Raw genomic sequence first — 53,046 nt, forward strand, 5'->3', positions numbered from 1 at the left:
CAGCGTCTCGCGCCCGGTGAGGGTGTCGCGCAGCAGGCCGCCGCCGATCCCGGTGATGACGCCCATCGCCAGCGCATGCGCCGGCGGCAGCCCCAGTTCGGTGCTCTTGATGAAGGCGCCGGAGGCGAACAGCGCCACGCCCATCGCATCCAGATAGGCGAGCAGATTGCCATGCGCATTCAGATGCGCGCGGCCGAGGAAGGCGAGGACTCCGGTCAGGGTCGCGCAGGTCATGAAGGCGGGATCATGCAGCCAGAACACCGGCGCATCGAGCATCAGATCGCGCAGGGTGCCGCCGCCGAGGGCGGTGACGATGGCGACCACCACCGCCCCGAACAGATCGATGCGGGTGCCCATGGCGGCGAGAATGCCTGATGCAGCAAAAGCAGCGGTTGCCACCAGGCCGAGCAGATAGAGGATGTCCATGGCGCAGAGCATAGCCTCATTGGCAGGTGATGCGACATCGGGCTTTCACAAGTCGGCTTGGGCAGGCCCTCGGAGCCGCCTTTTTGCTCTATGATGCTGCGCATGCGTCAACCACCCCCGGAGTCGTGCGATGAATCCTCTCTCACACATCGATCCGGATGATCCCTATCCGGAGAGCGATGGTCAGCCGATGGCCGACAATACCGAGCAGTATCAGTGGCTGGTGAAGATTAAGGAGAATCTGGAGATCCTGTTCGCCGATGATCCTGATGTCTTCGTCGCTGGCGATCTGCTCTGGTATCCGGTGCCCGATCGGCGCGAGACTGGACCGATCGCGCCGGATGTCTTCGTCGTCTTCGGCCGCCCCAAGGGACGGCGGGGTTCTTATCGCCAATGGGAAGAAGACGGCATCGCGCCGCAGGTCGTCTTTGAGATCCTCTCTCCATCCAACAGCGCCGCGGAGATGTCCAGCAAGCTCGACTACTATGATCGCTACGGGGTCGAGGAATACTACGTCTATGACCCGGACCGGCACTCGCTCGGCATCTGGATGCGCCAGGGTGGTGATCAGCCCACGTCCGCGCTCGAGCAGACGTCCACCGTCGAGTCCACACCCAAACCGGCATCGGGCAGTCAGGACTTCCGCCCAAGGCTTGCCCGACAGTCGCATATTCATGGTTGGACCAGTCCGCTGCTCGGGGTGCGTTTCGCGCTCACGCCCGAGACGCTGTTGCTGTTCTACCCCAGTGGTCAGCCGTTCCTGACCTCGGTGGAGTTGGCGCGGCGCGCCGAGGAGGCGTCCACGCGGGCTGAGCAGGAGACCAAACGCGCTGAGCAGGCGGCCATGCGCGCCGAGCAGCAGGCGATGCGCGCTGAGCAGGAGGCGATGCGCGCCGATGCCGAGCATACCCGCGCTGAGCGTTTAGCGGAGCGCCTTCGTGCGCTTGGCGTGGACCCAGAATCGCCTTGAGGGCGCGAGAGCACCAGGAGGCCTAGCGAATCAGCTCCGAGAAAAGAGCGATGCTTCGGCTTCTACAGGAAGCTGATCCCTTTGCGGAGAGCGACGCTCAGCCGATGAGCGACGAGACCCAGCAGGATCAGTGGTTGGTCAAGCGTCATCTAAAGCTGTTTGGCTCGGCGGCGACGGGCAGGCGAGCAACCAAATCGATCAGCGCGGCCTGCCCGGCATGGCCGCTGCCTTCCTGAAGCTCATGTTCGTATTCCTGGAGCCGCAGGATCTCCATGTCGGCAAAGGCCTCGCGCAGCAATTCGGGGGTGTAGAGCAGTTCGGCACAGGGCGGGCCGCCGGTGCCGTAGGCAAGCTGAGCCGGCGTGAAGCCATGCAGCAGGAGCAGGCCTCCGGGTGCCAGGGTCTGCTGCATGCCGGCGAAGATGGCAGCCCGCAGCTCGGGATCGGCGAACTGGATGAAGATGGCTACGACCAGATCGTAGGTCTTGGGCTCCCACTGCCAGTGCGCGAGGTCGGTGTCGCGAAAATCGACCTCGACGCCACGCTCCGCGGCGAGCCGTTGCGCTTTGGCCAAGGCCACCCGGGAGCTGTCGAGCGCCGTCACCTGGAGCCCCTGTTGAGCGAGGTAGACGGCATTGCGCCCCTCGCCCTCGGCGACCACCAGCGCGCGCTGCCCCGGCCGCAGCCGCTCGCGCTGCGCCACCAGGAACTGACTCGGCTCGGTGCCGTAGAGGTAGTCTTCGCGGTCGAAGCGTTGGTCCCACATGCTGCGTTGCCCTCATGCTCAGTGTCGATGGACAGTGGTTGGTTGGGTCTCGGCAGACAGCTGGGGCCGCTGCGCTGCCAGAGCTGCTCTGCGAGCAGTAGCCAGAGTGCGATGACAGCGACGGTCATCAGCGTCATTAGCGGGAGCGAGCTGACCCGGATCTCGCGCGGGATCAGGTCGTCGAGGGTGAGGGCGAGCACGGCGAGGACCAAGCCGGCGGCGAAGCGGCTGCTGGGTGCGAGACCGGGCGCCAGGACCCGGTCGCGCAGCAGCACCAAGGCGGCCGGTAGCAAGAGCACCAGGTGATGGGTCCAACTTGCTGGCGAGATCAGGAAGACCGCGATGCTGATCAGCGCGAGCTCAAGGTCGTGATCGATCGCGCCACGCGGTTGCGAACCCTGGTCGCTGCTCTGGCGTCTGTGCGGCGAGATTGCCGCTGATGCCGCATCGGATGTCAGGCTGCGCCGCATCGAGCGCCAGAGCAGCGTTCCAGTGGCGCTGATAACGATCAGTATCGCGGTGCTGGTGAGACGCGCAGCGAGGGCTGGATTATCGGCGATGATGCTGCTGAACTTGTTCGGCACCAGGAAACGCGCCATGGCGCCGGCCAGGCTGCGGTTCCAGGGCGCGGCGATCGAGCTATGACCGGGCGGCAGCTGGGTCAGACTGGTGGTGGCGACGATCTCTTGCCACCAAGAGACCCAGCTGCCGCTGGGGGCGACCCAAAGGCTGAGGCCGATGAGCAAGCTGCCGGCGAGCAGGCCGCCGATGACAAGTCGCAGCCGCGGCAGTGGTCCAGCGCCGAGGCCGAGCAGCAGATAATGCGGCTTGGCGATGCAGCCGAGCGCGAGCCAGGCACCTGCACCTGCACCTGCACCTGCACCTGCGCTTGCCCGTGCCCGTGCGAATGCAGGTGCCGGTGCCGCTGTGGCTGCCCCCGCACCTCCGCAGTCTTGGCGCAGCGCGCGCCAGTAACCCCAGATCAGCAGGAGCAATAACAGGTTGACCTGACCGAACTGAAGGTTCAAGTAGAGCCCGCCAAAGCAAGCGATGTAGAGCGGTCCCCAGAAACGCAGCTTGCCGCTGGGGTCGTCGCGCGCCAAGTCGCCAACGATGACGATCATCACGATAACCGTCAGCAACAGGTTCAACCCCAGCATCAGCCAGCCGAGCTGTTCTAAGCTGAGTCTTGCGATCGGATACAGCAGCGGCAGCGCAGTGGGCGGATAGGTGAAGGGCAGCACATCACCCGGGCGCCGCGGATAAGGGTTTTCGCCGTCGATGAAGACGCGCTCAGCAGCGGTGGCGTAGACGGCGATGTCGGTGTCGCGCCGCTCGATCTGCGTCGCCATCAGTCCGAGCAGCACAATGGCCAGCCCGAGTCCAAGCCAAGACCTGTGTATCATTCACGCTGCTCGAGCAGGTTGACCTCCGGCTCGCCGATCTTGTTATCGCGCCGAAATCGATAGGCCTCCTGAACCAGTGCGAGCTGGGAGCGGTCCGGCCCCCAGGCCTTGCTCTCGCTGCCGATGGTTTGGTTGTCCTCGGCCCAGAGCCGCCAGAGGATCGCGGCGTTCTCCCAGTAGGCGCCGGCGACATAATGTCCATCCGGGCTGAACACGGCGTTGGCGACGCCGCCAGCTCCAGCCTCCAAGGGCAAAAAGGTGCTGAGCGTCTGAATCTGCTTGCTCTGCCCCGATTGGCGCTGTTTCGGGCGCTTCCAAATCCGAATACTGCCATCGCGCGAGCCGGTCAGTATCCACTGGCCATCGGGGCTGAAGTCGGCGCGATAGATGCGGTCTTGATGACCAGCCAGGATGGCGATCGCTTCCCCCTGCGGGCTCCAGACCCTGGCGGTCTTGTCGAGCGATGCGGTCACAACCTGCTTGCCATCGGGGGCGAAGGCGATGCTGTAGACACGGCCTCCATGACCGTCGAGATACTGGACTTGACCACAGCTGGAGTCGATTTTGGCGCCTTGTTCAGTGGTCTTGAGCGCCGCGAGGTCGAGCCTGATGATGGCCGAGCGATCGTCCGCGCCGGCGATGGCGACGTAGCTCCCATCGGGGCTTAGCGCGAGATCGCCAATCTCGCCGATGCCGATATCTTCATCGCAAAGATGTCGCCACTGGCCAGATGGCGAGCGCTCGGAAAGGCGCATCACGCTGTTTTCATCCCCGGTCGCGATCAGGGTGCTGATGCCCTGGCCGGTGCTGGTCTGCTGCAGGTCAGCGGCTTCGATGGGTGTTTCGTCATGTTGCAAACCGTTGCCGGTCTCCAGCGGCTCGCAGGTCTCGCTGGAGAAGGCGCGCACCGGGGCGGCGGGGTCGTCCGACGTGGTCAGCACCCAGCTGGCATCGGGGCTGAACAGCGCGTTGTAGACGATGCCCTGCTTGGAATCGGTGACCTGCAGCTTGCAATCGATGCGCTTCTTGATCAGGTCGGCAATGCGCGCGGTGCCGTCGTTATGGGCGGAGGCGAGCCGGTTTCCCAAAGGCGAGAGCTGAACTTGGCGTGCCGGTTGCATCGGCTCTGGATCGAGAAAGGCGGCCCAAGGCTCGGGACTGCTGCTGGAGTCATCGCGACCATAGCGCCAGACGCGCACGCCGCCATCGAAGGCGGCCGTGGCAAGCAGCAAGGTGTCGGTGCCCTGGGCGATCGCAGCGGGGGCGATGGAGGTATCGACAGACCAGACGTGGTCTGGATGCTGCAGCCGGTAGGCGACCTGGGAGACCGGTGTTATCCGCCATAGGCGAGCCGTCTCGTCGCGTGCGGAGAAGGTGGCGACACGCTCGCCTTGGGCGTGGAATCCAGCGGCGATGATCGCCGCGTCATGGCCTAGGACAGCAATCGGCTTGCCGGTCTGCAAGCCAGTCAGTTTGGCCGTGCCATCGAGTGATGCGCTGAGCACCAGGCTTTCGTTGAGCTGACCTGATGCTGCGGCTGGCGGGTCGACGATGCGTAGGGTTCCGGCGCTGAGACGATGGCTGGTCAAGACCACGGCTTGATCGAAGACCTGCGCCTCGCTCAGCGCGCCGGGGGCATCGTTACTCAGTGTCCAACGCACGATCTGTCCCTCGTCGTCCGCGGCAACCAGGAAGGCCCCAGACGGGTCGAAGGCGAGATCGCGCACCGCGCTGCGATGCATCTGAAAAGTGCGACCGCCGATGCGCGCCGAGGAGAGTTCGGTGATCGGCTCGCCGTTGCTGCGGTAGAGCCGAATTCGCTCATCGGCAGCCGCGATGGCGATGCGCTCACCGGTGGCATCGAACAGGGCGCGGTCGAATGGCCGGCCGATGGGGCCAGCGGCCGGCAGCGAGACTGTGATGGCGCCAGAGTCGAGATCGATGAGTCGGGAGCGGCCGATGCTGGCAGCGGTAAGGATGGACTGGCCATCGGGTGAAAAGCGGAGGCTGCGAATCGGACCATCCTCGAGCGCCTTGTCGAGGATGATGCGGCCAGGCTGGCTGAGGTCGAGCACACAGAGGCCCTGCTGGCCTTCGCCGCCATCAGGGTTCCGGCTGAAGGCGAGGCGTTGACGACGGTCATCGAGCGCGAAGCTGAGCCCCGGCGGGGTGCCGCAGGCATAGTCCGGCTCGGCGCCGGCGCTGGCTGGGAGGCGCCAGACCCCCTCGCTGCCGATGCCGAAGACCTGGGTGTCGGGGCCGAAGACCAGCGTATGCAAGCCGAGCTCGGCATCGGCCAGCGCTTGCGTTGGGACAAAACGTCCTTGCTGAAGCTCGAGCAGCGTGACCGACCCGTCGGGCAGGAAGGCGGCGAGGTGCGCGCCTTGCTCGCTAAACGCCGGGCTGCGCGGCTGGTCCGGGATCGGGTTCGGAGCGGCGGCCATGGCGATCATGCGGTTGCTGCTGAAGGCCACGCCGAGGGTCTGCACCGCGCGCTCGGGCAGGTCGGTACCAGCGTCTAGCGCCAGGTCAACGGCCTGCGGGGTGTTGCCGCGGGTGATCGAGAGATTGGCCTCGTTGAGCTTGCTGCGGCTGAGGTTGGCTTGGGCATCGGCATAGGCGCGGTACGCCAGGCCGGCAGAGATCGCCGAAAGCAGCATCAGCGCGGCGAGCACGACACCGACTGCGCGCACCAGTTGGCTGCGTCGGCGCAGGAAGGCAAGATGTGCCTGGGACTGGGCGATGAACTCGCGCTCGAGCGGCTCCAGCTCATCGGCGTAAGTCTCACGCAGGGCCTCGGCTTCTGCGGAGCCGAGGTCGCGCAGCAGGTACTCGCTGTTGCAGTTGGTGCGTTTCCAGAGCTGTGCCTGGCGATCGAGCTGAAAGCGCCGGGCGAGTAACTGCCGATTAGCGGGTACCGCTAGCCAGTGGTGCACGGGTTCCCAGCGACTGAGCAAAATGGGATGGCTGAAGGACACCACGGCTCGATACTGACGCCAGTCCTGCCGCTCGCCGTCGGCGTTTGTATGGCTGTCGGCGCTGCTATCGCCGTCGGCTTGCTGCAGCCGCGGTTGGCTCCTGTTGTCCGGGTTCGGGGCGGGGCTCGGCTGGCCGGGGCGCAGCCGCCGCAGACGCTGCCGCCAGTCCGCTCGGGTCTGACGCCAGATGGCGGCGAGCTCAGAGCGGAGCCGATAGTCGGGCGGTTCGCAGCGGCTGTCTAAGGTCGGGTCGCGCAGCCCCTCGGCGATGACCAGTCGCGATTCGATCAGACGTTGCAGCAGGTGCTCGCAGTTTGGATCTTGGCGCAGCAGTGCAAGACTGCCGAAGCGGTTGGTAGCGCGACCGGTGACGCCACCCTCGAGGCTGATCAGCGCTCGGCAGAGCTTCGGCAGGGCGCTGCGTGTCTCTGGGTCAAGCTCGGCCCAGACTGCGGCTGCACGCCTAAGCACATGGCCGCTGATGCCGCCTGCGGCGAGGTAGTCGGCGCTGGAGAGCCGCAATCCGCTGTTGCTGTTGGCGGTTTGTCGCTGCAGGGCGCGCTGATAGCCCGAGTCCAACACCGCTTGGATCAGCGGCGGCCAGTGCCGCAGCCGGTTGGCGTCGGCCTCGATATGCTCGACCAGTTCGCGCTCGCCAAGCTCGTGGGCGTCAATCTCGATGCCGGCGATGCGCGCCGGGATCTCGATGACCTGGCGGATGCGCGCGGCCGATGGCGGTCCGATCTCGCTCCAGCCCTGACGTTGGATCAGCGCATGCAAGGCCGGCAGGCGCTCGAGGGCGGGCAGGGCATCGCTGCGCAGCATTGCGACCACCCAGATGGCGGTCGCGCTGGCCAGCGTCTGCAGGGTGGTGGCGAAGGTCTGCAGCTGCTCCAGGGGCGCGCTGTCGAGTGCGGTGTCGAGCGGGTCGAGCAGCAGCAGCAGCCGAGTGCCGCCACTGGTTGTCATGTCCGGAGAGCTGGCCTTGAGGGCGCTGCTGATCTGCTGCGCGGCCAGCGCCGGGTCGCTGATGAGCAGGCGGTGGAGCTCGGCGCTGCCAAGGCCGAAGTTGGCGAGCGGCTCGGCGAGTGCGGGCTGGGCGCAGAGCGCTTCGGCGATCGCCGCGGTGGGGCCGGCGTCAGTGGCGCTGGGGTCGACCAGGCACGGACGCACCGCCGCGATCTCGCCGAATTGAAATGGGCGTGTCAGCCGGGGCAGCACGCCGGCGCGCAGTAATGAGGTCTTGCCGCTGCCGCTCGGGCCCGTCACCAATAGCAGGCTGGTCTCTTCAGCCGCGAGCTGCTCTAAGCGCTGCAGCAGCTCGCGAACCTCTTGCTCGCGTCCGGTGAAGATGCGCGCGTCGGTGCTCTCAAACGGTCGGCCAGGTCGGAACGGGCTGCCCTGCCAATGCAGATCCCCGGTGGTGGCGCGACGCTCGGCGCTGATGCGTCGGTTGAGCAGCTTGCGGAGCTGGGTCGACACCAGCTCGCGGAACGCCGTGGCGTTGTCGAAGGTACGGAAGGCGCGGCGGAAGCTGTTGTCGTCGAAAAAGAAATGCTGGCGAAAAAATGCTTCCAGTCGGCGCCGGTCTTCAACCGCTTCGCGCGCGACTGCGGCATCGGTGATGTCGACCAGCTTCGGCGTGGTCTTCTTGTACACCAACACCTCGGGGATGCCGGCCTTGGCCGAGGCCTCGACCGCGTTGACGAACTCCCACTCGGTGCCGGTCATGCCCCGGTAGGGCTCTTGCGGCAGCGGCGAGCCGAGTCGGGTCCAGAGGATGACGAGGACAATGTCGCAGTCCTCGGGCTGGGTCAGCCCGGCCTGGAAGGTGCGATCCGCCGTCAGCGCCTCCTCTTCCCAGAGCACCGCGCGCAGCTCGAAGTACGGCAGATACTCAGTCGCCAGCTGATCGACGATGTCTTTGACCGCGGCGCGCTCGTGATCGACGTCAGCGGGTGAGGAGACAAAGATTCTGACGGACTTGTCGGTCATGGGCTCGTTTCAAGGGGCCGGATGCTGCTCGGGACGGCGGCTGCGGGCGTCGAGACGCGCCGCCTCGCTCAGGGTACAATGCCACGAGGGGACCGAATTGGCACCATTTCAGCCGGAGGGCGCCCTGATGCAGAGCGAGACGACTGACCCGCAGCGGATGGAACAGCTATTGCGTGATGCGGTACGACAGATTGCAGGCGATGGCGATCTCGATCGCTATATTGCCTGGTCGCGGGCCCATATACCGATCGAGCTTGGCGTCGAGTCTGAGCTGGTGGAGGGGGAAGCCGAGCGTTTAGCCGCCATGCTGGGCGTGGCGATCTGGAACGCGACCCCGCGCGCGGACAATGACTGGCGACCTCTCGTCCTTACACCGCCCGCTGATGATGAGCCCTGTTTCTGTGGCTCTGATCTCCGTTACCGCGATTGCTGTGGGCCGCTTGGGCCCTTGCCGGAACTGCCGCTCGAGCTGATCTGGGATCTGCTGATCGACGATCTGCCAGAAGAGGCGATGCAAGAGGCGCTGCGCCGCCGCGCGGTGCCTGACACGCTCTTGGCCAAGGTCGCTGAGCGCTGGCTGGAGCACGAGCGGCCTGGGCGTGCGGCAGCCTTGCTGGAGCCTCTGTTCAAAGGCGATATCGGCGCGCTCGATGGTCGCTATGAGCCCGCGCTCGATATCCTCTGCGATGCCTTTGACGCGCTGGATCACTGGAAGAAAAAACACGCCTTCTTGCTGCGCGTAACCGACGAAGGCAGCCGTGAGCTCAAGGCTGCCGCCTGGCAACGGTTGACCATGATGTTTATGGATGAGGGCGAGCTCGACTATGCCGGCGAGGCCTTCGAGCAGGCCTTGCGTCAGGGGCCGGATAATCCATCGACGGCCCTGCTTGAGATCACCCTGCTCGCAGCGCGCCATGATGACGCCCGCGCCCGCTCGCGAGCACAATTTTGGCGCCATCGGCTCAGGCGAAATGGCGAAGCTGACGCCGGGTTTCTCGGCTTTCTCGAGCAGGCCATGATCGACCCGCAAGAGGCCTTGGTCTCGAGTCATTCAGCGGCAATGGACCCCTTGCTACTTGAGCTTTGTCAATGGGTCAGGTCGCTCTCGGCGCTGCCACCGTTGGCTTATCAGGTCGAGACACTCGATGATCCGCTGCCGCCGGGGGCCGGTCGGCAACTGTCGTTGTTTCCCGATGAGCAATTCCTGATCGACGGCGCGGCGTCATCCGGCGCGGTGGGTGCGCTCTTGCCTAATACCCGTTTGCGTGCGGTCGAGCGCGAATGGCACCGGGTCTTTCCGGCATCTAAACCCTACTCGACCCAGCTCTCGGCGCTCGATGATGGCGCACTCTGGGACGGCGAGGGCTGGATGCGCTTTCTCGCCGCGCAGCCCGAGGCGGCGAATAGCCTAGACATCTTGGATGATCTGGCGACTGCGCTCTATGAGCACCCGGAGAGCAGCCTGCCTTGGGTCGCGCATACGCTACTGGGGCCGCTTTATCAGCGTGCGCTTGCGATCATCGAGGCGACCATTGCCGATACCGGCGTCGGCGCCTTGCCCTGGAGTGCGGAGCGCAACCGTCCGGCGCTTAGGCTGCTGTTTCGCGCCTATCTTCACGAAGCTGAAGCAGGCCGTGAGACGGCTGCAACGGCTGCGGTTGAGCGCTTACTGGCCCTGAACCCTCAGGATAATCATGGCGCTCGGGCTGAGTTGATGAACCATTATCTCCGTGCCCGATCGGATCAGCAGGCGCTGGAGCTTGCGCGCCGATTCCCAGACGATCTGCTTGCCGATCTGGCCTATGGTGAGGTGCTTGCGCTCTATCGTTTGGGAGATCAAGAGCATGCGGCACGCGCACTGAGCCGCGCAGTGGATCGGTTGCCACGTATTCCGCGCTTCCTGTTGCGTAAGCGTATCAAACGCCCAGTGCTGGATGACGCTGGCTTTACCCCCGGCGGCGAAGATCAAGCATGGCTCTATCGTGAGGCGATGCGCGACGTCTGGGAGGCGGAGCCGGGCCTCTTGAACTGGATGAAGAAGCGATTAACCGCTTGAGGAGGCATTGATGGCGCAGGTCTTTAAGGTCGTCTTTACCGGAACCCTTGACCCCGCGGTCGACCCTGAAAACGCCGTGCGGGATTTCGCCACTGTGTTCAAGGTGAGCGAGCCCCAGGCCCGTGAATTGATCGCGGCGGGTCAGGCGCGGGCGCTGAAAACCGATGTCGACGCTGACAACGCGCGGCGCTATCAAGAGGTGCTTGCGGAGATCGGACTGGCATCGCGAATCGAGCCGATGGAGGCGGATGCGGCCGTTGCGGATGTTGGCGGGCAGGTCGCTGCGGCTGAACGAGCAGCGGTCGATGCGGCTGGAGACGGCGCTGCTGGTCCATCTGGCTCGCCTGGAACACATCCACAAGGGCCGCTGTCCCTGGCTAAACAGACCCGCGATCGGGTGTCGGCCGCTGGTGTGGCAGGCGGTGACGGCGGCCAGCGGCGGTTCGCCCCGGTGAGACGTCCCGCGAGCCATGGTTGGTATTGGATCACCCAGGCCTGGCAGCAATTCAAGGTTCAACCCAGGGGGTGGCTAGCCGCTGTTGCTCTAGTCTATCTGGTGACTTTCGCGCTGAGCTTGGTGCCAGTGATCGGCTCTTTGGCAACCATGATCCTGGGGCCAATCTTTGCCGGTGGGCTGATGCTAGGCGCCCAGTCTCAGGAACGCCAGGGTAGGCTGAGGCTGACCGCTGGTTTCGATGGCTTCTCGCCGCACGGCGGGCAGTTGGCCTTGGTTGGCTTACTCTATCTTTTGGGCCTGTTCGTAGCCGTCATGGTGGCTGCCCTAATCTCGATGGCGACCGGTGTCTTAACGGTCTCCTCTATGGAGGCTCTGAGCTCGAGCGACCCAGCAGTGGTCGCTGCTGCCTTGGGACCGGCGCTTGGACTGTTCTTGCTCGTGGTGATGCTCACGCTGGTGCCGTTATTGATGTTGTATTGGTTTGCTCCAGCGCTGGTGGCGTTGGAGGGGATGACGGCGATTGAGGCGATGCGGATGAGCTTCAACGGCTGCTGGAAGAACCTGATCCCCTTCGTGGTCTATGGCTTGGCCCTCGTCTTTATCTTGGTCGGAGCCAGTCTGGTGTTAGGGATGCTGGGCGCCCTCCTGGCCGCGGTCTCGGAATCGCTGATGGTGGTCTTGATGCTACTGATGATCCCACTCATGCTGGTCTTTGCAGCGCTCGTGGTCTTGTCGATTTATAGCGCTTACCGAGATATTTTCCATGGGGCAACGCCACCGCAAGGGACCCATGTCTTCTGAGCAAGCGCTTGCTTGATGATACCTGCTTGATGATACCTGCTTGCCTGGCTAGCGTCTGCAGCTTGCAGATCGCTCGAATGCTTCACCATGTCAGGTCATCCCACCCTCGGAGAGATCGGTTATGTGTTTTCGCTCACTTACCTTGACCACGAGTCTGCTCTGCGCGAGTGCCCTTGTGGTGGCCGGCGATGAGCTGGTCGATACGCCGTCAGATCCAAGCGAGCTACCGCAAGGGCGCTTGGTTTACGGTGAGTACATGGCGACCGCAGGCGATTGCATCGCCTGCCACACGCGACCCGGCGGCAAGCCTTTCGAGGGTGGCTTGCGGATCGATACCCCCTTCGGCACCCTCTACACGCCGAACATCACGCCGTCAAAGGACGATGGCATTGGCGCGTTCAGCGACCAGGACTTCCTGCACGCGCTGCAGGATGGTATCTCCCCGAGTGGGCTGCCTTACTATCCAGCGTTGCCCTATCCCTTCTATACCAAGGTAGAGGATGAGGATCTGCTCGCGATCAAGGACTATCTGATGTCGCTCGAGCCGTCCAGTTATCAACCGCCCAAGAACGATCTACGCTGGCCGTTCTCGGTGCGCGACCTGATGTTCGGCTGGCAGGAGGTTTATTTCGACAAGGGCCGTTTTGCGTCTGACCCGAGCCGCGGCGAGGAGTGGAACCGGGGTGCCTATCTGGTCGAGGGGCTTGGCCACTGTGGCTCCTGTCATACCCCACGCAACATGGCGGGCGCAACTGAGCCTTCGCAGGCGATGACCGGTGCCATCATTGATGGCTGGTATGCGCCGAATCTGACCTCTGATCTGGGCGAAGGGCTTGGACGCTGGACTGTCGATGAGCTTGCCGTCTTCCTGCAGACGGGCATGGCGCCAGCTGATCTCGATTCCTCGGAGCCGGATGCGGGTGCTGCACCAGCGACTGCGGCACTGGGCCCGATGGCCGAGGTAGCGCACGACAGCCTCTCGAAACTCGCCCTGTCTGACCTGCGAGCAATTGCGGTTTACCTAAAGGATCTCCCGCCTAACACCGAGCTCAACCATCGGCCCAAGAGACCGGAGGTGCTGACGGAAGCGGCCTATGAGCAAGGTCGCGAACTCTATGTCAAGAACTGTAGCGCTTGCCACCAGGATCATGGCCAGGGGCTTCAGCCCTACTTTCCTGCGTTGAGGGGTAATCCGGTGGTCAATGATGAGCGACCAAACGATCTGATCAAGACCCTGCTGCTAGGCGCCCCCTCCGATCCCTCGGAAGCCTTTTCGCGGCATGTGGTGATGCCCTCGTTTGGCTCGGTGTTGACCGACGAGCAGATCGCGATCCTGGCAAGCTATCTCCGGGCGAATTGGGGTAATGATGCGCCGCCTGTGACTGCGCATGCGGTTGAGGCCTTGCGCCAATAATCCGATAAACCGCAGATGACGCAGATTTGCACAGATTAAAATAATATAAAACAAGGTCTTGGCGGGTTTAACAAGGCCACCCAACAGCTGAAGCAATGAACGGCAGCAAGGTATTGAAATCTCTGCGTTAATCTGCGTCATCTGCGGTTGAAATGCTCTTTTTAGGATAATGGATGCAGCGATGTCGCCCGAGCGACCAGGGGACGCTCGCGCTTCCCAGTATCCAGGCAGAGACCCTTGGCGAGCTTTTCAGGCTATCGCGCCGTTCCGCTCGACGACTGGCTCAACGGATGCGCTCACCCCTGGCCCTGGGGCGGTCTAGCCGCTGGGCAACGGCTTGGTACCCTGGTGCTGCGACCAACCTCAGACTGATCAGCGCCAGAAGCACTGTCGGCATCCTCTTCAGCGGTTGCCTGCCAGTGGTAGAGTTCGCGCGGCGCGGGGTCGCAGAGCATGCAGCCGGTGCAGGCTGTCGGGGTTGGAAGCTGTGCGATGCGTCCTTTATCGACCCACTTCTGCAACAGCGCCCGCGCAACATCGGTGGGCACAGCCAGATTCAGTGCCACCTCCTGCACTGAGATCACGCCCTGCTGGCGCACCAGATCGCGTGCCCTTGTCAACATCAGGCGCGGCTGCTGGCGGTGGCCAGCGCCATCTGCCGTCCCCGCTTGCCCCAGAGGCGCAGCCCCGTGAAGACTAGGATCAGCAGCAACAGGAGGGCGCCGATCCAGAGGCTGGATGACAAGGGATGCCGCTCAAAGGTCGCGCTTTGGTAGAACAGGGTGGCGGTGATAAAGGCGATGCCGGTGGTCCAAACAGCGACAAAACTGGCCCAGGGCGCACCAGCCTCGCGCACGATCGCGCCGATGGTGGCGACGCAGGGGAAGTACAGCAGCACGAACAGCAGATAGGCGAAAGCGCCGGCTTGGCCGTCGAAGCGCGCTGCCATCGCGCCAAAGGTGCCGGACGTGATCGCTTGCTCGGCGGCGATGGCGTCAGGATCGAGCTCCTCGCCGATCTGTAAGCCGAGTGGATCGGCCAGGCTGCGGCCAACCTCGGCGAGATTGGCAGGGATGGTCGCGGCTGCGGCGATGAGCGCCGAGCTCAGCTCGAAGGGTGGCGCTGTCTCCTCAGGCGCCGCCTCCACCGCAAGCCGGCTGTAGAGACTGTCCAGTGTGCCGACGATCACCTCCTTGGCGAGCACGCCGGAGACGATCCCAAGCACAGCGGGCCAATTGTCTTCGCCGATGCCCATGGGCGCGAACAAGGGGGTGGCTAGGCGGCTGGCAGCGGCGAGGATCGAGGCATCGCTATTGCTCTGATCCAGTTTGCCATCGGTGCCGATCGAACTGAGCATGTTCAGGATCAGCACCATGACGATGATGACCCGCCCGGCCTCGCGCAGGAAGAGCCGTACCCGATCCCAGGTGCGCAGGAGCACGCCGCGCAGTCTGGGCATGTGATAAGGCGGCAGCTCCATCATGAAGCCGGTACTGGAGCCGGCGAGCAGGGTCCGTTTCATCACCAGGCCGGTGAGCAGTGCGATGGCGATGCCGGTGAGATAGAGCGCGAAGACGATATTTTGGCCAGAATGCGGAAAGAAGGCTGCTGCGAAGAGCACATAGACGGGCAGCCGGGCACCGCAGGACATGAACGGGTTCATCAGAATGGCCAGCTTGCGCTCACGTTCGTTCTCGAGTGTGCGCGTGGCCATGACGGCCGGGACATTGCAGCCGAAACCCACGATCAGTGGGACAAAGGCCTTGCCGGGGAGTCCGATGGAGCGCATGAAACGGTCCATAACGAAGGCCGCGCGCGCCATGTAGCCCGAATCTTCGAGTGCAGAGAGGAAGATGTAGAGGCTGGCGATGACCGGGATGAAGGTGGCGACGACAGCCAGGCCAGCGCCCACGCCATCGGCGAGGACGAGCCGGGTCCAGTTCGGTGCGCCGAGGTTGCTGAGTACTGTGCCAAGTCCATCGACGAACAAAGCCGTCGCGACAGCATCAAAAAAATCGATGAAGGCGCCGCCGATGTTGATGGTGAAGACGAACATCAGGTACATCATCGCCAGAAACAGCGGGATGCCCCAGAGGCGGCTGAGGACGACACGATCGATGGCATCGGAGAGGTGACCGACGGCTGCGCCGCGTTGGCGTTGTGCCATTTTCGCCAATGCATGGGCATGGGCGAAGCGGGTGTCGGCGATCTGGATATCGGCGTCCTCGCCGGTCCGCGCGGCGATCGCCTGCCGCCAATGCTGAACCCTTGCCTCAAGCTGGGGATCAGGCTCGGTGAGAACCTGGTGGTCGCCCTCGATCAGCTTCAAGGCCAGCCAGCGGTCGTTGCGCTCCGAACCGCTGTTCAATCCTGGCAACAGCTCGGTGATGGCCTGCTCCACGACCTCATCATGGCCTAACGCATAGCCTCCACTCTCCTGGCCGCCTGCCACCGCGAGCGCGCGTGCACTCAGCTCGGTGATGCCCTCCTTGGAGATCGCAACCACGGGTACCACCGGACAACCGAGCCTCTCGGATAAACTGTCGGTATCGATCTCGATGCCACGCTTGCGGGCAACATCCATCATGTTCAGTGCCAGCACGATTGGTACGTCAAGCTCGAGCAACTGCAGGGTCAGATAGAGATGACGTTCAAGATTGGAGGCATCGACAACGTTCACGACGAGATCGGCCTCGCGACTCAGCAGGTAGTCGCGCGTCACCCGCTCGTCGAGGGAATCGGCATCCAGCGAGTAGATCCCCGGCAGATCGATCACGCGCAGCGGCCGCCCGTCAAGCTCGCTGCGGCCCTCGCGGCGCTCAACGGTGACTCCAGGCCAGTTACCCGTGGTTTGGCGAATCCCCGTCAGGGCATTGAATAGCGCGGATTTGCCGCAGTTCGGGTTGCCGGCAAGCGCCATGGTGAGCGGCGCCTTGGCCCCTAATGGGGTGCTGGACTCTTTGGGGGTGCGATTCATCGCGGTACGACTCTGTGCGAAGCTTCGTGGCTGTCCTTGTTCGATTTCCCGATGATCATCTCGATGGTCTCTCGACAGAGACCGGCAAATCGGGAAGAAGTTGGTGGACAGTGTCTTAGTGTCTTGGGGTGCTAGGGGCCCGCGAGTTGTTAGGGGCTTGCTAGGGAGTTGCCCGAGGTGCGGCGCGCGCTTGGGGGGCTGCTGGCGCGATGAGCAGCTTTTCGCCGATCCCGCCGCCTAGGGCGATCCGGCTGTTGCCGACCGAGACCACGAGTCCAGATCCCCGGCGGTGTTCGACACGTACCTGGGTGCCGACGCGGATGCCGAGGCCACGTAATTTTCGATGTAGCTCATGGCCGCCCGCGATCTGCGTGATCACGGCGGATGATCCGGCAGCTAACTGCGCTAGCGTTATCGGTGTTGATACGGCTTGATCCATCGAACGCGGCCTATTGAGGGCTGCTCGCCAGTGAAGAGACATCAGCTGATAGAGACAGCTTTCGCATTCGCAACATAGTGGCGATCCTGCCGTTGTGGAAGTCTTGAGCACTAGATCGACTGACGCAGCGCAGCATTACGAGCATTTCACGGGTCATCGGCTGCAGACGCAAGTGTCCACAAGAAGCGACATGGAAACGATGCATTGAGAACTGTCGCAACTGCGCTATGCTGTGAGGCGAGGGTGACGTGACTTGTCGTGTATATCACGCATGTTGTGGATGGTTACTGCGGCTGGCGATCAACGGACGTGATCGCGGACTATCGTGATTTTGCAGGCCACTCTGTTGTTATCCAAGTGGTTTGTTGCGTAGAGGCATGAATGATGACACCGAAACAGACCCACACCCTATGGCATCTTCGCCGTCAAGGGCTGCAGTTTGAGGCTGAGAGGGCGGAGCAGGCCTGGTCCCGGGGCCGTGAATTCCTCCCCGAGCAGCGTTCGCCGCTCAAGCGGGAGACGCGTGAGCTGATCGATCAATGCAACTGGGAGCTGGAGGCCGAAGTGGCTTGAGCTGAGAGTCAAGTCTGCGGCTAGACGAGCACATCACAACAGGCATCGAGGCTCTCACTTTAACGGCGAGGCAAAAAACGATGCGAAAAGGTTATCTGCTGCTCGAGACGCAACCGGATCTACCGGGCCTTGTCACTCTGAGTACGGCGGACGGCGCTCCTCAGCTCGATCGGTCGGGTTTGAGGTTTGCCGCCCGCTTTGAGGATGTCGATACCGCGTTCATGCACCTGCACGAGGGCCTGCGCCGACACCTCAACAGCCTAGAGCCGCGGACCTATAGGGTAGATCTTGAAACGGCTGTGGCCGCAGCCGACGCCGTTGAGCTTGACCATCGCCGCGTCTTCATCGAGCCCCAGCTCGCTGCATCCAGCCGTCTTGATGAGCGCATCAAAGGATTGCATCGCCGTCACCGGCGTTTTGATCTGTTGATGCAGATGGTCGGCTTGCTGGCCTTGCTTGTCCTCGCCCTGTTGGGGTTGGTTCCCTTCTGAGTCTTGCTTGTGCGGATGCTCTAGTCCTGCTTGCGCAGATGCGCTTCTGATAAAGCGTTTCTGAACATCGCCTCCGTCTAGGCTGAGCCTAACCAGAAACCGCTGATGGCCGCGATTCCTTGGGCACCATGCTGGATGGCGATCTCGAGATCGCTGTCATCGACCCCACCCAGCGCGTAGACGGGTAGGCTGGCCTGATCCACGAGTTGGGCGAAGCTCCGCCAGCCGAGTGGCGTTGCCTCTGGATGGCTTCCTGTGCGTTGTACGGGTGAAAGCAAGGCGTAGTCCAAACCAAGTGCGGACGCCTTGGCGAGAGCCTCGGCACGATGGCATGAGGCACCGAGCAACGGCTTGCTGAGCCGTGGGCGTTCGGCCAATCCTACTAGCCGTGCCTCGGTGAGATGCAGCCCGTCGCCAGGCAATGTGTTGGCGAGCTCCAGATCGCAGTTGAGTACAAGCTGAACCTTGGCCTCTTGGCAGACTTCGGCACAGCGCCGCGCGAGCACTGCGTATTCACTGGCAGCGAGTCCGGGTGCCCGCAGCTGGAGAATGCGCAGCTGGGAGCGGTCGAGCACATCGCTGAGCCGGGCGAGGAAGGCATCAGGCTGGCGCGGATCAGGACCGGTGATCAGGTACCGGCTCGGCAAGCGGAGTGCGCTGATGACAGGCCGGTCAGCCGCCGGAAAATACTCAGGCTGCATGTCCGCCGGCAGCAGCCAATCCAGTGCCTGGCCCTCGCGCCCCTGTGGATGACCCTGATAGCTGAGTACCCGATGAATGTCGAGCAGTACCAGCCGGTCGCCATAGTCATGGCGTAGACGGATCAGCGGCCTTGAGGCCCTGACCTGAATGCCAAGCTCCTCATCGAGCTCGCGGGCCAGTCCCTGCTCGGCTGGCTCGCCAGGCTCGAGCTTGCCACCCGGGAACTCCCAGAGACCGCCCTGATGCGTGCCGATGGGTCGTTTGGCGATCAGCACACGGCCTTGGGCGTCACTGATGACGCCAGCGGCGACATGGATCAGTTTGGGGTCGGCGAGCGTCCCACTTCTCTGGCTCATCTTTGATGCGTTGCGTCGCTAGCGGTCAATTGCTGTTGCTTGATTCAAGCTGCTGCGGCGAGGCATCAGCGCGGCTCGTCGGCATGATCCGATCGGCTAGCTGGCTAGCTAGGTTCGGTACTCGGCGTTGATGCGGACGTAGTCATAAGAGAGGTCGCAGGTCAGGAGTCGAGCGCTGCTCCTGCCGCGGCCGAGATCGACCCCGATGCTGAAGCTATCCTTGGCCATCACAGCCTGTCCAGCCTGCTCCTGGTAGCCCGGATCGCGACCGCCGCCTGAAACGATGAGCACATCGTCGAGCCGGATGCGCACCTTGTCGATGTCGAGGTCCTCAAGCCCAGCGCGTCCGACCGCGGCGAGGATGCGTCCCCAATTGGGATCAGAGGCAAAGAGGGCGGTCTTGACCAACGGCGAATGGGCGATGGTGTCGGCGACCTGGCGTGCCTCGGTCGCCGTGCGCGCCTCGCCGATCTCGATGCTGACCAGCTTGGTTGCCCCCTCGCCGTCACGGACGATCGCGCGGGCGAGCTCGTCACAGAGCGAATTGAGCGCCTGCTGAAAGGCCTTGAGCTCTGTCGTCTCAAGGTCGGTCGTCTCGCGATCCGTCGAGCTTGGGTCATCGAGCGGTGGATTGCCGGCGGCACCGGTTGCGGCCAGCACACAGGCGTCGTTGGTCGAGGTATCGCCATCAATGCTGATGGCGTTGAAAGAGCCATCGACGGCTTGGGTCAGGCAGCGTTGAAGGCAGGCTGGGGTGACGGCGGCATCGGTCGCGATAAAGGCGAGCATGGTCGCCATATCCGGCCGAATCATGCCAGCGCCCTTGGCGATGCCGGTGAGGGTCACTTGCTGGCCGCCGAGCATCAGCTGTCGAGTGGCGATCTTGGGGCGGGTATCCGTGGTCATGATCGCGCGGGCGGCGGCATCCCAGCCGTTCTCATCCAGCGCCGCAAGGGCCTGGGGCAATGCGGCCGTGAGTCGCTCGACCGGCAGGTATTCGCCGATGACGCCGGTTGAGAAAGGCAGCACCTGTGCCGGATTGATGCTTGTCAGCACCGACAAGGCACGGCAGCAGGCGCGTGCGTCCTCAAGTCCGCGGGCACCGGTGCCGGCATTGGCGTTGCCAGCGTTGATCAATAGCCATCGCGGCGCCTCGGCGGTGAGATGCTCGCGCGCCACGGTCACCGGCGCGGCACAGAACGCGTTGCGGGTGAAGGTAGCAGCGCATGCTGTGCCCTCCGCTAACTCAATCAAGACCAGGTCGTCGCGATCGCGATAGCGGATGGCCGCAGGCACCGCGGCAAGGCGAACGCCAGTCACGTTCATCCTGCCTGGCTGCTCCGGACGATGAGGCGCTTGTTTCAGGGTGCTGGTTGCATCAAGGGTCATCGTCTGGTCCATGCTCTGGTCCATGGTCTGGTCACTGCTCGCCGCTGCAGGTTAAGAGACACGGCCATGGCACTGCTTGAACTTCTTGCCCGAGCCGCAGGGACAGGGCTCATTACGGCCGACCTTGCGACCGTCACGGACGAAGGGCTGATGTGCATCCTCGTCTGAGGTGGACGCTGCACCGCCAGCACCAGCCTGGCCGCCCGCTGCGTCTGGCGCCTGCTTGGCGGAGGAGGGGAGGCCCTCGAAGGCCTCGTGCTTGAACTGAAACGACGACGGGCTCGGCCCTTGCGGCAGGATCTCGTCGGGCACCTGCAGTTGCATCCGGGCGAGCGTCTTCACCACGTCCTGCTTGATGCTCGAGAGCATCGCCGAGAACATCTCGAAGGCCTCGCGCTTGTACTCCTGCTTCGGGTTCTTCTGCGCATAGCCGCGCAGATGGATGCCTTGGCGCAGATAGTCCATCTGGGCCAGATGGTCTTTCCATTGCGTATCCAGGGTCTGGAGCATCACCGCCTTCTCGATCTGGCGCATATTCGCCGGCCCGATCAGCTTCTCCTTCTCCGTCGCCTGCGCGGCAAGCTCATCGGCGATGCGCTTGCGCAGCGTTTCCTCGTGCAGGTCGTGGTCTTCATCCAGCCAGTGCTGGATCGGCCAGTCGCCGCCATAGGCGTCTTGCAGGGCGGCGGTCAGCCCCGGCACATCCCATTGCTCCTCCAGGCTCTGCGGTGGGATGTACAGGCTGATCAGCTCATTGAGCACGTCCTGGCGCATGGCGGCGACGGTCTCGGAGACGTCGTCACCGTCCATCAGCTCGCGGCGTTGCTGGTAGATCACCTTGCGCTGATCGTTGGCAACGTCGTCATAGTCGAGCAACTGCTTGCGGATATCGAAGTTGCGCCCTTCGACCTTACGCTGGGCGTTCTCGATCGCCTTGGTCACCCAAGGATGCTCGATCGCCTCGCCCTCTTGCATGCCGAGGCGTTGCATCATGTTGGCGACGCGCTCGGAGGCAAAGATGCGCATCAGGTTGTCTTGCAGCGACAGATAGAAGCGGCTCGAGCCCGGGTCACCCTGACGCCCCGCGCGACCGCGCAGCTGGTTGTCGATGCGACGGGATTCATGGCGCTCGGTGCCGATTACATGCAGGCCACCGGACTTGATGACCTGTGCATGACGCTTGTTCCAGTCCGCCTTGATGCGCCCGCGCTCCGGTTCGTTCCCGGCTTTTTCCAGCTCGGCCTCGAGGTTGCCGCCGAGCACGATGTCGGTACCGCGCCCGGCCATATTGGTGGCGATGGTGACCGCCCGAGGTTCACCCGCACGGGCGATGATGCCGGCCTCGCGCTCGTGCTGCTTGGCGTTCAGTACCTCATGGCTGATCTTCGCTGCCTTGAGCTTCTGCGAGACCAGCTCGGAGGTCTCGATCGAGGCCGTGCCCACCAACACCGGCTGCCCGCGCTCGACGCAATCCCGGATGTCTTCGATGATCGCGGCGTATTTTTCTTCCTGGGTCAGATAGACCAGATCGCCGCGGTCGTCGCGGACCATCGGCTGGTTGGTCGGGATCACCGTGACCTCGAGCCCATAGATGCTCTGGAACTCGAACGCCTCGGTGTCGGCGGTGCCGGTCATGCCGGCCAGCTTCGGATAGAGCCGGAACAGGTTCTGGAAGGTGATCGAGGCCAGCGTCTGGTTTTCTTGCTGGATCGCCACCCCTTCCTTGGCCTCCACCGCCTGATGCAGCCCCTCGGACCAGCGCCGTCCCGGCATGGTGCGGCCGGTGAATTCGTCGACGATGATGATCTGGCCATCGCGGACGATGTAGTCGACGTTCTTCTGGAACAGCGCATGGGCGCGCAGCGCGGCGTAGACATGGTGCATGAGCACGATGTTGCCAGCGTCGTAGAGGCTCTCGTCTTCGCCGAGCAGGCCCATCTCGGTGAGCTGTTGCTCGACCTTCTCGTGGCCTTCTTCGCTCAGGTAGACCTGCCGCGCCTTCTCATCGACCGAGTAGTCGCCGGGGCCGAAATCCGGTTGGCCTTCCTCGTTCTTGATCGGCTCCTGGCGGATCAGGCTCGGGATGATCGTATCGATCTTGGTGTAGAGATCGGTGTTGCCTTCGGAGGGACCCGAGATGATCAGCGGGGTGCGTGCCTCATCGATCAGGATCGAGTCGACCTCGTCGACGATCGCGTAGTAGGGATCGCGTTGCACCCGCTGCTCGGGCGTAAACGCCATGTTGTCGCGCAGATAGTCGAAGCCGAACTCGTTGTTGGTGCCGTAGGTGATGTCGGCGTGATAGGTCTCGCGCCGGGTCGCCCGGCGCAGGTGCCGATAGCCGTCTTGCTCCGCCGGCTCATAGGCGGGATCGAACAAGAACGACGCGTTATCCGGCCCCATGCCGCCGGAGCTGTTGATGACGCCGACGCTCAGGCCGAGGGCGTGATAGATCTGCCCCATCCAGGCCGCATCGCGTCGCGCCAGGTAGTCGTTGACGGTGACGATATGCACGCCTTTCGCCGGCAATGCGTTGAGGTAGGCGGCGAGGGTGGCGACCAGGGTCTTGCCCTCACCGGTACGCATCTCGGCGATCTTGCCGTTGTGCAGCACCATGCCACCGACCAGCTGCACATCGAAGTGGCGCATGCCGAGTACCCGCTTGCCGGCCTCGCGCACGACGGCAAAGGCCTCGGGTAGAAGGTCATCGAGGGTGGCGCCCTCGGCTAGCCGCTCGCGAAAGAGGTCGGTCTGGGCTCTCAGTGCTTCATCGGAGAGCGCGGAGACGCTGTCTTCGGTTGCGTTGATCTGCTCAGTAGACTTCAACAACCGTTTGACCAAACGCTCATTACGGCTGCCGAAGACCTTTCGGAAAAGGCGTAGGGCCATGATTAGGGCTCTGTAGTGGTGGGCAAAAATTTGCTCGGAATGATACCGGAGTCGAGCCAAGAGCGCAGATCGGCTCAGCGGGTGGCTGCTGAATGAAAGACGCCGGGGCCTTTGCAAAGGCACCCGGCGTCATCGAGACCGGCTCTCAGTTGGCGGATGGATCTTAGGCTGTGCCGGCGGTTACAACGCTGATCGGTGGTGTCAGCTCAAGCCCAGGCTGGGCTCAGCATGGGCTCAGCATCAATAGAGGCCCAGGATGGATTGGCCTTAAAGGCGGGCGAGCCTTGAGCGCTCGCTTAGGTCGAGAAACCGCATCGGGTCCAGTGCCTCACCATTGCGGCGTACCTCAAAGTGAACGTGGGGGCCCGTTGAGCGACCAGTCGATCCAAGCTTGGCGATCACCTGGCCTTTGGTCACTAAGTCGCCTTCGCTGACGAGATTCCGAGAATTGTGCGCATAGCGCGTCTCGAGCCCGTCCGGATGCCGAATCTCGACGATCTTGCCGTAGCCCGTCTTGCGCCCTGAGAAAATCACCAGCCCATCGGCCATGGCAAGGATATCGGAGCCGTGCTTGCCAGAGATATCGATGCCTTTGTGCATGCTGCGCCGACCGCTGATCGGATGGCGACGCATGCCGAAGGTTGAGGTGACAACGCCTCCCGTAGCCAATGGCCAGCCATCAGGGACCGAGTGGCTTTTGAGCTCTCGCTCCATGATCAAGGTTTCGAGCAAGCCCAGTTTGCGTTTACGGTCGCTGATCTCGGCGAGCACCTTGGCGAGGTCTTGGGCCACCTCGTCGACCTTGTTCTCGCGCAGACTGACCTTTTCGGGGCCGCCGCCAGAGGGGGCTGGCTGCAGGAAGTTGAATTCGTCGGCATCAAGCCCCGACATCTCGACAAGACGCTGGCCTAGGGCGTTGATCCGAATGATTTCGGCCTGCAACTGGCCGACCCGGATCGCGATACTGTCGAGTTCTGCATTGGCGTCTTCAGCGGCTTCGGCGCCTGGGAGATGCCGTGCCTTAACATGGGAGAGGACGGTTGAAAGTTCAGTCTGCGTCTGATCTGAAAGACGCTGCTGGCCGATCCAGAATCCAGCGGTGCCGGCCATGATGGCGACCGTCATGCTGGCGAGTAGGGCTACGGAGCTGTAGCCGCGTTGGGAGTCACTGTCGTTGAGCCGTTGCATCGTTTCTCCGAGCAGTTGATATCATTTGCGGCCGCCGCTGGTACGGGTCAGTCGACGTCAGCAATCTGGTCTCGCCTTGGCTCAGTGCACCGCTGCTGTGCCGTTGCGCAAGGCGGGGTTGATTCATTCGCCTCAATCAAAGGTTGGACATCGTGATCGAAAACGCTGAGGCTCGATGAATGGACAAGCCCACAGCGCATATTCGTCGTCATCTTCGTGCGAGCGAGCCCATTGCTGCGTTGCTCGATGAGATCGAGCGGCGCGAGCAGTTACTGAGCAAGCTGCGGCGATGGCTGCCGGCTGACCTAGCCAAGCACTGTTGCCAGGCTGCAGTCTCAGCGGGTGAGCTCACCCTCTTTGTTGATTCCCCCGTTTGGGTCGACCGATTTCGGTTTCTCTGCCCTGAGCTGATCGGTTCTGATTGGATCACCGGTCTTGCCGCGGTCGAGACCGAGGTGAAGACCTGTAAGGTGCGTGTCCTTCCGCCTGCGCACGACTCCATGGCGCAGTTGTCACGCCCCGAGTCGGGGCGCCTGGGTGCCACCCAAGAGCCTGGCAACCAGAAGTCTGGCAACCAGGAGCCTGGTAATGAGAACGGGCATTTGGATGATGCTGGCCAGTCGGCGCTATCACAGGCGCTCGCGCGCCTCGCTCGAACGCTGGGCATATCATCCGGCTAGCTCGCTCAGAATCTCAGGTTTTGGCGTCTAAAGCGGCCCACTAAAGGCTTGCGGCCACCGGTGCGCCGTAGCGAATGGGGACCTCAACATGATCGTCAAAGGTGACTTCTTCCCAAGCCGATTGGTCGGCGAGCAGTGTTCGCAAGAGTCGGTTGTTCAACGCATGGCCTGACTTATGGCCGCGGAAGGCGCCGATGAGCGGATGGCCAAGCAGGTAAAGATCACCGATCGCATCAAGGATCTTGTGCTTGACGAACTCGTCCTCGTAGCGCAGTCCGCCTTCATTCAGGACGCGGAAATCGTCCACCACGACTGCATTGTCGAGACTGCCGCCAAGCGCCAAGTCTTGCTGTTGTAAAGCTTCGATGTCGCGCAGGAAGCCAAAAGTACGGGCGCGACTCACCTCCTTGACGAATGAGGTGGTCGAAAAGTCGATGGTGGCACTCTGCAGCCTTGAGGCGAAGGCGGGGTGATCGAAGTCGATCGAAAATTCGACCTTAAACCCGTTGAGCGGGTCAAAGCGTGCATATTTATCGCCGTCTTCGACGATGACCGGCTTCTTGATGGCGATAAAGCGACGCGGACGGTTCTGCTCCTCGATCCCAGCGGATTGCAGAAGGAACACGAATGGCGCGGCGCTCCCGTCCATGATCGGGACTTCGGCTGCGCTGAGATCGACAAAGGCGTTATCGATGCCCAGTCCGGCGAAGGCCGAGAGCAGATGCTCGACCGTTGAGACGCGAACATCGCCATTGGTCAGGGTTGTCGAAAGCCGGGTATCGCCGACGTTGAGCGGATTGGCGTGGATGTCGACCACAGGGTCGAGATCGGTTCGACGGAAGACGATGCCGGTGTCGGCGGCTGCTGGTCGAAGCGTCAGGTAGACCTTCTCGCCGGTATGCAAACCGACGCCGGTCGCACGAATCACATTCTTCAGTGTTCGTTGGCGGATCATGGGTGCTCCTCCGAGCGTTGCGGTTTTGGCACCCTGAGGTTGTCGGGGGAAGCTAGACCGCGTCTAGGGACATAATTTGCAGCGCTCAACATGGCCCATCCCTGGGCCTTGGCGCCATGCACCATTCAATGCCCGGTAGGTTAGGGTTTTCCCGAATTTTTATCAAGCATTGAATGTTTTTGCAAGAGAAGAGTCTGATTTTTATCCAATAATCCGCATTAGGAGTTGTCCTAGGTCAATCCGCTTGGCGGCGCAAGAAGGCGGGGATGTCGAGATAGTCCAGATCAGTTGCGGTTGCCTCGCCACCGCCGGCTGCCGCGCGCTTGTTGCGAATGTACGCGGGCTGATCCATGTCGCGGTAGTCAGGCGCTGAGCCGTCGCGCTGTTCGTTGTCGACCAGGCGGATCTTTGGCTCGCCACCGCGCACGGCGAGACGCTCGGCCTTGCGATCGCCGAGTCCGGTTGCAACCACGGTCACGCGCAGCTCTTCTTCCAGTTCTGGGTCGATGACGGTGCCGACCACCACGGTTGCATTGTCGTCGGCGAAGTCGCGGACCGTGTTGCCGACCTCGTCGAACTCACCGATCGTCAGTGTCATGCCAGCCGTGATATTGACCAGGATGCCGTTGGCGCCAGCGAGATCGATATCTTCCAGCAGTGGGCTGTTGATCGCCTTCTCGGCGGCCTCGCGGGCCCGGTTCTCGCCGGTTGCCGACCCCGTGCCCATCATCGAGACGCCCATGCCCGACATCACGGTCTTGACGTCAGCGAAGTCGACGTTGATCAGGCCTGGACGGGTGATCAGCTCGGCGATGCCCTGGGTTGCATTCAGCAGGACGTCATTGGCAGCGCTGAAGGCATCGAGCAGGGTCATCTGCTTGCCAAGCACCGCGAGCAGTTTATCGTTCGGGATCGTGATCAACGAGTCGACGTGCTTTTCCAGCTCGGTGATGCCATCGATGGCGACCTTGGCGCGCTTGCCGCCCTCGAACACGAAGGGCTTGCTGACCACGGCAACGGTGAGGATGCCGAGCTCGCGCGCGACTGCCGCGACGATGGGTGCTGCACCGGTGCCGGTCCCACCGCCCATGCCGGCGGTGATGAACACCATGTCAGCGCCATCGAGTAGGTCCTTGATGCGGTCGCGGTCTTCTTCCGCGGCGCGGCGTCCGACATCCGGATCAGCACCAGCGCCAAGCCCCTTGGTGATGCCAGCGCCCAATTGCAGAACGGTTTTGACGGCGACGTTTTCGAGTGCCTGAGCGTCGGTGTTCGCGCAAATGAACTCGACGCCCTCGATGTTGGCGGCTGCCATGTGATTGACGGCATTACCGCCGCCACCACCGACGCCGATGACCTTGATCACGGCATTTTGGGTCTGGGTGTCGACTAGCTCGAAGCTCATATCAGTTACCTCGCGGATGTTGCTGTTGTGATCTGTGCTGCAATTTGAACCTAATCCCCCTCGGGCCGCGGGGAGCCTCTCGCCCGTCACCATCCTCAGAAGCTGCCACTCAACCAGTTACGCAGGCGCCCCCAAACGCCTGCGCTTTGGTGCTCAGCGGCGCCGGAGAACCGATGCTGCTTGGCGTAGATGAGTAGCCCGACCCCGGCCGCGTAAACTGGGTCGGCGATGGTGTCTTCCATCCCTGTGACCGACTGGGGAAGTCCGAGTCGGACGGGCATGTGGAAGACCTCTTCGGCCAATTCCACGATGCCGTCCATCTTTGCGCTGCCTCCGGTGAGGACGACGCCACCGGCGATCAGCTCTTCGAAGCCGCTGCGGCGCAGCTCGCCTTGGAGGAGGTTCAGAAGCTCCTCGTAGCGTGGCTCGATCACCTCGGCGAGCGTCTGGCGCGAGAGCTGGCGCGGTGGTCGCTCACCGATACTTGGGACTTCAATGGTTTCTTGGCCTCCCCTTGACGACAGCGCGCAGCCGTGCCGGATCTTGATCGCTTCGGCATGCTGGGTTGGCGTGCGCAGGGCGACGGCAATATCGTTGGTGACCTGGTCGCCGGCGATTGGGATCACGGCGATATGCCGAATGGCGCCATCGGTGAAAACGGCCAAATCGGTGGTGCCGCCGCCGATGTCGACCACGCAGACGCCGAGCTCCTTTTCGTCCTCCTTGAGCACGGCGAGGGATGAGCTGAGCTGGCCGATGACCAGGTCGTCTACCTCAAGGCCGCAGCGGCGGATGCACTTCACGACATTCTGCGCGGCACTGACAGCGCCGGTCACCATGTGCACCCGTGCTTCCAGACGCACACCGCACATGCCGATGGCTTCTCGGATGCCGTCCTGATCATCGATGATGAATTCCTGCGGCAAGATATGCAGGATCTTTTGATCAGCAGGGATGGCGACGGCGCGAGCGGCATCGATGACCCGATCGACATCGCTTTGGCTGACCTCGTGGTCTTTGATCGCGGTGACGCCGTCGCTGTTGCGGCTGCGGATGTGGCTGCCGCCGATACCGGCGTGCACGGAATGGATCTCGCAGCCGGCCATTAGCTCGGCCTCTTCGACGGCGCGCTGGATCGACTGCACCGTCGATTCGATATCGACGACGACACCTTTCTTGAGTCCGTGCGAGGGATGGGTGCCCACCCCGATGATCTCGATGGTCTCGTCGGGACGGATCTCACCCACCAAGGCGGCCACCTTCGAGGTGCCGATGTCGAGACCGACGACCAGGTTCTTTTCGCTGCGTCTTGCCATGCAGATCCGCTCCGATATTCAAAAATCAGTTTGCCGCGATGCGCTTGGGTCCGACGGCGCTGTTGCCGACCGGCAGCCAGCGCACCGCGAGACCATTGGCGTAGCGGAGATCCAGTCTGGTTGGGATGCCGATCGCCTCGATTTGGCTGTAGGCTGCGATCAAACGCTCAAGGCGTTGCTCGACATTATCGGTGCCGAGCAGCACGTCGGTTCCGCCGAGGAGCTCAATCGACCAGTCGCCCCGCGCATCGCGCCGAACCCCATCGACGATCAGTCCGAGGCCGAGGAGTCGCGAGCCCCAGTCGAGGAAACGAGCGACCACCTCAGGTGCTTGTTCATCATCGGCGCCGCCGAGGCGCGCAAGACCAGCGGGTAGGCGTCCGTCACTCGGGCGAAACACCACTCCAGACTCGGTCACCAATCCATTTTCGTTCCAGCGGGCAATGGCGCTGTGCTCGCGCACGCTGACCTGAATACGGTCTGGCCAGATGCGGCGCGCCGTTGCCTGCTCGACCCAGGGCAGGGCCTGCACCCGAGCCCTTAGCGTCGCTAGATTCTGAGTCAGGATGCCGCCAGTGATCTCCTTGCTGATGGTCTGCTGCAAGGCCTCGCGCGAGAGTCCATGCATCTCGCCATCGATGCTCACCACACGAACCGGCAATAACCTCGGCTCCCATTGCAGCCCGATCCAGCCGCTGCCGATCAGCCCAATGATCAGCAGTACCGCGGTCAGCAGCCGAGCGATGATGCTGAGCCGAGTCCTTGGTCGGGAAGGGGCCTGTCCTAAAAGCGCATCTGCCGGTTCAACCATGGGAGACGGTCTCCAAGAGGCGGGTCTCGAGAATGCTGGTCTCAAGAATGCGGGCACAGAGGCTGTCGAAGTCGATGCCAGCAGCTTGCGCGGCCATCGGCACCAGGCTGTGATCGGTCATCCCAGGGATGGTATTGACCTCCAGCAGTCGTGGGGTGCCAGCCTCATCGAGCATGAAGTCGACGCGTCCCCAGCCGCTGCCACCAACGACACGGAAGGCCTGCAGGCAAAGTGCCTGATACTCGGCCTCGAGTGACTCCGGCAGTCCGCAAGGGCAGTGGTACGAGGTGCTATTGGCCTGGTACTTGGCCTCGAAGTCATAGAAGAGGTTTGGCGTCTCGAGCCGAATCAATGGCAGCGCCTGCTCACCGAGGATGCCGCAGGTGTATTCGGCCCCGGTCAGCCAGCGCTCGGCGAGCACGACGGCGTCGAGCCGGGCCGCCTCGCGCCAAGCTGCGATTAGCTCATCGGGATCATTGGCGCGTGCCATGCCGAGGCTGGAGCCTTCGTGCGCGGGTTTGATCATCAGGGGAAAGCCGAGCGCGATGGCCTGCTCGAGAGCTGTTTCATCAAGGATCAGCCTGAAGTCGGCCGTCGGCAGACCCGCACCGATCCAGATTTGCTTGGTGCGGTATTTGTCCATGCCGATCGCTGAGCCAAGCACCCCGGAGCCGGTGTAGGGCAGGCCCAAGGTCTCGAGGGCGCCCTGGATCTGACCGTCTTCGCCACCGCGTCCATGCAGGATCAGGAAGGCACGCTCGAAACGCTGCGGATTCAGTGCCTCAAATAAAGCGCTGCCGGGGTGACCTGCCGGGTCCAAGGCTGTGACGTCGATGCCGAGTCGCTGCAGTGCGGCCAGTACCGCAGCGCCGCTCTTGAGCGAGATCGGGCGCTCTGCGGAGAGGCCGCCCAGGATCAGCGCAACCCGACCATAACGCGCCGGGTCTAGGGGAGTCGTCGGCGCTAAGATCTTCATGGGAATGCTCCGAGGCGACGGACTTCTGGCTGCAAGCGAATCCCACTGCTGCGCTCGACCACGTCTTGAACCAGGTCGATCAGTGCGGCGATATCGCGCGCCTTGGCATCGCCGAGGTTGATGATGAAATTGGCATGTTTTTGCGACACCTCGGCACCGCCGAGTCGCTTGCCTTTGAGTCCAGAGGCCTCGATCAGGCGTGCAGCGTGATCGCCAGCGGGGTTGCGGAATACTGAGCCGCAGCTTGGCAGGCCGGTTGGCTGGGTGGCCGCACGCCGATCGAGCAGCTCGCGGATGCGTGCTTGTGCAGCCTGGGTATCACCGGGCTGCAGGACCAAGTCGGCGCTCAGGAACCACTCGCCCTCCGGGCCCTTGAGCTGCCGATAGCCGAAACGGAACTCGGCCTGCTCGCGCTCGCGAATCTGGCCTTGCCGGTCGATGGTGCGCACGCAGCGCACCAGTGGCCAAGTTTCGCCGCCCCAGGCGCCTGCGTTCATCGCTAAGGCACCACCCATGGTGCCAGGGATGCCAGCCAGGAATTCTGCGCCGACCAGGCCCAGGCGGCTGGCAACGCGGGCGATCTTGGCACAGCTGGCGCCGGCCTCGGCGCGAATAGCCTGATCAGACAGCTGGCTAATGCCGTTCAAGCAGCCTTGGGTATGGATGATCGTGCCTGGCAGGCCGGCATCGCTGATCAACAGGTTACTGCCGAGTCCAAGCCAGAACACTGGCTCATCTGCATCGAGCCTGCTGAGGAATCGGGCCAGATCTTGCGCATCAGCGGGCCGATACAAACGCTGCGCCGGCCCGCCAACACGCCAACTGGTGTAGTCTGCGAGTGGCTCGTTCAGGCGCAGCTCACCGCGCAGCGCAGGCGCAGACAGGCCCTGTTGCTGCAGAGCCGGCTCGGTCATGCGGTCGACCGGGGTGACAGGACTGGTCATGGATGTACCGCGCTTTGCAGGCGGGGTCATGGCTGTGGGCCGCTGCAGGGTGCCAGTCATTGCCGCGCCTCGCTGAGCAGGTTCGGGAGGCGCGCTGCGAGCTGGCCGATATCGCCAGCACCTGAGACTAGCAACAGATCGCCGGGCTCAAGCAGCGCTTCGAGTAACGCTGGGGCTTCGCTGAGGCGCTGAACAAAGACCGGCTCGACCTGACCGCGCGAACGCACGGCTCGGCTGAGACTGCGGCCATCGGCACCCGGAATGGGCTGCTCACCAGCGGCATAGACCTCGCACAGAACCAGCAGGTCGACCGCGGAGAGCACCTGCGCAAAGTCGTCGAACTGCTCCTGGGTGCGAGAATAACGATGCGGCTGAAACAGTAGGACCAGGCGCCGGCCTGGCCAGCCGCCGCGGGCCGCTTCGATGGTTGCAGCAAGCTCGCGCGGATGATGACCGTAATCGTCGATCAAGGTGATCGAGCCCCTCTTGGGCAGGGGGCAATCGCTGACCACGAAGCGTCGTCCAATCCCGGCAAAGGTGCTCAGTGCCTGCTGGATGGCCGCTTCGCCCACGCCAAGCTCAAGCGCGATGGCGATCGCGGCTAGTGCATTCAACACGTTGTGCCGTCCGGGCAGATTGAGCTCCACTGGAAAGGGTTGTGCGGCGTCGTTGTGCACCACCTCGAAGCGCATACGCAGCCCTTGCTGACTGATGTTCAGCGCGCGCACATCGGCCTGTGGGTCGGTGCCGTAGGTGCGCACCGGGCGCGAGATCGACGGGATCAGCGCGGCCACCTCGGGATCATCGATGCAGAGCACCGCCAGTCCATAGAAGGGGAGGTGATGGATGAATTCCTTAAAGGTGCTGCGCAGCCGATCGAAGTCATTGCCGTAGGTGCGCATGTGATCGGCGTCGATGTTGGTGACCACCGCCAGCATGGGTTGCAGATAGAGAAAGGAGGCATCGCTCTCATCGGCCTCGGCGACCAAGTATTTGCTGCTGCCAAGGCGAGCGTTGGCGCCGGCGCTATTGAGTAGGCCGCCGATGACGAAGGTTGGGTCGAGATCGCCTTCGGCGAGTACGCTAGCGATCAGGCTAGTGGTGGTGGTCTTGCCATGAGTGCCAGCGACGGCGACGCCATAGTGGAAGCGCATCAGCTCGGCTAGCATTTCAGCGCGCCGCACGACGGGGATGCGTGCAGCGCGCGCGGCGAGGATCTCGGGGTTGTGTTCGTCGATCGCGGTCGAGACCACGACGACATCGACCTCGGCCACTTGCTCGGCCCGATGCCCGATGAAGCACTCCACGCCAAGGCTGCCCAGACGATGCACCACCTGGTTCTCCCGCTGATCTGAGCCCTGGACCTCGTAGCCCAGGTTGGCCATCAGCTCGGCGATACCGCTCATGCCGGCGCCGCCGATACCAATAAAATGCAGGCGCCGCATCCGGCCCATATTGGCCGCGCTGTGGGTGCGATGGGCGGCATTCATCCGGCGCGCTCCAGGCAGGCCTGGGCGATGCGCTCGGCGGCATTCGGCTGCGCCTTGGCGCGGGCAGCCTCCGCCATGCTCAGGCGTTGCCGAGGATCGGCGAGCAATGGCTCGAGCAGGCTCGCGAGCCTGGCAGCGTTCATCTCCTGCTGCAGCAGCAGCTGGGCCGCGCCGACATCGCTGAGCCAGCGCGCGTTACCGACCTGATGATCATCGACCGCATGCGGATAGGGTACCAGGATGGCCGCTAATCCTGCCGCGGCCAGCTCGGAGACGGTGAGCGCACCGCTGCGACAGATGACCAGATCGGCCCAGGCGTAGGCCTCCGCCATGTCGGTGATAAAGGCCCTGACCTCAGCCTTGATACCGGCATCAGTGTAGGCTTGTTGAGCAAGGCCTAAGGTTCGCTCGCCGGCTTGATGCCTGACCACTGGGCGCAGCGGCTGCGGCAGCTGTGCCAGGGCTTGGGCGAGGGTCTCATTGAGTGCCTGGGCGCCGAGTGACCCGCCCAGCACAAGGAGTCGGGCGGCGCCTGAACGGCCCGCGAGACGCGCTTGTGGCGGTGGCAGAGCGGTGATCTCGGTGCGCACGGGGTTGCCGACAGTGATCGCCCGTCGAGCAACAGGGAAACTGTTGGGAAAGGCCTCGAACACCTGATCCGCCACGCGCGCCAGCCATTGGTTGGTCATGCCCGGCACGCTGTTTTGCTCTTGAATGAGCAAGGGCCGGCGTTGGCGCCAGGCCATGATGCCCCCTGGTCCCGAGGCGAAACCGCCCATGCCGAGTACGGCTGCTGGGGCGCGTCGTTTGAGGATACCCGCGGCCTCGCCAAGGGCCCCTGCAAACCGCAGCGGCGCAGCGGCGAGGGTGCGCAGCCCTTTGCCGCGGATGCCAGTGACCGATAGCCATTCGATCTCAAAGCCCTGCTCGGGCACGAGGCGTGCTTCGAGACCGGCTCGGGTGCCAAGCCAGAACACATCGGCCCCGCGTGCGCGCAGCACTTCGGCAACAGCCAGTGCAGGGAACACATGTCCGCCGGTGCCACCGGCCATAATGGCTATGCGCGGCGCCATCGAATCCCCCTCGGAGCGGTCAGGCCCCGGGCAACCCCGGCCTCGGGGAGCGGTCTGCTGTCCCGACGGCGGAGCTCGAAGTCGATGCGCAGCAGCAGCGCGGCGGCCATCACGGAGACGATCAGCGCATTGCTGCCGTAGCTGATGAAGGGCAGGGGCAGGCCTTTGGTCGGCAGCAGCCCCGTATTGACGCCAGCGTTGATGAAGGCCTGCAGTCCAAGCAGCAAGCCGAAGCCGTGCGCGGCGTAGGCGGAGAAGTTGTCACCAATGGCATGAGCGCGCGCGCCGATGTCGAAGGCACGCCAGGCGATCAGCGCAAAGGTCATGATCACCGCGATCACGCCGAGCACCCCAAGCTCCTCGCCGATCACCGCGAGTAGGAAATCGGTGTGTGCCTCGGGCAAGTAAAACTGCTTTTGAATCCCATTGCCCAAACCAACGCCGAGCCATTCGCCTCGGCCCATTGCGATCAGCGCATGGCTGAGCTGATAGTCCGTGTTGAAGGGGTCATCGAAGGGGTTGATAAATGAGGTCACCCGTTCCAGCCGGTAAGGCTCGATCCAAATCAGCAGGGCAAGGCCAACGCCGATGCTGATGAACAAGAGTGCAAACGGCCATAAGGCGACGCCGCCGAGCAGTAAGAGCGTCATGACCACGGCGAGGATGACGGCGGTGGTGCCGAAATCTGGCTGCACCATGATCAAACTGGCGGCGAGGCCAATCAGCACCATCGGACGAATGAAGCCGATCATTGACGTCGTGACTTCGAGCTGGCGGCGCACCAGATAGCCCGACATATAGATCACCGCGACGAACTTGACCAGTTCGGCAGGCTGCAACGCGAACGGCCCGAGTGGAATCCAACGTGTCGCGCCATTGACGGTGCGGCCAATTCCAGGCACCAAGACCAGCAGCAAGAGGCCGCAGCAGAGCAGCAGCAGCCAGATGCCGGAGCGCTCCCAGAGCTGGATCGGAATCACAAAGCAGATCAGCCCGCAGGTCAGCGCGAGTCCGAGCGCGATCCCATGGCGGACGACGAAGAAGAAAGGGTCTGCATAGTCGCGAGCCCCAATCGGTAGCGAGGCCGAAGCAACCATCACAAAGCCGAGCCCGAGCAGCCCGAGGACGCAGACCAGCAACAGTCCGTCAATGGCTGGCTCAGTGCGGTCGCGCCGTCGCGTCCGCCCCCAGGGGAGAAATGAGCCAAGCCAGGTGGCCGATGGATGACTGGGGCGTTGTGCGCTGTTCACGGAGCCAACCCCGCGACTGCCGCAGCAAAGGCCCGACCGCGATGCTGATAGTCTTCAAACATGTCGAAGCTTGCGCAGGCCGGGGATAAGAGGACCGAATCGCCGGGCTGGGCGAGACGATCAGCCATCTGAACCGCTTCATCCATGTCGGCTGCTCGAAACAGGGGGACGACATCTCTCAGGGCCTGCTCAATCAGTGCCGCGTCACGGCCGATGAGCACGACCGCGCGTGCATAGCGTTGTGCTACCCGCGACAAGGCGAAGAAGTCCGCCCCCTTACTGTCGCCGCCGGCGATCAGCACGGCCATGCCGGCTACGCCATCGGGATCTCCAGTGTCGTTGACGATGCCGGCAAGCGCGGCCATGGTCGCGCCTGGGTTGGTCCCTTTGGAATCGTTGATCCAACGCACGCCGCGTCGGTCGCGAACCAACTCGCTGCGGTGCGGTAGCCCTGGGAAATTGCGCAACAGCTCGCAGCCAGTCTCGGGGCTTGCGCCAGCCATGTTTGCAAGCGCCAGTGCCGCCAAGGCATTGGCCAGGTTGTGCCGACCAGGCATGCGGACATCGGTGGCTGGCATCAGTCGCCTCTGGCCTTGCGCAAGCCAGACCTCTTGGTTGTGGGTGAGGAGCCCGAAATCAGCCTCGCTTGCCGGCTCGCCTAACGAAAAGCCGACTTGATCGTTGACCTCGGCGGCAAGCGCCGAGGCGATGGGGTCATCACGGTTGACGAGGGCGCGTTCGGCATGGGTAAAGATCCGCGCCTTCGCCGCGCCATAGGCGGCCATACTCGGATAGCGATCGAGATGGTCGGGCGACAGGTTGAGTACCGTCGCGGCGCGCGCTGCTAGGCCAGTGGTGGTCTCAAGCTGGAAGCTCGAGAGCTCGAGCACATACCAGTCGGCATCGGCGCGCATCAGGTCGAGGACCGGGATGCCGAGATTGCCCCCAACGGCGGCATCGAGTCCGGCATGGCGCATCATCTGGCCAACCAGGGTCGTCACCGTGCTCTTGCCATTGGAGCCGGTGATGGCGATCACGGGGGCCGTTGCGGTGCGCGCGAACAGCTCGATATCGCCGATGATTGGAATGCCTGAGTCGGCGGCAGTCCGCAGCTCGGGTCTGTCGAGCGGAATCCCAGGACTGACGACGATCTCGTCGGCGGCGGCTAATAAGGAGACGTCGAAGCCACCCAGCAGGACCGCGGTATCAGGTAGTTCCATCTGGAGCTGTCTGAGCGCCGGAGGAGTCGTGCGCGTATCCATCACGGCAACCTCAGCGCCCTGGGCCCGCAGCCAGCGGACGCAGGACAGACCGGTTTTGCCGAGTCCGACCACCACAACCTTTTTTGCCATGTCTGGGCTCATCGGATCTTTAGGCTTGCCAAACCAACAAGGACCAGGATGACCGTCACGATCCAGAAGCGGACGATGACGCGCGGCTCGGGCCAGCCCTTGAGCTCGTAATGATGATGCAGCGGAGCCATGCGAAAGACACGCTTGCCGGTGAGCTTGTAAGAGCCGACCTGGATCATCACCGAAAGCGTCTCGAGCACGAAGATGCCGCCCATGATAAAGAGCACGATCTCCTGCTTCGCAACCACCGCAACGGTGCCCAGTGCGGCGCCCAAGGCCAGGGCGCCGACATCACCCATGAAGACCTGCGCCGGATAGGTGTTGAACCAGAGAAAACCGAGCCCGGCACCGGCGAGTGCGCCACAGAAGATCACCACCTCGCCGACATTCGCGACATAGGGGATCTTCAGATAGCTGGCGATCTCGATATTCCCGGCGGCGTAGACCATGATGCCGAGACCGCTGGCGACCACCACTGAAGGCAATACCGCGAGTCCGTCCAGCCCATCGGTAAGGTTCACGGCGTTGCTAGAGCCGACGATGACCAAGTAGGCAAAGATCACGAACAGCGGGCCGAGCTGGAAGCTGACCTCTTTCAGATAGGGGATCAGCAGCGCAGTCTCGCCGGCCGTGGAAGCACTGAGATACAGGTAAAGGGCCGCAGCCAAGCCGGCGATGGTCTGCCAGAAGTATTTCCAGCGCGCCGGCAGTCCTTTTGGATCGCGCAAGACCAGCTTGCGGTAATCGTCGAGCAGGCCAATGGCGCCAAAGGCGAGCGTGGTCAGCAACACCACCCAGACGAAGCGGTTGTGCAGATCGGCCCAGAGCAGGGTGCTGACGGCGATGGCCACCAGGATCAGGGTGCCACCCATGGTTGGCGTGCCGGCCTTGGAAAAATGACTCTCCGGGCCGTCGCTGCGGACGGTTTGGCCAACCTTGTAGGCACTCAGCCAGCGGATGAGTGGCCGTCCGATCAATAACGAGATGGCCAATGCCGTCAACACGCCGAGGATGGCGCGCAGCGTCAGATAGCGGAAGACGCTGAAGCCACTCTGATATTGGCTGAGCCAGTCGGTGAGGAGTAGGAGCATCGTCAATGCGCCCTCGCATCTGCACAGAGCGCATCAGCGACGCGATCCATGGTCGACATCCTGGACCCTTTGACCAGGAGGATATCGTCAGGGCCGGTCTCGGCCAGCAGCGCGGTGATCAGCGCGTCTTGGTCGTCGAAGTGCCGGGCGCCAGCGCCGAAGCCTTCGACGGCGTGACGACTGAGCGCTCCGACCGCGTAGAGGGTGCTGGCGCCCGCGGCTCGGGCGGCAACGCCCATCTCCTGGTGGACCTCGATGCTGTCGGGTCCGAGCTCGCCGAAATCGCCGAGCACTAGGAAATGGCGGCCGTCCGACGCCAGTGGCAGGGCAGTGAGCACATCGACGGCAGCGGCGAGTGAGTCAGGGTTCGCGTTATAGCTGTCGTCGAGCAGCTTGGCGCCAGTGCGCGTGTGCCGAGGTTGTAGGCGGCGTTTGACCGGCACCAGCTGCTCAAGTCCGGCGCGTATCAGCGCTGGATCGAGGCCCAGTGCGGTGCAGCCGGCGATCGCCGCGAGCGCATTGCGCACATTGTGTGAGCCTGCCAGTGGCAGTGCGATCTCCAGCTCATGGCCATGGATGCTCGCGGTAAAGTGGCTGCGAAACCCCGCCTCATCCCAGGTTTGGGTGACGGCGTTCTCGTCAGCCCTAACCTGAGCACTGGGGCCGGTGCCAAAGGTCAGCAAGGGGCGCCCCGCGGCAAGCTGCTCCCACAGGGGTGTCCAAGGAACATCGGCCATGACGACGAAGGTGCCCCCTGGCGGCAGGCCACGGGCGATCTCGCCCTTGGCATGGGCAACGCCCTCGACACTGCCGAAGCCCTCGAGATGGGCGCGGCCGGCATTGGTGATCAGGGCGACGTCGGGCCGCGCGATATCGGTCAGATAACCGATCTCGCCATGATGATTGGCGCCCATCTCAAGGATCAGGAAGTCTTCATCGCGAGCGGCGAGCAGGGTCAGCGGCATGCCGATGTCGTTGTTCAGGTTGCCTGCTGTGGCGCGGGTGGTACCGGCTTGGGATAGGATGGCCGCGGTCATCTCCTTGACGGTGGTCTTGCCATTGCTGCCGGTGATGGCAAGCAGGCGCGCCGGAATGCGATCACGCCAAGCGGCGGCGAGGCGACCGAGGGCAAGCCGCGTGTCCTTGACGATGAGCTGCGGCAGGTCGATGTAAAGCGGGCGGTCAACCAAGAGCGCTGCGGCGCCGCTGGCGGCGGCGCTGGCCACATAGTCATGGCCGTCGAAGCGCTCGCCCTGCAGGGCGATGAATAGCCGGCCATGACAATCGCCGCGACTGTCCGTGGTCACGCCCTGATAGGCAATATCAGCCCCGACCAGCCGAGCCCCAATCGCCAGCGCTATCTCGCCGAGGGTCCAGATGTTGTCGCCGACCGGATACTGGACGGGTTGTTGCTCGCTCATCGGCTGAGGTCTCGACTGAGCTTGAGCGGATCTGCGGGCAAGGCCATCATGGTGTCCCCTCGGTTGATGAGGTCAAGATCAATGGATGTTTCGGATCATCTGGCGCGACGTTGTAGAGGCGCAGCGCAGCGGGCATCACGCGGGCGAAGGTCGGTGCCGCGACCGCGCCGCCGTAATACTCTTTTCCGCCCGGCTCATCGATCATGACCACCATGACGAAACGCGGATTGGTCACAGGTGCCATACCCACGAACACGGATTGGTACTTACCGTCGACATAGCCACCTTGACCTGCCTTCTTTGCTGTGCCGGTCTTGCCGGCGACGCGATAGCCAGGGATTGCGGCCCGCCGCGCGGTGCCATCGGTCGAGACCACGGTCTCGAGCATCAGGCGCACCGCTTGGGCGGTCTCGGGCGTGAAGACCCGTTCGCCAGGTGGAATGCTGTCGCGCCGGAGCAAGGTCGCAGGCCGACGGATACCCTCGGTGGCGATGGTGGCATAGGCCTGGGCAAGCTGCAGGGTGGTGACATTGAGTCCGTAGCCGAAGGCCAATGTGGCATGCTCGAAGTTTGACCAGCTCTCGAAATGGGGCAGATAACCAGTGCGCTCGCCGGGGAAGCCAACCGCGCTGATCTGGCCGAAGCCAAGCTGCCGATAGAGCTGCCAGAGCACCGCGCGGTCCATCTGCTGCGCGATCTTGACCACGCCGACGTTGCTCGATTTGGTGATCACGCTGGTGGTGTCCAGCTGGCCTAGGTTGCGATAGTCGCGCACCCGATTGCGGCCAACCTGCAAGACACCCGGCGAGGTGCTGATGGGGGTATGTGCCCGCACCACCCCGCGCTCCAGTGCCGCCGCGACCACGAACGGCTTGATCGTGGAGCCAGGCTCGAAGACATCGGTCAGCGCGCGGTTGCGGCGATCCTCAGCCGACTCTTTGCGCGGCTGATTGGGGTTGAACGAGGGCTGGTTGACCAGCGCCAGGATCTCGCCCGTTGTTACGTCCAGCAGGGTGGCGGAGCCGCCGACCGCTTTGTGCTCTTCGACCGCGCGCTTGAGCTCGCGGTAGGCCATGAACTGCAGCCGCTGATCGATGCTGAGCAGGATATCTTCGCCATGGTCTGGCGCTTGCAGCTGCTCGACCTCCTCGACGATTCGGCGATGACCATCCTGAATCACGCGGCGCTTGCCCGGTTTGGCCTTGAGCTGGCTGTTCGCAACGAGCTCGATGCCTTCTTGGCCTTGGTCGTCGATGTTGGTGAAGCCGACGACCTGGCCAAAGATCTCACCCCCAGGGTAGAAACGGCGATACTCGGTCTCCATGCCAATGCCGTTGAGACGATAGGTCTCGACCACGTCCTCGACGGCGCGCGCCCGGTGGGGTTCGACGCGTCGCTGTAGATACATGTAGCGGCGGCCCTTCGCGGCGTAAGCCTGCACCTTGGCCGTCAGCTCCTCGGTTGGCTCTTCGAGTGCGCGGGCGAGCGACTCGAGCGCATCGCTGCGGTCGATGAGCAGTTGTGGGTCGGCCCAGATCGTCGCGACCGAGGTGCTGATGGCCAAGGGCTGGTGATTGCGGTCCATGATGATGCCGCGCCGTGCTGGGATCTGGCGGTCGCGTAAGAACCGTTTGGCGCCTTCGTCTTGCAGGAAATCGGTCTCGACCACCTGGCGATAGAAGGCGCTGGTCGTGACTGAGAGGAAGGCGAGCACCAAGGCTGCGCCGAGCAGGCGCCGGCGTTGGCCGAAACGTCGCGCCAGTCGCTGCTGCTCTGCCTCGCGCGGCCCCTGATAGGCGTGCTTGATGTGATCAGGCTCGATCATTCGGTCTTCACCTCGACGATGCGCAGCTCGCCCGTCCGCGGCAGATGCATCTTGAGAGACTGCCGGGCTCGGCGCTCAACCCTTGTCTGGGTCCCCATGGCTGCCTCTTCGATGCGTAGGCGACCCCATTCGACATCCAGGGCATCGCGCGCGGCGCGAACCGCTTGCAGGTCGACGAACTCGATCCGAGTCTGGTACTTGACATAGACCACAGCCGTGGCTGTCGCAATGACCGACAGACCGAGCGAGGCCAGGCCAATGACTGCGCCGAGATGCAGTCCTCGCGCTTTCATGGCAGCCGCTCCGCAACGCGCAGCACCGCGCTTCGCGAGCGTGGGTTGCGCGCGATCTCGGCAGCCGATGGCCTGGTCGCGGTGCCGATCGGGCGCAAGCGCCGGCGCAGCTCAGCATCGCGAACCGGCACGCCCTTGGGGATGTTCGCGCCCTGCGCCTCGTCGCGGATGAAGCGTTTCACCAGACGATCTTCCAGCGAATGGAAGCTGATCACGGCCAAGCGACCGCCGCTGGCGAGCAGCTCGCAGACCGCGGCCAAGGCTGTGCGCAGCTCATCAAGCTCAGCGTTGATCTGGATGCGGATGGCTTGGAAGCTGCGGGTCGCCGGGTGCTTACCCGGCTCGCGTGTTGGCACGGAACGTTCGATCAGCGCCGCGAGCTGGCCGGTTGTGTTGATCGGCGCCTGCTGTCGCGCGGCGACGATGGCGCGGGCGATGCGGCGTGCAAATCGCTCCTCGCCCAGTGCTTGCAGCGCGTGGGCAATGGTCTGCTCGCTCGCGCTCGCAAGCCAGTCCGCAGCGCTCTCTCCGGCGCTTGGGTCCATCCGCATATCGAGCGGGGCATCGGCATGGAAGCTGAAGCCACGCTCCGGCTGGTCGAGCTGGGGTGAGGAGACGCCCAGATCGAGCAGGATGCCGTTGATGCGGCCGCTCCAGCCTCGTGCTTGGGCAAGCTGCGGCAGTTGTGAATAGCGTGCGCGCTCAATCTCGAAGCGGGGGTCGCTCTCGGCCAGCGAGGCTGCCGCTGCCACCGCCTCCGGGTCTCGGTCGACGGCCAGGAGCCGCCCAGAAGGTCCTAATCGAGTCAGCAGCGCACGCGCGTGACCGCCGCGGCCAAAGGTACCGTCGAGATAGTAGCCCGTTTCATGGATCGCCAAGGCTTGCATGCTTTCGTCCAACAGAACGGGTACGTGTCCCTGCGCTGCCATTGGTTGGATCGCCCCCTATCTTAATGTTTTTAATTGTTTTCTTTCAAAACGAGAAAGATGCCGTTTGCGGATTGTTGGCAAGCCTCGAGAGGTCGATATCCTCTGCGTTCCTGATCGTGGTCTGCCAGGCCGACTCATCCCAAAGCTCAAAGCGATTCACCATGCCGACCAGCGCAACGCGCTTCTCCAGGCCGGCGAACGCGCGTTGCGCTGGTGTCAGCAGCACACGCCCTTGGGCGTCCATCTCGACGTCGTTCGCATAGCCGATCAGCAACCGCTGCAGCGCTGTCGTCTCTTGGAGATGTGCCGGCATAGCGTTGAGCTTTCGCTCGAGATCGGCAAATCCAGGCTCCGGATAAACCAACAAACACCGCTGGGGATGGGCGGTGATGACCAGGTGTGAGTCGCAGAGTTGCGCCAGCCGTTCGCGCTGGCGCGAAGGAATCGCAAGACGCCCTTTGGCATCGAGGTTTAGAAACTGCGTCCCCCTAAACATGACCAGCCCCCCTGAAGGCGGTCACTCCCCCCCCAAAATTCCACCACACCCCACTTTTCCCCAATCTTAGGTGGCGGGTTTCTTCAGGTCAAGTTCGCTATAGCTGTTTTTTGTTTTTTGACAATAGGCTTAGCGGGGCTTTTAAAGAATTTTTCACAAGATGCGCTTTGGGATAAATTTTAGTCCTTTACGGCTTTTTTCTGATCCGTAGTCGAGAAGCGTTTTTGGGGTGGCAAAGACGCTGAGCCGGGTGGGGTGAAACGCTAGTAGAAACCGATCTCGGCGATGCAGACCTCGGCCCTCATGGCCTGCCCGATGGCGACGATGCCAAGTCGCTTGAGGCGGGAAGGGTCCAGCCTGGGAACCAGGCGGTGCGGCTCAAAGGAGGAGAAAGGCAATCGCGCCTCTTGCCAGATCGGTCCGGTCTGGAAGGCCGAGCGGTAAGACTGCCAGGGGAGTCTGGTGGCCGAAGTTTTGAGATGAACGTTGTAATCAGCGCCATCGCCGCGCACGATGAGCCTGACGCCAGCGAAGGCGCTCGCGTCCAGCAATCCCTGCTCGGGGCTGAGATCCAGGTTTATCTGGACGAAGCCACCGTTATTCTCGAGGCTGACGGTGCCGGTTAAGCACAGCGCTGGGCGCCCGTCGATCAGTGCGCGTGTCATCTGCGCCTCTGAGAGACCGCCCATCACCTGGTCGGTCGCGAGGCGCCAACGGGTCCCCAGCCTTGAGGGCGCTTGGTCCTGGTGAAAATTATCAATCAGCCCAGAGGCGACGGCTAGGACAGGGTTCGTCATTGCGATGAGGACCAGAATAAAGAGTTTGAACATCTGCACAGTCTGTACCTTTGGGTCAGCCGGGCCAGTGCGATACTGATGCCTCTTGACCCCCTGAGACGGAGACTTCCATGAACCAACCTAACGACCGGCCTGGGCTTGGACGGCGCGGCGAGATGCTCGTCGCGATCCAGTTCGCGCTCATGATCCTCTTTGCGGTGACTCCGGTCTGGCATCCAGGGCTCTCAGCCGGTTTGTTTGCTGATCTACTGCTGCCACGGCTGATCTTTGCCCTTCCATTCGTGCTCGCGGCACTGGTGTTAGGCGCCATGGGCTCCCATCACATTCGCGAGTACCTGACGCCCTTGCCTTATCCAGTTGACCACAGCCAGTTGGTGCAGCACGGCGTTTACAGTATCGTGCGTCATCCCCTGTACGCGAGCCTGTTGAGCGCCGGGCTAGCCTGGACGCTCTACTCGATTAGCCTATCCCATCTGTTGTTGCTGGTCGTCGGTTTCGGCTTCTTCGATGTCAAGGCGCGCAAAGAAGAGGCCTGGCTGACCGAGCGTCATCCTGAGTACCGAGATTATGCGGCGCGCGTCAGCAAGTTCATCCCTTACCTCTATTGAACGCGACTTCAACATGGCTCTACGGCTGCTTTTGCAGGTTCCCTTTAGCGTGAAACAGGGTCTTGATCGTTCGCTGTGTCGCGGCGCGATACCTATCCGCATCGCCCTCGTTGAGGTCAAATCGTGCTGCCGAATCTGGCCGGGACAAGCGCTGGGCCTGTCTCCTCGGTGCCTGTTTTCGCCAACGACAGCGTTGCGCACCCATGGCCACTAATCTCGCCAGTGCTTCTCCCGAGCCGATGCGCCTAGGCGATACCTATCGCCCCCTGGTTGGCCAGTTCGACGAGATGCGGACCAGCGATGGCGGCTTGCGGCCGCACTGGCAGTATCTGATCGACGCGCTTCGGGAGATCGGACCGGAAGGGATCGATAGCCGTTGGCAGGAGGCGCGGCGCCTAGTGCGTGATAACGGCGTCACCTACAACGTCTACGGTGATCCGCAAGGGATGTCGCGACCCTGGGAGCTGGACCCCCTGCCGCTGCTGATCCGTGGCGAGGAATGGGCTGGCTTGGAGCGTGGGCTGATCCAACGCGCTGAGCTGCTGAACGCGCTCCTGCTCGACCTCTACGGGTTGCGCTCGGTGATCGATAAAGGATTACTCCCGCCCGAGCTGATCGATGGCTTTCCTGGCTATCTCCTTCCTTGCCACGGTGCTCCGGTGGCTGGCGATCGGCCGCTCGTGCTGTATGCCGTGGATTTGACCCGTGATGCCAGTGGCGCTTGGCGGGTGATCGGCGATCGCACCCAGATCCCCTCCGGCAGCGGCTATGCGCTAGAGAACCGGGTGGTGCTCTCGCGGGTGATGCCGAGCCTGTTCCGCGATAGCCATGTGCATCGGTTGGCCGGTTTCTATCGCTCGGTGCGGCGAGCCATGACGCGCATTGCGCCCCGCCATACCGATCATGCGCGAGTGGCGGTGTTGACCCCAGGTCCGCGTAACGAAGCCTACTTCGAGCACGCCTATCTCGCCAATTATCTCGGTTTTAACCTGGTGCAAGGTAGTGATCTCTCGGTGCGCGACGGTGCGCTCTGGCTGCGCACCCTCGGGCGCTTAGAGCGGATCGATGCCCTGATGCGGCGTGTGGATGATCTTAACTGCGATCCGCTCGAGCTCAAGGAAAGTTCACTGCTCGGCGTGCCAGGCATGCTGCAAGCGGTGCGTGCCGGTAATCTCGGGATTGCCAATGCGCTCGGCAGCGGGGTGCTGGAGCATCCCGGCCTGATGGCCTTCTTGCCAGCGCTCTGCGAGCACCTGCTCGGCGAGGCCTTGCTCCTGCCGCATCTGCAAACCTGGTGGTGCGGACAGCGCGAGGCCCGTGACTTCGTCGTCGCCAACCTAGAGAACTTGGTCATCAAGCCGGCTGGCAGCCCGGCGGGTCAACGCTGTCTGTTTGGCGCCAAGCTCGAGGCCGAGCAGCGCGATGAGCTGATTGCGGCGATTCGGCGCGAGCCGCATCGCTATGTGGCGCAAGAAGCGGTTCAACCCTCGACCGCGCCGGCTTATATCAATGGTTTGCTCGAGCCGCGCCCCTTCGTGCTGCGTAGCTTCCTGGTCAGCGAGCAAGAAGGCTACGCGGTGATGCCCGGTGGTCTGAGCCGGATCGCGCTCGACACCGATACGCCAATGATCTCCAATCAGCTCGGTGGACTCGGCAAGGACACCTGGGTCTTGGCCAGTGAGCCAGAGCGCCAAGAGACCCTGATCGTCACCGCGGACGCCAACGCGCCCGCAGTGGTGCCAGCGGTGGTGCAGGAGAGCGAGGTCTCGTCTCGGGTTGCTGACAACCTGTTCTGGATCGGCCGCTATGCCGAGCGCGCCGAGGGCCTGGTGCGCCTGCTGCGCATCGTTATCATCCAGATCACCGAGCGCAGCAGTCTGGCCGCCGAGGCCGATGCCGATTGCTGCCTGCATCTGCTGCTAGCGGCCTTGACCAACCAGAGTCAGACCTTCCCTGGCTTCATCGGCGAGGGTGCCCCGGAACTGCTGGCGCAGCCGGTGCCGGAGGTGCTGTCGCTGATCAGTGACCAGAAGCGAGCTGGCGCGCTGCCGCAGACCCTCCAGGCACTGGGGCAGGCGGCTTGGTCGGTGCGTGAGCGCCTGTCGAATGATACCTGGCGCGTCACCAACGATATCGAGCGCCGGCAACGCTTACTGACCCAAGCGCCGCCGCGCGGGCTCGGCCGGGCGCTGGATCTGCTCGATCCGCTGATCACCTCGTTGGTGGCCTTCTCGGCGCTTACCCATGAGAACATGACCCACAATGAGGGCTGGCACTTCCTCGAGGCCGGACGGCGCCTAGAGCGCGGGCTGCACACGGCCTCCTTGCTGCGCTCGACCCTGGTCAGCCTCAGCCCGGATGCGGGTGAGTCGATCTTGGTCGAAGCGGTGCTCGGCGTCACCGACAGCCTGATCACCTACCGGCGTCGCTATCAGGCCGGCACCCGCGTTGGCGCCATGCTCGATCTGGTCCTAAGGGACGAGGCCAATCCGCGCTCACTGGCGTATCAGATCGCCCGTTTGTCGACCTTGGTCGACGAGATGCCCGGCAACAGTCTCTCGACGCGCCGCACGCCGGCGCAGCGCATCTTGATGCGGCTGCTGACCGAGCTGCGGCTGGCCGAGCTCGATCTGTTGGCGCAACCCAGTGACGGCAGTCCGCGGCGGGGCGCCTTGGATGGCTTGCTCGCGAGTGTCGAGACCTCGATCAGCGCCCTCTCCGACGCCATTACCGCGCAATACTTCCGCCACGAAGAGCAGCCACATCATCTGATCGGCCAGCGCTCGGAGGCCGAGGCGGCGGGCCAGGACGCGTTGGGATTGCGAGCAACTAAATTCGATGCAAGTGAATGCCTTCAGGGAGACAGGCGATGAGGTACCAAGTCACCCATCTGACCCGCTATGGCTATGCTGATCCGGTCTCACTCTGCCACAGCATCGCCCATCTGAAGCCGCGCGAGACACCTTATCAGCGCTGCTTGATCGCCAACCTGCGGATCAATCCCTGGCCCTCGGTGGTGCGCGAGCATCGTGATTTCTTTGGCAATCGGGTCAGCTACTTCTCAGTGCAGCAGTCGCATCTGCAGCTTGAAATCAACGCAACGGCCGAGGTTGAGGTCTGGGCGCCGCCATTGCCGGAGCCAGCCTCGACCCTGCCCTGGGAAAAGGCGCGCGCGCAACTGCAGTCGCCGCGCGCGGTTGAGAGCGCATCGGCGCGGATGTTCGCCTTGCCGTCACCGGCGGTGCCACTGGACCCGCTCGCGGCCGATTACGCGCGCGCATCCTTCATGCCGGGGCGACCGCTGCTGGAAGCCGCCCTGGATCTGGTCAGCCGCATCCACCGCGACTTCGACTACGACCCAACCTCGACCACGGTCGCCACCCCGATCGCCGAGGTGCTTGCCCAGCGCCGCGGGGTCTGCCAGGACTTTGCCCATCTGGCCATCGCCGCGTTGCGCGGGCTCGGCCTAGCGGCGCGTTATGTCAGCGGCTACCTCGAGACCTTGCCGCCCCCCGATCAGCCCAAGCTGCGTGGCGCCGATGCCTCGCATGCCTGGCTGGCGATCTACTGCCCCGAAGCCCAGGAGAGTGGCGGCTGGGTGGATCTCGATCCGACCAATGATTGCTCCATTAGTGATCAATACATCACCACCGCCATCGGGCGTGATTATCAGGACGTGACCCCGGTGCGCGGCGTGTTCTATGGCGGTGGCGAGCATAGCCTGGCGGTGTCAGTTGATGTGGACCGGATCGCGTTGGGCTGAGGAAAGGGTCGTGGGCACCGTTGTTGATATCGGAGCTTGGGCGCTTTTGGGCGGTATCGAAGCTTTGGCAGCATTGCACTAGAGCTGCGTCAGCACAAAGAGGCCGAGCAGCATGATGGCACTGCCGAGCAATTTAGTGCGCGTGCCACCCTCGGCGAAACACCAGCGCCCGATCAGCACCGAGAACATGCCGGCGGCGCGCTTCACCGCCATCGCATAGCTCGCGAGCGTCATGCTGAGCGCGATCTGATCGGCGATGCGCATGAGCGCGAAGAGCAGCCCGAGCAGGAGCAGGGGCTTGGTCTGGCGGGCCAAATCAGGAGGCAAGACCTCGCGATAGAAGCGCCGATCCTGAAGGCTGAACAGCGTGAACAGGACGATGGGATTGACCACCGCGACCACCACCGCGAACGAGAGCGGGTCGGAACGCTCGATGCCAATGCGCCCGAGGGTGGAAGCGGCGGCGAAGCAGCCGGTTGCCATGAGCGTGAAGGCGCTGCCCGGATTGGTCGCCAGGCGCCGCAGCGGTTGCTGCCAGCCTTTCTCGCCGCCGCTGAGGGCGAGCACATAGCTGCCGATGATCAGCAAGCCAATCCCGCCGAAGCCAAGGGGGCCGGGCAGCGCATCGGTGAGCAGCCATTCGATGACGATCACGAACGCCGGTGTCAGCGTCAGGATCGGCCCCACCAGAGAGATCTCGCTGCGCTTGATAGCGACGTTCAGCGACCAGCCGCCCAGGCCGGACACAAGCCCGCCCAAGAGCACCGCAGCGAGATAGACCGGGTCGTCGAGCGGAAACTGGTGAGACCAGATCGCCAACGGCAGGGTCACCAACAGACTGGCGAGGTTGACATAGAGCGTGAGCGCGCGCGCCGACAGACTCAGGCTCAGGTGTTTGGTGACCGCGAGCCGCGAGGCATGGAAGAAGGCCGAGAGCAGCGAGAATAGAATCCACAGATGGGCATAGGCGGTGAAGTCCATGGCTAAAGCCTAGCGTTCGCGTCTGCCGCAGCGGGCGCTCGGGGGAATCGCATGAGCGGCAATGTCCATCGCGAGCGCCCCTAGGGCGACCAACCGGTGGCGAAATCGCGTAGCTGCGCAATGGGTCCGCATTTAAGCTCCGTCTTGCCAACGCCAGCATCGGAGCCAGAACCAGGGCCGTTAACAGGACTGTTGCCCATGCCATTGCCAGCACTATTGCCCGTTCCAGTTGTGCGCAAGGCGTGGCTGTTATAGGTCGCGAAGCGGCGTTGGAAGTCCGCGCGCTGGCGCCAATCGGCGTCCGAGAAACAGCCCTGGGAGCGCAGCACCCGAACACTTGGGATACCGGGAAACGAGCACAGCCCGGCTCCGCCGATGCCGGACAGCAGCTTGACCTGAAGACTCAGCAACAGCGGTTCATCACGGCTCAGGCTCGGATGACCGCGCGCATCCATGGGGCTGAGGGTCAGGCTATAGCAGGGTTGGTTCAGGGTCATGCAGTGCATGCGCCGAGCGGGCGCGGCGCGGCGTAGAGCCTGGGCGACCGGGTCGGGCAGGTCGTGCAGGCCGTGGGCCAGCGCGAGCAGGCCGGCGTGGCTCTCGGCACTCAGACCGAGTTGACCGAGCTGCTCGGCGATGCGCGCGCTGGGCAGGAGCCGATGCCGTTGCCAAGGCGCCGGCGGCTGCGTGGCGCCGGTGAACGCCTGCAGCAGCAGGGTCGCGGTTTCGGCGAGACGGCGGTGCAGGCGGCGAATGAACTGCTCGAAGGCCGCTGTCGCCAGCACATCCCAGTGTGCGATCCGCAGCAGGCAGCCCAGCGGTCGCTGACCGGCACAGGTCGCAGCCGGATCGGGCGGCAGCAGGGTGATGCCCGTGCGCGAGCGGTCGCCGGAGCCAGCGTTTGCGCGATTGTCAGCGCCCGCGCCAATGTGCTCGCCAGCATTCTCAAGATCGAGATCGGCCAAACGCTCGTACAAGAGCGCCGAGCCAAGGAAGCTGAGCGGATCGAGACATTGACGCATCAGCATCGGGTCACACTGATCGGCGAGGCGCTCGACCTGTTGCAAGGGTCGCAATTCACAGGCCCGCCAGTAGATCAGGTGCAGATGAAACTGCTTCAGCGCCTGTACGCTCTCGCGGTCATGAGTGTGGGGATCGCAGTTGAGCGCCAACTGCAACCAGCCGCCGTCAAGATCGAACGCACGCCGGATCTCGGGGCTAGCGACGAAGCGGCGAAAGTTCGCCGCCGTCTGCCAGAGGACGCGGCCGGTAGCGGGCGTTACCGCGCTGGCATCGGCCTTTGCGGGGTGATTCGTGCTCGCTGGCGAGACCTCGCTGAGCATCAGATCAAAGAGGGCATGCGGCGCGGCTTTATCGATCAAGGCGAGGCGATCGCTGGGATGAGCGGCGGCTTCTTGTCCGAGACCGGCTTCGGGTCTGGCACCGAGATTGGCACCGGGGCTGGCTCCAAGATCGACTCCGAATCTGTCTTCAGGATCGGCTCTGACACTGGCTCTAGGCGCGCAGCCGTCCGCGCGCGGAATCTCCAAGGATTGAATGCAACGGCGCTGGAAACGCGCCATTGGCGTCTTGCCCTGCTGTTCTTCCGCGCTCAGCGTAAAGGCCGGCGGTGGTCCCGGGATGCGCAACTGATGCCAGGCCACCGGCATGTGGCCGATCTCGACCGGCATCAGCGATGCGAAGGGGGCCACGCGGTGTCGAGGCTGGTATCGAGGCAAGATTCAGTTGCGTCCTGCTGCGTCCCGCGCGAGCTGTGGGGCCTGACGCTGGAGATCCCGCACGGCCTCGGAGAGCAGGCGTCCGCTCAGGCGGTTGAAAGCGCGCACCATCGCCTCGGGGCGATTTGCCGTGGTTGGCTCGGTGCCGCTGTAGTCGCGCGAGAACTGGGTCGCCCGAGTGTTGCCGGTGATCAGCGTCAGATTGAATGTCAGGCTCACCGCTGGCGGATCAGCGGTGGGCCAATGTTCCAAGCGCGTGAGCTCGCCATTGAGCATGAAACCGGCCCGCGCCCGATCGGCGATCGACACCGTGTAGGTGAAGAGGTTGGCGGTGCGCAGCGCGGCGATCAAGGCCTCGGTGAGCGCCTGCCCGGGAAGGGTTTCCCAGAGAAAATCATGATAGCGCTGCACCTGCAGCGGCTCCTCGGCGGTGCGAAAGACAATCTGGGTACCGCCCAGAAAGCCACGTGATCCCAACGGCGTGACCAACAGCGTGCCAGGAACCGTCTGGGTGCTTGGGGTGACGCTGATGTCGGGTTGTAGGCTGTAGAACTGCTCGCGCACTGGCGGCCCCGAGCCGCCACAGCCGCTCAGCAGCAGCAATAGACAGAGGCTGCCAGTATAGAACCGCCCGCCGAGGATACCGTTCAACGCTCGAACCATGGGGCTTGATCCTCCTGCTTGCGTCCACGCAGCAGCGAGGCAGGCTCCTCGCGCAGCTCGCGGGCGAGCGCCGAGAGATGGCGCGAAGCATGCTCGATATTGGCCAAGATCGGCGTCAAGGCCGCCGATAGCGCTTGCAATATATAGTGCACATCATCGAGCGAGCCTTCCACACTCGGTCGGCTGCTCTCGACTAAGCCCCGCAGTTCATCGGCGAGCGTGCCGTAGCGTGCGACCGCATCCTGAATATCGTCGGTGCGCGCGGGCAAGGTTGCTGACAGTGTCGCGAGATTGTCGGAGAGCCGCTGTACGGCACCGAGGATGGCCTGGATCTGTTGGGGATCGACGCTTTGCTCAATATCGGCGCTGAGTTGGACTAGATTGTCCAAGACTGCCCCCAGGCCCTGGCCAAGGTCGGCACCTACTTCGCCGTTGTCAAGTTGCTCGCCGAACATCGCCAAGACGCCCTGGAGACGTTCTTGCAGTCGCATCAGCGCTGGGCGAATGCTCTCGTCGAGGGTCTGTTGCGCCTGCGCTAGCGCGGCGGTGAGCTGCATACTCAGATCGGGCGCGCGCTCAATCGTCGGGATGGCGCTGTCGGGACTCAGCGTCGCGGCCGAGATTCCAGGCACGATACGGATGATATTGCCCCGCAACAAGCCAGCCGAGGCCAGTTGGGCGACGCTGTCGGCGGGCACCGGCCAGGCCTGCTGAATGTTCAGCATGACGCGAAAACAGGGCAGCTCGGGTGCGCGCTTGCGTGCGGCGCTTGGTCGTGGGCACTCGCCGCGGTCGGGGTCGTGCTGGAAGACCGGTTCCAGGGCGCGCACTCGGCCAATCGTAAAGCCTTCCTGCATCACCTCGATGCCGCTATCCAGCCCATCTGCATCGAGGAAGTAGGCGCGCAGGTTGTAACCGCCGAACAAACCCGGGGCGAGCAGCAGCAGGAGCGCGACGACCACGCCGGCCATCAAAAGCACGAAGAGCCCCGCCAGCGTCAGGTCGCGATGCCGGTCATGGGCCTGCCGCTTGCCGGGCGCGCCCAACTCGGGCGGAGAATAAAGACGGTTCAACCTGCTCATCCGGGTGATCGGCCTGCTGCTCGACGGCTAGGGGTGTCCCTCGAAGATGGTACGCAGTTCGAGATCGTCGCGGCTGCGAGACTCCAGCGCCGCGCGGGTGCCGGCGAACAGGAGCCGGCCGCGATCCATCACCGCCACGCGATCCTCGGCGCCGACGATCTCCAGCATCCCGTTATCGGTGGCGATGATACTCAGCCCCCGGCTGTCGCGCTGCACCCGCAAGATGCCAAGGATATCGCGCAGAGCCGGTTGGTCGAGGCCATCGCTGAGGCCGTCGCAGATCAACAGCTCGGGCTGATTGATCAGGGCGCGCGCCAACTCCGCGCGGCGTTGCTGCCCGAGCGACAGCGCGCGCGGAAACTGATGCTCCATGCCATCGAGCTGCAACTGGGTGATCGCCAGTCGGGCCGCGCGGGCGAGGCGCGCACGGGTATTCGCTTGCGCGCGCATCGGCAGCAACAGATTCTCCAGCACCGTCAGCTCATCGAGGAGTGAGCCGCCTTGTAAGACCACACCGAGCCGCCTGCGCAAGCGATTCATGCGCGCATCGTTCAGGCGCGCTAAATCCTGCCCGAACAAGCGCACCGATCCTGCCGAGGGATGATCCAGACCGAGCAAGAGCCGCAGCGTGAGGCTCTTGCCGGCGCCGTTCGGACCGATCAGCAGCAGCGCATCGCCTTTGTTGACCCTGAGCGAGAGATCGCTGAGCGCGCAGTGGCCTTTGACATGCTGGAAGACCTGGTGTAGCTCGACTAGAGGGGTATTCACCATCGGAACGCTAGCACAAAGGCGCGGTCGATGAGCAGGATCGCGGTGGTGGTGGCGACCAAGGC

The 53,046-nt window shown here is 63.4% G+C and carries 43 protein-coding genes; 10 read left to right on the top strand and 33 right to left on the bottom strand.

Annotated elements, in window-relative coordinates; genetic code table 11:
* Nucleotides 1-426: trimeric intracellular cation channel family protein (locus tag VBE63_RS09565; RefSeq protein WP_323682790.1), on the bottom strand; the 426-nt coding region annotated here is incomplete at its 3' end.
* Between the two features lie 130 nt (nt 427-556).
* On the opposite strand from VBE63_RS09565, the gene VBE63_RS09570 reads away from it, so the two are divergent.
* Complete coding sequence (locus tag VBE63_RS09570; protein WP_323682791.1) at nt 557-1,396, top strand: Uma2 family endonuclease; 840 nt, start codon at nt 557-559, stop codon at nt 1,394-1,396.
* Between the two features lie 145 nt (nt 1,397-1,541).
* On the opposite strand, the gene VBE63_RS09575 is transcribed toward VBE63_RS09570, so the two are convergent.
* The 3 genes from VBE63_RS09575 to VBE63_RS09585 are packed head-to-tail and all read right to left on the bottom strand — an operon-like array spanning nt 1,542 to nt 8,541.
* Nucleotides 1,542-2,099: a class I SAM-dependent methyltransferase gene (locus tag VBE63_RS09575; RefSeq protein ID WP_323682792.1), complete on the bottom strand. Its 558-nt coding sequence runs from the start codon at nt 2,097-2,099 to the stop codon at nt 1,542-1,544.
* Nucleotides 1,997-3,568: a glycosyltransferase family 87 protein gene (locus VBE63_RS09580; protein ID WP_323682793.1), complete on the bottom strand. Its 1,572-nt coding sequence runs from the start codon at nt 3,566-3,568 to the stop codon at nt 1,997-1,999. Before VBE63_RS09580 ends, VBE63_RS09575 begins: the two co-directional genes overlap by 103 nt.
* Nucleotides 3,565-8,541: an AAA family ATPase gene (locus VBE63_RS09585; RefSeq protein WP_323682794.1), complete on the bottom strand. Its 4,977-nt coding sequence runs from the start codon at nt 8,539-8,541 to the stop codon at nt 3,565-3,567. The genes VBE63_RS09580 and VBE63_RS09585 overlap by 4 nt, the downstream gene beginning before the upstream one ends.
* Nucleotides 8,542-8,638: 97 nt before the next feature.
* On the opposite strand from VBE63_RS09585, the gene VBE63_RS09590 reads away from it, so the two are divergent.
* From VBE63_RS09590 to VBE63_RS09600, 3 genes are all read left to right on the top strand, one after another.
* The gene (locus VBE63_RS09590) at nt 8,639-10,597 is read left to right on the top strand and encodes an SEC-C metal-binding domain-containing protein (protein WP_323682795.1); all 1,959 of its coding nucleotides are present in this window, start codon (nt 8,639-8,641) and stop codon (nt 10,595-10,597) included.
* Between the two features lie 10 nt (nt 10,598-10,607).
* On the top strand, nt 10,608-11,855 hold the full coding sequence (locus tag VBE63_RS09595) for a BPSS1780 family membrane protein (protein ID WP_323682796.1): 1,248 nt from the start codon (nt 10,608-10,610) through the stop codon (nt 11,853-11,855).
* 121 nt (nt 11,856-11,976) lie between these two features.
* Nucleotides 11,977-13,269: a cytochrome c gene (locus tag VBE63_RS09600; protein WP_323682797.1), complete on the top strand. Its 1,293-nt coding sequence runs from the start codon at nt 11,977-11,979 to the stop codon at nt 13,267-13,269.
* A gap of 296 nt (nt 13,270-13,565) precedes the next feature.
* Here the strand turns inward: VBE63_RS09600 and VBE63_RS09605 are convergent, their stop codons facing one another.
* The 3 genes from VBE63_RS09605 to VBE63_RS09615 form a co-directional block, all read right to left on the bottom strand.
* On the bottom strand, nt 13,566-13,892 hold the full coding sequence (locus VBE63_RS09605; RefSeq protein ID WP_323682798.1) for a FeoC-like transcriptional regulator: 327 nt from the start codon (nt 13,890-13,892) through the stop codon (nt 13,566-13,568).
* The gene (feoB, locus tag VBE63_RS09610) at nt 13,892-16,246 is read right to left on the bottom strand and encodes a Fe(2+) transporter permease subunit FeoB (RefSeq protein ID WP_323682799.1); all 2,355 of its coding nucleotides are present in this window, start codon (nt 16,244-16,246) and stop codon (nt 13,892-13,894) included. Before feoB ends, VBE63_RS09605 begins: the two co-directional genes overlap by 1 nt.
* A 160-nt stretch (nt 16,247-16,406) precedes the next feature.
* Nucleotides 16,407-16,727 (bottom strand): FeoA family protein, encoded by a 321-nt coding sequence (locus tag VBE63_RS09615; protein WP_323682800.1) that lies wholly within the window; start codon nt 16,725-16,727, stop codon nt 16,407-16,409.
* A 339-nt stretch (nt 16,728-17,066) separates the two neighbouring features.
* On the opposite strand from VBE63_RS09615, the gene VBE63_RS09620 reads away from it, so the two are divergent.
* Nucleotides 17,067-17,258 carry a hypothetical protein gene (locus VBE63_RS09620; RefSeq protein WP_323682801.1) on the top strand — a complete coding sequence of 64 codons (192 nt, stop codon included), beginning with the start codon at nt 17,067-17,069 and terminating at the stop codon, nt 17,256-17,258.
* Between the two features lie 80 nt (nt 17,259-17,338).
* Nucleotides 17,339-17,749: a hypothetical protein gene (locus tag VBE63_RS09625; protein ID WP_323682802.1), complete on the top strand. Its 411-nt coding sequence runs from the start codon at nt 17,339-17,341 to the stop codon at nt 17,747-17,749.
* Between the two features lie 77 nt (nt 17,750-17,826).
* On the opposite strand, the gene VBE63_RS09630 is transcribed toward VBE63_RS09625, so the two are convergent.
* The 4 genes from VBE63_RS09630 to VBE63_RS09645 all read right to left on the bottom strand — a co-directional run bounded on the left by VBE63_RS09630 (nt 17,827) and on the right by VBE63_RS09645 (nt 24,273).
* Nucleotides 17,827-18,807, bottom strand: a complete 981-nt coding sequence (locus tag VBE63_RS09630) for a Nudix family hydrolase (protein WP_323682803.1) — start codon at nt 18,805-18,807, stop codon at nt 17,827-17,829.
* Between the two features lie 108 nt (nt 18,808-18,915).
* Nucleotides 18,916-20,133: a bifunctional glutamate N-acetyltransferase/amino-acid acetyltransferase ArgJ gene (argJ, locus tag VBE63_RS09635; protein ID WP_323682831.1), complete on the bottom strand. Its 1,218-nt coding sequence runs from the start codon at nt 20,131-20,133 to the stop codon at nt 18,916-18,918.
* A 114-nt stretch (nt 20,134-20,247) separates the two neighbouring features.
* Nucleotides 20,248-23,085 (bottom strand): preprotein translocase subunit SecA, encoded by a 2,838-nt coding sequence (gene secA / locus VBE63_RS09640; protein ID WP_323682804.1) that lies wholly within the window; start codon nt 23,083-23,085, stop codon nt 20,248-20,250.
* A 267-nt stretch (nt 23,086-23,352) separates the two neighbouring features.
* Nucleotides 23,353-24,273 carry a M23 family metallopeptidase gene (locus VBE63_RS09645; RefSeq protein ID WP_323682805.1) on the bottom strand — a complete coding sequence of 307 codons (921 nt, stop codon included), beginning with the start codon at nt 24,271-24,273 and terminating at the stop codon, nt 23,353-23,355.
* A gap of 179 nt (nt 24,274-24,452) precedes the next feature.
* On the opposite strand from VBE63_RS09645, the gene VBE63_RS09650 reads away from it, so the two are divergent.
* Nucleotides 24,453-24,953, top strand: coding sequence for a DciA family protein (locus VBE63_RS09650; protein WP_323682806.1), 501 nt, complete (start codon nt 24,453-24,455; stop codon nt 24,951-24,953).
* Nucleotides 24,954-24,993: 40 nt separating this feature from the next.
* On the opposite strand, the gene lpxC is transcribed toward VBE63_RS09650, so the two are convergent.
* The 17 genes from lpxC to VBE63_RS09735 all read right to left on the bottom strand — a co-directional run bounded on the left by lpxC (nt 24,994) and on the right by VBE63_RS09735 (nt 43,377).
* On the bottom strand, nt 24,994-25,908 hold the full coding sequence (gene lpxC, locus VBE63_RS09655) for a UDP-3-O-acyl-N-acetylglucosamine deacetylase (protein ID WP_323682807.1): 915 nt from the start codon (nt 25,906-25,908) through the stop codon (nt 24,994-24,996).
* Between the two features lie 235 nt (nt 25,909-26,143).
* Complete coding sequence (gene ftsZ, locus VBE63_RS09660; protein WP_323682808.1) at nt 26,144-27,313, bottom strand: cell division protein FtsZ; 1,170 nt, start codon at nt 27,311-27,313, stop codon at nt 26,144-26,146.
* Nucleotides 27,314-27,408: 95 nt separating this feature from the next.
* Nucleotides 27,409-28,629: a cell division protein FtsA gene (ftsA, locus tag VBE63_RS09665; protein WP_323682809.1), complete on the bottom strand. Its 1,221-nt coding sequence runs from the start codon at nt 28,627-28,629 to the stop codon at nt 27,409-27,411.
* 25 nt (nt 28,630-28,654) lie between these two features.
* A complete protein-coding gene (locus VBE63_RS09670; RefSeq protein WP_323682810.1) occupies nt 28,655-29,440 on the bottom strand; it encodes a cell division protein FtsQ/DivIB in 786 nt (261 codons plus the stop codon).
* A complete protein-coding gene (locus VBE63_RS09675) occupies nt 29,433-30,416 on the bottom strand; it encodes a D-alanine--D-alanine ligase (protein WP_323682811.1) in 984 nt (327 codons plus the stop codon). Before VBE63_RS09675 ends, VBE63_RS09670 begins: the two co-directional genes overlap by 8 nt.
* Nucleotides 30,413-31,330, bottom strand: a complete 918-nt coding sequence (gene murB, locus VBE63_RS09680) for a UDP-N-acetylmuramate dehydrogenase (RefSeq protein WP_323682832.1) — start codon at nt 31,328-31,330, stop codon at nt 30,413-30,415. The genes VBE63_RS09675 and murB overlap by 4 nt, the downstream gene beginning before the upstream one ends.
* Nucleotides 31,331-31,416: 86 nt before the next feature.
* Nucleotides 31,417-32,850, bottom strand: a complete 1,434-nt coding sequence (murC, locus tag VBE63_RS09685) for a UDP-N-acetylmuramate--L-alanine ligase (RefSeq protein WP_323682812.1) — start codon at nt 32,848-32,850, stop codon at nt 31,417-31,419.
* Complete coding sequence (gene murG, locus VBE63_RS09690; protein ID WP_323682813.1) at nt 32,847-33,923, bottom strand: undecaprenyldiphospho-muramoylpentapeptide beta-N-acetylglucosaminyltransferase; 1,077 nt, start codon at nt 33,921-33,923, stop codon at nt 32,847-32,849. Before murG ends, murC begins: the two co-directional genes overlap by 4 nt.
* Nucleotides 33,908-35,173 (bottom strand): putative lipid II flippase FtsW, encoded by a 1,266-nt coding sequence (gene ftsW / locus VBE63_RS09695; RefSeq protein ID WP_323682814.1) that lies wholly within the window; start codon nt 35,171-35,173, stop codon nt 33,908-33,910. The genes murG and ftsW overlap by 16 nt, the downstream gene beginning before the upstream one ends.
* Nucleotides 35,170-36,525, bottom strand: coding sequence for a UDP-N-acetylmuramoyl-L-alanine--D-glutamate ligase (murD, locus tag VBE63_RS09700; protein WP_323682815.1), 1,356 nt, complete (start codon nt 36,523-36,525; stop codon nt 35,170-35,172). The genes ftsW and murD overlap by 4 nt, the downstream gene beginning before the upstream one ends.
* An 8-nt stretch (nt 36,526-36,533) precedes the next feature.
* Nucleotides 36,534-37,616, bottom strand: a complete 1,083-nt coding sequence (mraY, locus tag VBE63_RS09705) for a phospho-N-acetylmuramoyl-pentapeptide-transferase (protein WP_323682816.1) — start codon at nt 37,614-37,616, stop codon at nt 36,534-36,536.
* Nucleotides 37,617-37,618: 2 nt separating this feature from the next.
* Nucleotides 37,619-39,037: a UDP-N-acetylmuramoyl-tripeptide--D-alanyl-D-alanine ligase gene (locus VBE63_RS09710; protein ID WP_323682817.1), complete on the bottom strand. Its 1,419-nt coding sequence runs from the start codon at nt 39,035-39,037 to the stop codon at nt 37,619-37,621.
* Between the two features lie 46 nt (nt 39,038-39,083).
* Nucleotides 39,084-40,862 carry a peptidoglycan D,D-transpeptidase FtsI family protein gene (locus VBE63_RS09715; RefSeq protein WP_323682818.1) on the bottom strand — a complete coding sequence of 593 codons (1,779 nt, stop codon included), beginning with the start codon at nt 40,860-40,862 and terminating at the stop codon, nt 39,084-39,086.
* Entirely contained in the window at nt 40,859-41,155 is a 297-nt protein-coding gene (gene ftsL, locus VBE63_RS09720) for a cell division protein FtsL (protein ID WP_323682819.1), read from the bottom strand. The genes VBE63_RS09715 and ftsL overlap by 4 nt, the downstream gene beginning before the upstream one ends.
* Complete coding sequence (rsmH, locus tag VBE63_RS09725) at nt 41,152-42,084, bottom strand: 16S rRNA (cytosine(1402)-N(4))-methyltransferase RsmH (protein ID WP_323682820.1); 933 nt, start codon at nt 42,082-42,084, stop codon at nt 41,152-41,154. The genes ftsL and rsmH overlap by 4 nt, the downstream gene beginning before the upstream one ends.
* 43 nt (nt 42,085-42,127) lie before the next feature.
* Nucleotides 42,128-42,580: a division/cell wall cluster transcriptional repressor MraZ gene (gene mraZ, locus VBE63_RS09730; RefSeq protein WP_323682821.1), complete on the bottom strand. Its 453-nt coding sequence runs from the start codon at nt 42,578-42,580 to the stop codon at nt 42,128-42,130.
* A 263-nt stretch (nt 42,581-42,843) separates the two neighbouring features.
* Nucleotides 42,844-43,377, bottom strand: a complete 534-nt coding sequence (locus VBE63_RS09735; protein WP_323682822.1) for a CIA30 family protein — start codon at nt 43,375-43,377, stop codon at nt 42,844-42,846.
* 110 nt (nt 43,378-43,487) lie between these two features.
* Between VBE63_RS09735 and VBE63_RS09740 the strand changes: the two genes are divergently transcribed.
* The 3 genes from VBE63_RS09740 to VBE63_RS09750 all read left to right on the top strand — a co-directional run bounded on the left by VBE63_RS09740 (nt 43,488) and on the right by VBE63_RS09750 (nt 47,748).
* The gene (locus tag VBE63_RS09740) at nt 43,488-43,985 is read left to right on the top strand and encodes an isoprenylcysteine carboxylmethyltransferase family protein (RefSeq protein WP_323682823.1); all 498 of its coding nucleotides are present in this window, start codon (nt 43,488-43,490) and stop codon (nt 43,983-43,985) included.
* Nucleotides 43,986-44,188: 203 nt separating this feature from the next.
* Nucleotides 44,189-46,858, top strand: a complete 2,670-nt coding sequence (locus VBE63_RS09745; protein WP_323682824.1) for a circularly permuted type 2 ATP-grasp protein — start codon at nt 44,189-44,191, stop codon at nt 46,856-46,858.
* Entirely contained in the window at nt 46,855-47,748 is an 894-nt protein-coding gene (locus VBE63_RS09750; RefSeq protein ID WP_323682825.1) for a transglutaminase family protein, read from the top strand. The genes VBE63_RS09745 and VBE63_RS09750 overlap by 4 nt, the downstream gene beginning before the upstream one ends.
* A 78-nt stretch (nt 47,749-47,826) precedes the next feature.
* Here VBE63_RS09750 and VBE63_RS09755 read toward each other — a convergent pair whose 3' ends face one another.
* The 5 genes from VBE63_RS09755 to VBE63_RS09775 form a co-directional block, all read right to left on the bottom strand.
* Entirely contained in the window at nt 47,827-48,729 is a 903-nt protein-coding gene (locus VBE63_RS09755) for a DMT family transporter (RefSeq protein WP_323682826.1), read from the bottom strand.
* An 80-nt stretch (nt 48,730-48,809) separates the two neighbouring features.
* Nucleotides 48,810-50,441: a hypothetical protein gene (locus VBE63_RS09760; protein WP_323682827.1), complete on the bottom strand. Its 1,632-nt coding sequence runs from the start codon at nt 50,439-50,441 to the stop codon at nt 48,810-48,812.
* 30 nt (nt 50,442-50,471) lie between these two features.
* Complete coding sequence (locus VBE63_RS09765; RefSeq protein ID WP_323682828.1) at nt 50,472-51,131, bottom strand: ABC-type transport auxiliary lipoprotein family protein; 660 nt, start codon at nt 51,129-51,131, stop codon at nt 50,472-50,474.
* On the bottom strand, nt 51,116-52,213 hold the full coding sequence (locus tag VBE63_RS09770) for an MlaD family protein (RefSeq protein ID WP_323682829.1): 1,098 nt from the start codon (nt 52,211-52,213) through the stop codon (nt 51,116-51,118). The genes VBE63_RS09765 and VBE63_RS09770 overlap by 16 nt, the downstream gene beginning before the upstream one ends.
* Before the next feature lie 27 nt (nt 52,214-52,240).
* Nucleotides 52,241-53,046 (bottom strand): ABC transporter ATP-binding protein (locus VBE63_RS09775; RefSeq protein WP_323682830.1); only part of this gene is annotated, 806 nt, incomplete at its 5' end.

Source organism: Lamprobacter sp., from assembly GCF_034860625.1.
Classification (GTDB): Bacteria; Pseudomonadota; Gammaproteobacteria; order Chromatiales; family Chromatiaceae; genus Lamprobacter.

Excerpts from the sequence above, each read along its gene's own strand:
- VBE63_RS09570 (WP_323682791.1), top strand. The coding sequence starts at position 557 with ATGAATCCTCTCTCACACATCGATCCGGATGATCCCTATCCGGAGAGC.
- VBE63_RS09580 (WP_323682793.1), bottom strand. The coding sequence starts at position 3,568 with ATGATACACAGGTCTTGGCTTGGACTCGGGCTGGCCATTGTGCTGCTC.
- VBE63_RS09585 (WP_323682794.1), bottom strand. The coding sequence starts at position 8,541 with ATGACCGACAAGTCCGTCAGAATCTTTGTCTCCTCACCCGCTGACGTC.
- VBE63_RS09595 (WP_323682796.1), top strand. The coding sequence starts at position 10,608 with ATGGCGCAGGTCTTTAAGGTCGTCTTTACCGGAACCCTTGACCCCGCG.
- VBE63_RS09600 (WP_323682797.1), top strand. The coding sequence starts at position 11,977 with ATGTGTTTTCGCTCACTTACCTTGACCACGAGTCTGCTCTGCGCGAGT.
- VBE63_RS09605 (WP_323682798.1), bottom strand. The coding sequence starts at position 13,892 with ATGTTGACAAGGGCACGCGATCTGGTGCGCCAGCAGGGCGTGATCTCA.
- feoB (WP_323682799.1), bottom strand. The coding sequence starts at position 16,246 with ATGAATCGCACCCCCAAAGAGTCCAGCACCCCATTAGGGGCCAAGGCG.
- VBE63_RS09615 (WP_323682800.1), bottom strand. The coding sequence starts at position 16,727 with ATGTCTCTTCACTGGCGAGCAGCCCTCAATAGGCCGCGTTCGATGGAT.
- VBE63_RS09620 (WP_323682801.1), top strand. The coding sequence starts at position 17,067 with ATGATGACACCGAAACAGACCCACACCCTATGGCATCTTCGCCGTCAA.
- VBE63_RS09625 (WP_323682802.1), top strand. The coding sequence starts at position 17,339 with ATGCGAAAAGGTTATCTGCTGCTCGAGACGCAACCGGATCTACCGGGC.
- VBE63_RS09630 (WP_323682803.1), bottom strand. The coding sequence starts at position 18,807 with ATGAGCCAGAGAAGTGGGACGCTCGCCGACCCCAAACTGATCCATGTC.
- argJ (WP_323682831.1), bottom strand. The coding sequence starts at position 20,133 with ATGAACGTGACTGGCGTTCGCCTTGCCGCGGTGCCTGCGGCCATCCGC.
- secA (WP_323682804.1), bottom strand. The coding sequence starts at position 23,085 with ATGGCCCTACGCCTTTTCCGAAAGGTCTTCGGCAGCCGTAATGAGCGT.
- VBE63_RS09645 (WP_323682805.1), bottom strand. The coding sequence starts at position 24,273 with ATGCAACGGCTCAACGACAGTGACTCCCAACGCGGCTACAGCTCCGTA.
- VBE63_RS09650 (WP_323682806.1), top strand. The coding sequence starts at position 24,453 with ATGGACAAGCCCACAGCGCATATTCGTCGTCATCTTCGTGCGAGCGAG.
- lpxC (WP_323682807.1), bottom strand. The coding sequence starts at position 25,908 with ATGATCCGCCAACGAACACTGAAGAATGTGATTCGTGCGACCGGCGTC.
- ftsZ (WP_323682808.1), bottom strand. The coding sequence starts at position 27,313 with ATGAGCTTCGAGCTAGTCGACACCCAGACCCAAAATGCCGTGATCAAG.
- ftsA (WP_323682809.1), bottom strand. The coding sequence starts at position 28,629 with ATGGCAAGACGCAGCGAAAAGAACCTGGTCGTCGGTCTCGACATCGGC.
- VBE63_RS09670 (WP_323682810.1), bottom strand. The coding sequence starts at position 29,440 with ATGGTTGAACCGGCAGATGCGCTTTTAGGACAGGCCCCTTCCCGACCA.
- VBE63_RS09675 (WP_323682811.1), bottom strand. The coding sequence starts at position 30,416 with ATGAAGATCTTAGCGCCGACGACTCCCCTAGACCCGGCGCGTTATGGT.
- murB (WP_323682832.1), bottom strand. The coding sequence starts at position 31,330 with ATGACCGAGCCGGCTCTGCAGCAACAGGGCCTGTCTGCGCCTGCGCTG.
- murC (WP_323682812.1), bottom strand. The coding sequence starts at position 32,850 with ATGAATGCCGCCCATCGCACCCACAGCGCGGCCAATATGGGCCGGATG.
- murG (WP_323682813.1), bottom strand. The coding sequence starts at position 33,923 with ATGGCGCCGCGCATAGCCATTATGGCCGGTGGCACCGGCGGACATGTG.
- murD (WP_323682815.1), bottom strand. The coding sequence starts at position 36,525 with ATGGCAAAAAAGGTTGTGGTGGTCGGACTCGGCAAAACCGGTCTGTCC.
- mraY (WP_323682816.1), bottom strand. The coding sequence starts at position 37,616 with ATGCTCCTACTCCTCACCGACTGGCTCAGCCAATATCAGAGTGGCTTC.
- VBE63_RS09710 (WP_323682817.1), bottom strand. The coding sequence starts at position 39,037 with ATGAGCGAGCAACAACCCGTCCAGTATCCGGTCGGCGACAACATCTGG.
- VBE63_RS09715 (WP_323682818.1), bottom strand. The coding sequence starts at position 40,862 with ATGATCGAGCCTGATCACATCAAGCACGCCTATCAGGGGCCGCGCGAG.
- ftsL (WP_323682819.1), bottom strand. The coding sequence starts at position 41,155 with ATGAAAGCGCGAGGACTGCATCTCGGCGCAGTCATTGGCCTGGCCTCG.
- rsmH (WP_323682820.1), bottom strand. The coding sequence starts at position 42,084 with ATGGCAGCGCAGGGACACGTACCCGTTCTGTTGGACGAAAGCATGCAA.
- mraZ (WP_323682821.1), bottom strand. The coding sequence starts at position 42,580 with ATGTTTAGGGGGACGCAGTTTCTAAACCTCGATGCCAAAGGGCGTCTT.
- VBE63_RS09735 (WP_323682822.1), bottom strand. The coding sequence starts at position 43,377 with ATGACGAACCCTGTCCTAGCCGTCGCCTCTGGGCTGATTGATAATTTT.
- VBE63_RS09740 (WP_323682823.1), top strand. The coding sequence starts at position 43,488 with ATGAACCAACCTAACGACCGGCCTGGGCTTGGACGGCGCGGCGAGATG.
- VBE63_RS09745 (WP_323682824.1), top strand. The coding sequence starts at position 44,189 with ATGGCCACTAATCTCGCCAGTGCTTCTCCCGAGCCGATGCGCCTAGGC.
- VBE63_RS09750 (WP_323682825.1), top strand. The coding sequence starts at position 46,855 with ATGAGGTACCAAGTCACCCATCTGACCCGCTATGGCTATGCTGATCCG.
- VBE63_RS09755 (WP_323682826.1), bottom strand. The coding sequence starts at position 48,729 with ATGGACTTCACCGCCTATGCCCATCTGTGGATTCTATTCTCGCTGCTC.
- VBE63_RS09765 (WP_323682828.1), bottom strand. The coding sequence starts at position 51,131 with ATGGTTCGAGCGTTGAACGGTATCCTCGGCGGGCGGTTCTATACTGGC.
- VBE63_RS09770 (WP_323682829.1), bottom strand. The coding sequence starts at position 52,213 with ATGAGCAGGTTGAACCGTCTTTATTCTCCGCCCGAGTTGGGCGCGCCC.